The 55,925-nt window shown below is 63.4% G+C and carries 57 protein-coding genes, 1 tRNA gene and 2 pseudogenes (1 of these 60 running past the window's edge); 29 read left to right on the top strand and 31 right to left on the bottom strand.

The genetic code is table 11. The features are described 5' to 3' along the window. Window positions 1–76: 76 nt before the first annotated feature. The 15 genes from A8G00_RS05985 to A8G00_RS06050 form a co-directional block, all read right to left on the bottom strand. Window positions 77–343 carry a hypothetical protein gene (locus tag A8G00_RS05985; RefSeq protein ID WP_103000270.1) on the bottom strand — a complete coding sequence of 89 codons (267 nt, stop codon included), beginning with the start codon at window positions 341–343 and terminating at the stop codon, window positions 77–79. A 23-nt stretch (window positions 344–366) separates the two neighbouring features. Then, entirely contained in the window at window positions 367–1,101 is a 735-nt protein-coding gene (locus tag A8G00_RS05990; RefSeq protein ID WP_130030048.1) for a hypothetical protein, read from the bottom strand. An 802-nt stretch (window positions 1,102–1,903) separates the two neighbouring features. Then, window positions 1,904–2,200: a hypothetical protein gene (locus A8G00_RS05995; RefSeq protein WP_103000271.1), complete on the bottom strand. Its 297-nt coding sequence runs from the start codon at window positions 2,198–2,200 to the stop codon at window positions 1,904–1,906. A 161-nt stretch (window positions 2,201–2,361) separates the two neighbouring features. Continuing rightward, window positions 2,362–2,820 (bottom strand): aspartyl protease family protein, encoded by a 459-nt coding sequence (locus tag A8G00_RS06000; RefSeq protein WP_146032570.1) that lies wholly within the window; start codon window positions 2,818–2,820, stop codon window positions 2,362–2,364. A gap of 173 nt (window positions 2,821–2,993) precedes the next feature. Beyond that, window positions 2,994–3,545, bottom strand: coding sequence for a hypothetical protein (locus A8G00_RS24725; RefSeq protein WP_146032571.1), 552 nt, complete (start codon window positions 3,543–3,545; stop codon window positions 2,994–2,996). Between the two features lie 15 nt (window positions 3,546–3,560). Then, window positions 3,561–4,046 carry a hypothetical protein gene (locus tag A8G00_RS06005; protein WP_103000273.1) on the bottom strand — a complete coding sequence of 162 codons (486 nt, stop codon included), beginning with the start codon at window positions 4,044–4,046 and terminating at the stop codon, window positions 3,561–3,563. After that, on the bottom strand, window positions 4,043–5,260 hold the full coding sequence (locus A8G00_RS06010) for a phospholipase A (protein ID WP_253257924.1): 1,218 nt from the start codon (window positions 5,258–5,260) through the stop codon (window positions 4,043–4,045). The genes A8G00_RS06005 and A8G00_RS06010 overlap by 4 nt, the downstream gene beginning before the upstream one ends. Beyond that, on the bottom strand, window positions 5,257–6,030 hold the full coding sequence (gene fabI / locus A8G00_RS06015) for an enoyl-ACP reductase FabI (protein ID WP_103000274.1): 774 nt from the start codon (window positions 6,028–6,030) through the stop codon (window positions 5,257–5,259). The genes A8G00_RS06010 and fabI overlap by 4 nt, the downstream gene beginning before the upstream one ends. Then, window positions 6,027–7,229 (bottom strand): acetate/propionate family kinase, encoded by a 1,203-nt coding sequence (locus A8G00_RS06020; protein WP_103000275.1) that lies wholly within the window; start codon window positions 7,227–7,229, stop codon window positions 6,027–6,029. Before A8G00_RS06020 ends, fabI begins: the two co-directional genes overlap by 4 nt. Then, the gene (locus tag A8G00_RS06025) at window positions 7,226–8,650 is read right to left on the bottom strand and encodes a bifunctional enoyl-CoA hydratase/phosphate acetyltransferase (RefSeq protein WP_103000276.1); all 1,425 of its coding nucleotides are present in this window, start codon (window positions 8,648–8,650) and stop codon (window positions 7,226–7,228) included. The genes A8G00_RS06020 and A8G00_RS06025 overlap by 4 nt, the downstream gene beginning before the upstream one ends. A gap of 3 nt (window positions 8,651–8,653) precedes the next feature. Continuing rightward, a complete protein-coding gene (locus tag A8G00_RS06030; protein WP_172451798.1) occupies window positions 8,654–10,411 on the bottom strand; it encodes an alpha/beta hydrolase in 1,758 nt (585 codons plus the stop codon). Window positions 10,412–10,495: 84 nt separating this feature from the next. Next, window positions 10,496–11,320: an LPS export ABC transporter ATP-binding protein gene (gene lptB, locus A8G00_RS06035; protein ID WP_103000277.1), complete on the bottom strand. Its 825-nt coding sequence runs from the start codon at window positions 11,318–11,320 to the stop codon at window positions 10,496–10,498. 70 nt (window positions 11,321–11,390) lie between these two features. Further along, the gene (locus tag A8G00_RS06040; protein WP_103000278.1) at window positions 11,391–12,575 is read right to left on the bottom strand and encodes an acetyl-CoA C-acyltransferase; all 1,185 of its coding nucleotides are present in this window, start codon (window positions 12,573–12,575) and stop codon (window positions 11,391–11,393) included. A 32-nt stretch (window positions 12,576–12,607) separates the two neighbouring features. Next, complete coding sequence (gene phbB / locus A8G00_RS06045; RefSeq protein WP_103000279.1) at window positions 12,608–13,330, bottom strand: acetoacetyl-CoA reductase; 723 nt, start codon at window positions 13,328–13,330, stop codon at window positions 12,608–12,610. A 34-nt stretch (window positions 13,331–13,364) separates the two neighbouring features. Further along, the gene (locus A8G00_RS06050; protein ID WP_103000321.1) at window positions 13,365–14,111 is read right to left on the bottom strand and encodes an SDR family NAD(P)-dependent oxidoreductase; all 747 of its coding nucleotides are present in this window, start codon (window positions 14,109–14,111) and stop codon (window positions 13,365–13,367) included. Between the two features lie 362 nt (window positions 14,112–14,473). Between A8G00_RS06050 and A8G00_RS06055 the strand changes: the two genes are divergently transcribed. The 3 genes from A8G00_RS06055 to A8G00_RS25775 are packed head-to-tail and all read left to right on the top strand — an operon-like array spanning window position 14,474 to window position 15,519. Further along, on the top strand, window positions 14,474–14,899 hold the full coding sequence (locus tag A8G00_RS06055; protein ID WP_103000280.1) for an organic hydroperoxide resistance protein: 426 nt from the start codon (window positions 14,474–14,476) through the stop codon (window positions 14,897–14,899). 22 nt (window positions 14,900–14,921) lie between these two features. Further along, a complete protein-coding gene (locus tag A8G00_RS06060; RefSeq protein ID WP_367379437.1) occupies window positions 14,922–15,371 on the top strand; it encodes a MarR family winged helix-turn-helix transcriptional regulator in 450 nt (149 codons plus the stop codon). A 25-nt stretch (window positions 15,372–15,396) separates the two neighbouring features. After that, entirely contained in the window at window positions 15,397–15,519 is a 123-nt protein-coding gene (locus tag A8G00_RS25775) for a hypothetical protein (protein ID WP_274049459.1), read from the top strand. Between the two features lie 176 nt (window positions 15,520–15,695). Here the strand turns inward: A8G00_RS25775 and A8G00_RS06065 are convergent, their stop codons facing one another. Beyond that, the gene (locus A8G00_RS06065; RefSeq protein WP_301182305.1) at window positions 15,696–16,289 is read right to left on the bottom strand and encodes a TetR/AcrR family transcriptional regulator; all 594 of its coding nucleotides are present in this window, start codon (window positions 16,287–16,289) and stop codon (window positions 15,696–15,698) included. A 272-nt stretch (window positions 16,290–16,561) separates the two neighbouring features. On the opposite strand from A8G00_RS06065, the gene phbB (A8G00_RS06070) reads away from it, so the two are divergent. The 6 genes from phbB (A8G00_RS06070) (at window position 16,562) to A8G00_RS06095 (ending at window position 24,368) form a co-directional block, all read left to right on the top strand. Continuing rightward, the gene (gene phbB, locus A8G00_RS06070) at window positions 16,562–17,290 is read left to right on the top strand and encodes an acetoacetyl-CoA reductase (protein WP_103000323.1); all 729 of its coding nucleotides are present in this window, start codon (window positions 16,562–16,564) and stop codon (window positions 17,288–17,290) included. A gap of 102 nt (window positions 17,291–17,392) precedes the next feature. Continuing rightward, complete coding sequence (locus A8G00_RS06075) at window positions 17,393–17,833, top strand: hypothetical protein (RefSeq protein ID WP_103000282.1); 441 nt, start codon at window positions 17,393–17,395, stop codon at window positions 17,831–17,833. Window positions 17,834–17,886: 53 nt separating this feature from the next. After that, window positions 17,887–19,404: an efflux transporter outer membrane subunit gene (locus A8G00_RS06080; protein WP_253257927.1), complete on the top strand. Its 1,518-nt coding sequence runs from the start codon at window positions 17,887–17,889 to the stop codon at window positions 19,402–19,404. Beyond that, window positions 19,401–20,474: an HlyD family secretion protein gene (locus tag A8G00_RS06085; RefSeq protein ID WP_103000284.1), complete on the top strand. Its 1,074-nt coding sequence runs from the start codon at window positions 19,401–19,403 to the stop codon at window positions 20,472–20,474. Before A8G00_RS06080 ends, A8G00_RS06085 begins: the two co-directional genes overlap by 4 nt. Further along, window positions 20,471–23,242, top strand: a complete 2,772-nt coding sequence (gene rbbA, locus A8G00_RS06090; RefSeq protein WP_103000285.1) for a ribosome-associated ATPase/putative transporter RbbA — start codon at window positions 20,471–20,473, stop codon at window positions 23,240–23,242. Before A8G00_RS06085 ends, rbbA begins: the two co-directional genes overlap by 4 nt. Before the next feature lies 1 nt (window position 23,243). Beyond that, the gene (locus A8G00_RS06095; protein WP_103000286.1) at window positions 23,244–24,368 is read left to right on the top strand and encodes an ABC transporter permease; all 1,125 of its coding nucleotides are present in this window, start codon (window positions 23,244–23,246) and stop codon (window positions 24,366–24,368) included. Between the two features lie 192 nt (window positions 24,369–24,560). On the opposite strand, the gene A8G00_RS25550 is transcribed toward A8G00_RS06095, so the two are convergent. From A8G00_RS25550 to traA, 4 genes and pseudogenes are all read right to left on the bottom strand, one after another. Further along, complete coding sequence (locus tag A8G00_RS25550) at window positions 24,561–24,929, bottom strand: phosphoribosyltransferase family protein (RefSeq protein WP_253257928.1); 369 nt, start codon at window positions 24,927–24,929, stop codon at window positions 24,561–24,563. Between the two features lie 94 nt (window positions 24,930–25,023). Next, window positions 25,024–25,170: pseudogene (locus A8G00_RS25840) on the bottom strand (ribose-phosphate diphosphokinase); the annotation flags it as partial. A 67-nt stretch (window positions 25,171–25,237) separates the two neighbouring features. Next, a complete protein-coding gene (locus tag A8G00_RS06105; RefSeq protein ID WP_103000287.1) occupies window positions 25,238–25,939 on the bottom strand; it encodes a DUF6118 family protein in 702 nt (233 codons plus the stop codon). An 11-nt stretch (window positions 25,940–25,950) separates the two neighbouring features. Next, window positions 25,951–28,941, bottom strand: coding sequence for a Ti-type conjugative transfer relaxase TraA (gene traA / locus A8G00_RS06110; RefSeq protein ID WP_103000288.1), 2,991 nt, complete (start codon window positions 28,939–28,941; stop codon window positions 25,951–25,953). 173 nt (window positions 28,942–29,114) lie between these two features. Here traA and A8G00_RS06115 point away from each other — a divergent pair, with 173 nt between their 5' ends. Then, a complete protein-coding gene (locus A8G00_RS06115; RefSeq protein WP_103000289.1) occupies window positions 29,115–29,420 on the top strand; it encodes a conjugal transfer protein TraD in 306 nt (101 codons plus the stop codon). 22 nt (window positions 29,421–29,442) lie between these two features. After that, a complete protein-coding gene (locus A8G00_RS06120) occupies window positions 29,443–29,673 on the top strand; it encodes a conjugal transfer protein TraD (protein WP_103000290.1) in 231 nt (76 codons plus the stop codon). Here the strand turns inward: A8G00_RS06120 and A8G00_RS06125 are convergent. Together A8G00_RS06125 and A8G00_RS06130 are read right to left on the bottom strand one after the other, a co-directional pair. Then, a complete protein-coding gene (locus A8G00_RS06125) occupies window positions 29,670–31,193 on the bottom strand; it encodes a HEPN domain-containing protein (RefSeq protein WP_103000291.1) in 1,524 nt (507 codons plus the stop codon). The genes A8G00_RS06120 and A8G00_RS06125 overlap by 4 nt on opposite strands. Further along, entirely contained in the window at window positions 31,190–31,831 is a 642-nt protein-coding gene (locus tag A8G00_RS06130; RefSeq protein WP_103000292.1) for a hypothetical protein, read from the bottom strand. The genes A8G00_RS06125 and A8G00_RS06130 overlap by 4 nt, the downstream gene beginning before the upstream one ends. A gap of 133 nt (window positions 31,832–31,964) precedes the next feature. Between A8G00_RS06130 and A8G00_RS06135 the strand changes: the two genes are divergently transcribed. Then, window positions 31,965–32,156 (top strand): hypothetical protein, encoded by a 192-nt coding sequence (locus A8G00_RS06135; protein ID WP_103000293.1) that lies wholly within the window; start codon window positions 31,965–31,967, stop codon window positions 32,154–32,156. Window positions 32,157–32,270: 114 nt separating this feature from the next. Here A8G00_RS06135 and A8G00_RS06140 read toward each other — a convergent pair whose 3' ends face one another. The 3 genes from A8G00_RS06140 to A8G00_RS06150 all read right to left on the bottom strand — a co-directional run bounded on the left by A8G00_RS06140 (window position 32,271) and on the right by A8G00_RS06150 (window position 33,660). Next, window positions 32,271–32,795 carry a GNAT family N-acetyltransferase gene (locus tag A8G00_RS06140; protein ID WP_103000294.1) on the bottom strand — a complete coding sequence of 175 codons (525 nt, stop codon included), beginning with the start codon at window positions 32,793–32,795 and terminating at the stop codon, window positions 32,271–32,273. A gap of 120 nt (window positions 32,796–32,915) precedes the next feature. Beyond that, window positions 32,916–33,248, bottom strand: a complete 333-nt coding sequence (locus A8G00_RS06145; RefSeq protein WP_172451799.1) for a DNA-binding transcriptional regulator — start codon at window positions 33,246–33,248, stop codon at window positions 32,916–32,918. A gap of 55 nt (window positions 33,249–33,303) precedes the next feature. After that, window positions 33,304–33,660 (bottom strand): type II toxin-antitoxin system RelE/ParE family toxin, encoded by a 357-nt coding sequence (locus A8G00_RS06150; RefSeq protein WP_367379438.1) that lies wholly within the window; start codon window positions 33,658–33,660, stop codon window positions 33,304–33,306. A gap of 437 nt (window positions 33,661–34,097) precedes the next feature. Between A8G00_RS06150 and A8G00_RS06155 the strand changes: the two genes are divergently transcribed. Beyond that, complete coding sequence (locus A8G00_RS06155; RefSeq protein ID WP_103000295.1) at window positions 34,098–34,301, top strand: AlpA family transcriptional regulator; 204 nt, start codon at window positions 34,098–34,100, stop codon at window positions 34,299–34,301. 52 nt (window positions 34,302–34,353) lie between these two features. Here the strand turns inward: A8G00_RS06155 and A8G00_RS06160 are convergent, their stop codons facing one another. The 4 genes from A8G00_RS06160 to A8G00_RS06175 all read right to left on the bottom strand — a co-directional run bounded on the left by A8G00_RS06160 (window position 34,354) and on the right by A8G00_RS06175 (window position 38,488). Further along, complete coding sequence (locus tag A8G00_RS06160) at window positions 34,354–35,589, bottom strand: integrase arm-type DNA-binding domain-containing protein (protein WP_103000296.1); 1,236 nt, start codon at window positions 35,587–35,589, stop codon at window positions 34,354–34,356. Between the two features lie 164 nt (window positions 35,590–35,753). Further along, window positions 35,754–35,828 (bottom strand) — tRNA-Glu (locus A8G00_RS06165). Window positions 35,829–36,110: 282 nt separating this feature from the next. Beyond that, the gene (locus A8G00_RS06170) at window positions 36,111–36,908 is read right to left on the bottom strand and encodes a SapC family protein (protein WP_025546494.1); all 798 of its coding nucleotides are present in this window, start codon (window positions 36,906–36,908) and stop codon (window positions 36,111–36,113) included. A 140-nt stretch (window positions 36,909–37,048) separates the two neighbouring features. Further along, window positions 37,049–38,488, bottom strand: a complete 1,440-nt coding sequence (locus A8G00_RS06175; RefSeq protein ID WP_103000297.1) for an FAD-binding oxidoreductase — start codon at window positions 38,486–38,488, stop codon at window positions 37,049–37,051. A 78-nt stretch (window positions 38,489–38,566) separates the two neighbouring features. Here A8G00_RS06175 and A8G00_RS06180 point away from each other — a divergent pair, with 78 nt between their 5' ends. Both A8G00_RS06180 and A8G00_RS06185 read left to right on the top strand, forming a co-directional pair. Further along, window positions 38,567–39,001 (top strand): hypothetical protein, encoded by a 435-nt coding sequence (locus A8G00_RS06180; RefSeq protein WP_103000298.1) that lies wholly within the window; start codon window positions 38,567–38,569, stop codon window positions 38,999–39,001. A 110-nt stretch (window positions 39,002–39,111) separates the two neighbouring features. After that, entirely contained in the window at window positions 39,112–40,461 is a 1,350-nt protein-coding gene (locus tag A8G00_RS06185; protein ID WP_044661939.1) for a DEAD/DEAH box helicase, read from the top strand. A gap of 76 nt (window positions 40,462–40,537) precedes the next feature. Here A8G00_RS06185 and radC read toward each other — a convergent pair. Next, window positions 40,538–41,233: pseudogene (gene radC / locus A8G00_RS06190) on the bottom strand (DNA repair protein RadC). Between the two features lie 128 nt (window positions 41,234–41,361). Between radC and A8G00_RS06195 the strand changes: the two are divergent. From A8G00_RS06195 to A8G00_RS06230, 8 genes are all read left to right on the top strand, one after another. Continuing rightward, the gene (locus A8G00_RS06195; RefSeq protein ID WP_103000299.1) at window positions 41,362–44,595 is read left to right on the top strand and encodes a YdbH domain-containing protein; all 3,234 of its coding nucleotides are present in this window, start codon (window positions 41,362–41,364) and stop codon (window positions 44,593–44,595) included. Then, entirely contained in the window at window positions 44,592–44,780 is a 189-nt protein-coding gene (locus A8G00_RS06200; protein ID WP_007685342.1) for a YnbE family lipoprotein, read from the top strand. The genes A8G00_RS06195 and A8G00_RS06200 overlap by 4 nt, the downstream gene beginning before the upstream one ends. Further along, window positions 44,777–45,178 (top strand): YdbL family protein, encoded by a 402-nt coding sequence (locus tag A8G00_RS06205; RefSeq protein ID WP_103000300.1) that lies wholly within the window; start codon window positions 44,777–44,779, stop codon window positions 45,176–45,178. Before A8G00_RS06200 ends, A8G00_RS06205 begins: the two co-directional genes overlap by 4 nt. Window positions 45,179–45,370: 192 nt before the next feature. Further along, window positions 45,371–45,694: an AtpZ/AtpI family protein gene (locus A8G00_RS06210; RefSeq protein ID WP_025546506.1), complete on the top strand. Its 324-nt coding sequence runs from the start codon at window positions 45,371–45,373 to the stop codon at window positions 45,692–45,694. 48 nt (window positions 45,695–45,742) lie between these two features. After that, window positions 45,743–46,528, top strand: coding sequence for a F0F1 ATP synthase subunit A (locus tag A8G00_RS06215; protein WP_025546508.1), 786 nt, complete (start codon window positions 45,743–45,745; stop codon window positions 46,526–46,528). A gap of 53 nt (window positions 46,529–46,581) precedes the next feature. Continuing rightward, a complete protein-coding gene (locus A8G00_RS06220) occupies window positions 46,582–46,809 on the top strand; it encodes a F0F1 ATP synthase subunit C (protein WP_004207392.1) in 228 nt (75 codons plus the stop codon). Window positions 46,810–46,898: 89 nt separating this feature from the next. Continuing rightward, complete coding sequence (locus tag A8G00_RS06225; RefSeq protein WP_061938759.1) at window positions 46,899–47,393, top strand: ATPase; 495 nt, start codon at window positions 46,899–46,901, stop codon at window positions 47,391–47,393. Continuing rightward, the gene (locus tag A8G00_RS06230; RefSeq protein WP_099185837.1) at window positions 47,386–48,000 is read left to right on the top strand and encodes a F0F1 ATP synthase subunit B; all 615 of its coding nucleotides are present in this window, start codon (window positions 47,386–47,388) and stop codon (window positions 47,998–48,000) included. The genes A8G00_RS06225 and A8G00_RS06230 overlap by 8 nt, the downstream gene beginning before the upstream one ends. Window positions 48,001–48,446: 446 nt before the next feature. Here A8G00_RS06230 and A8G00_RS06235 read toward each other — a convergent pair whose 3' ends face one another. Beyond that, entirely contained in the window at window positions 48,447–49,502 is a 1,056-nt protein-coding gene (locus tag A8G00_RS06235) for an NAD(P)-dependent alcohol dehydrogenase (RefSeq protein ID WP_099185993.1), read from the bottom strand. 178 nt (window positions 49,503–49,680) lie between these two features. Here A8G00_RS06235 and uvrC point away from each other — a divergent pair, with 178 nt between their 5' ends. From uvrC to cpaB, 6 genes are all read left to right on the top strand, one after another. Beyond that, window positions 49,681–51,594, top strand: a complete 1,914-nt coding sequence (gene uvrC, locus A8G00_RS06240; protein ID WP_103000301.1) for an excinuclease ABC subunit UvrC — start codon at window positions 49,681–49,683, stop codon at window positions 51,592–51,594. A gap of 166 nt (window positions 51,595–51,760) precedes the next feature. Then, window positions 51,761–53,428 (top strand): histidine kinase, encoded by a 1,668-nt coding sequence (locus A8G00_RS06245; RefSeq protein WP_253257929.1) that lies wholly within the window; start codon window positions 51,761–51,763, stop codon window positions 53,426–53,428. Window positions 53,429–53,573: 145 nt separating this feature from the next. Continuing rightward, window positions 53,574–54,359: a DUF2569 domain-containing protein gene (locus tag A8G00_RS06250; protein WP_103000303.1), complete on the top strand. Its 786-nt coding sequence runs from the start codon at window positions 53,574–53,576 to the stop codon at window positions 54,357–54,359. A gap of 655 nt (window positions 54,360–55,014) precedes the next feature. After that, the gene (locus A8G00_RS06255; RefSeq protein WP_103000304.1) at window positions 55,015–55,206 is read left to right on the top strand and encodes a Flp family type IVb pilin; all 192 of its coding nucleotides are present in this window, start codon (window positions 55,015–55,017) and stop codon (window positions 55,204–55,206) included. Window positions 55,207–55,228: 22 nt separating this feature from the next. Then, entirely contained in the window at window positions 55,229–55,426 is a 198-nt protein-coding gene (locus tag A8G00_RS06260) for a Flp family type IVb pilin (RefSeq protein WP_025546518.1), read from the top strand. A gap of 66 nt (window positions 55,427–55,492) precedes the next feature. Continuing rightward, a protein-coding gene (cpaB, locus tag A8G00_RS06265) for a Flp pilus assembly protein CpaB (protein WP_172451800.1) crosses the window boundary here: on the top strand, window positions 55,493–55,925 show its 5' end (the start). Its footprint extends 497 nt past the window's final position; 433 of the gene's 930 nt are visible here — the first part of the coding sequence; its start codon is at window positions 55,493–55,495; the stop codon falls past the right edge of the window.

Genomic DNA, 55,925 nt, shown 5'->3' on the forward strand with positions numbered 1-55,925 from the left:
TCGGCGCCGATTTTTTCAAGGAGGATTTGGGCTTCATCTTCGTTCCTTCGTCACTACGACGAAGCCCAAATCCTCCTTAAATCACAACCTCAATCTGTGCCATTGGCGCTGACGGCGGACAGGCGGGATCCAGACCGGCTTCCAGTCCGTCCTTGCCGGCAGACTGCAAGCCCGAACGCGTGGCGCTCAACGCATCCACAAGAGCCTGCGAATGGGTTGCGACCGCATTGATCTCGTCGGTGGTCAGGTCAGTGGCCGCCACCTGGTCGATCAGGGTGTCGAGCTGCTGCGTAGCCTGTAGAAGCTGCCTTGAATACATCCTCAGGTCGATTGTCGTTGACATTGGGTACTCCGTAAATGCGGGGATCAGCGGGACGTGGCGTTCTCGAAGAAGGTCAGATATCTGATCATCTCCGGATCGTCATAGGTGAGGCTGGAAGTGTTCTCGCAGAAGAGAGTGGCGGCCGCGTCCATCGCCCATGCCGCAGACAGGAGCAGCTTTCCTGAAGCCGCGCGATTCTTGCGGAGCGCAGCCGGCGCGAAGTCGACCTTCTCCAGATAGTCGCGTGCCGTCAGGAGCAGCTTGCCTGCCGTCAATCTCTGCTTCGCGCCGCGCCAGGTGTTGGAGATCACGGAGATCCAGGGCCATGCAGCGACGGTGGCGGGATCCAGCAGTTCCAGATCCTGCTTCCAGATCACTGCCATGATGTCGACGAGCCACTGCCCCTTATCGACGAATTGCTCGCCCCGGTACCTCAGTTTTTCCTTCAGCACCCGGATCTCTTCCGGCTCGCCCAGCCCTTCCATGAAGAGGATGCCCGCGCCGGCGACGGCGCTCAGGGGGCTCAGATCGCCGCAACCGCATGCGGTGCTGCGCGGGTGGGAGGTGTCGAAGGGAGCAGTTGCGAGCGGCTCCGGCTCCCGCTGCCAATAGTCCCCGAAGACCTTCAGCCTGTTCGCCTCACGGCTGATGTCGGCCGCGATCTCGAGCAGCAGCGTCGCGTTGAACCGCATATGGTCGCGGTGATACAAGGCGATGTTGTGCCGAGTGTGCAGCGCTGAGTCCTCTCCTACGGCGTGATTCTCATTGTTCGGTTGCATTACAACTCCTTAGGGGGTGAAAGGATGGGAGGTGAAAGCTCGGAAGCTATTGGATTGCAGTATGAGCGATCGGTGTCCTGACGGGTTGGAATATGTTCACTACAAACGATTGCATATCGCCATTGCGTTGTCAACGAAAGCCGATTTTTGATCCGGTGCAGGCGCCTTCAATGAGGTTTCCGGCGAGCAAGAAGGGATTTCCGCTTTGTATCCCATTCATTGCCGGACTGATTGGCCCTCGCCTGCCTCAGGCATCATTCGCATTCTTACTATAACAAACGATTGCAAAATTTTGATGGCAATCGATAAAAGCTGGATCGCTGGTCCCATATTACAGCGTGCGCGTAGGTCTTATCTGCTGACTTCCGCCAAATGCACGCCAAATTGCCGTTGGGACCGTCTGCTGTTGTCCAACATCGAAAAGCCGCAAACTTCGAAGGATCTTTGATCTGAGAGTTTGCTGGATGAGAGCTCCCTCCTCAAAGGCTCAGCGGAGCTTTGGAAGCTATCGATGCCAATGGTAAGTGCCGGCTTCTGGTGCTTCCACGGCAGGACATGACAGCGCTTCTTCGCTTCGCTGTATTAGCGGGAGTAAAGCAGCCAGCACGGGCTTTGTGCTTTTTAGGATATTGGTGACCCCTACGGTCACTCAATAATCGCGGCAAGGTATTGATTTAACATCGAAACTTGCTTTCGACGCAGCGTTTATACCATCACATGTGCCAACTGTCCATCGGGATCGTGTGAAACTGAATGGTGTTTCGCGGGCTAATGAAGCGGTTCGATCATCCGCAAAACACTACTACTGTTCCGCGCCATTGTTGGCGCCGGACAAATCGCAGTTGCCGTAGAAACCCATCTTCCTGTGTCGATAATCGAGCAACAGTTTCAACTTCATCGCGGCAAGCAGCTTGTTGCCAACATTGGCGACGCGCGTATCTGTCGCGCCGCGATCGGCATAGGTACTCATCGGGGTGCCCGCCGGAAGCGTGAATGGACCAAAACCGACAGGCGCGTCGAACCGGTATGATGCGGACCTCGCTTCGCCGCGTGCGCCGGTCCGCGTGATGGTGCCCGTCTCACGCAGCGCTTCCCGCATGCCAGTGAGGTCCAGCGCGCTCTGGAACAGGCCGATACTTCCGGTCGAGCCGGTGTCGAGGCTGACCGGCGCGTGCGCCGGACCAAAGCGGAAATCCGGAATGACCGGGAAGCTGTCGACCGTCCTGAGCGGGATCGTCCAGCGCGTCCGACACGAGCGTGTCAGGAAACAGCATCCCCAGCGCGCTCCAGAATCGCGGCCTTCTGCGCCGGATAGTCGATCAGCACCATCTTGTCGGCGAGGAAACTGTAACCGAGCACACCGTCGAGCTTACGGCCCAGATCGGCCGATATCTCGCGCATGTCCGTTGCCAATGCCTCGAAGCGGCCAAAGCCGTGCCCGGCAATCGCGAGGCCGTCGATTTTGGTCGGAAACACGCTCTCGCCCTTGCCGTCACCGAAGCCGCTCGCTTCGCCACCTTCGCCGCGTTGGACTTCAAGACCCAGCCTCTCAGTTTCGGCCAGATCGATCACCGATGGATCGACACCGGTGTCGAGGATCATATGCAGCGGCGTGCTTTTCACGGTCACATCGATCTCTACCGCTGACTTCGAGAAGTCGAAGGGAAGGATGAGAGGCCCAGCACCGTCTCTGGCCATCGCGGCGCTGGCGAGCGACAAGACGAAAATGCCTGGCGCGATCCGCGAAAATTGCCGAGCGCTCACGCATCCCAGTGAAATATCCCCACAACCGCCTACTGCCTTTCGTAAATTGACCTATAATTTCGTTCGTTATGCTGTATCGTTCAAAGATCGGAGCCTCGTCCATTATCGCCGGTGAGACGAACCGGACCTCAGGTAATGCGCGCGACTGCAAGGGATTCTACACAGCAGATAGTGCGCGAAGGGCTTCTCCTGACCGTCTTCCCCAACCGACATGATGGTCCAGTCGAGCCGCACGCCCTCAGTACGCCATCGATTACTGTAGCGGCTGTCAGGGCAACGATAATCGACATCGAACCCGTTGGTGCGTGCCACCCCCTGACCGCTCGCCGTGAAGCTTCCGCCGAAGCTGTCCCTCCAGAAAGCGGAAATCGGCGGGTCGGCAGCACCCAGGCGTGGATCGGCCCCTCCGAACAGGAGATGCGCTGGTAGCGATCGGACACATCGGAGGTCGCGCGGCTGTCCACATCGATCGCGATCATAGCACCGAGAAGGATGGATCGCGCGCCAAGATCGATAGTCACCGGCTTGCGCAGCACGACGCCTTCGCCCGTCCAGCATCCTTCGATCGCCTTGACGGCGGCTGGAACAGGAATCGCGACTGTTGCTCCGGCCTGCACCCGATCTGGTGAAGCAAGCATCAGCGCGGTCACAACACCAAGCGTTCTCAAGGCAAGTCTCATATCAGTGCGCCATTGTCAGAATTCCGTTGGCGAACAGCCAAAATGCTCGCTTCCCACCGACTTGCCTGATCGGTCGAACAGGTCGGCACGGTCGCTCCGTAACAACAAATGATCTCCCCCCACCGCAAAAATGATCGAACGGATCGCAGATTCACCAGTATTGGCACCCCCTGCCAGCAACCTACTCCCGATCAGGAATGCGATACCCGACAAATCCGGGCAATATTCAACGCCATCGCCGACAGGCTCACAGTTAACAACAGGCGACTCAGGACAGCGCCTATTTTCTCTATGGATTTCAACGATGCGCAGCAGGACAAATGTGCCGGCGGTGTCGATCTTTCCAAGCCTGGCCAGATCCAGCGGCGCGATTTTCCTGCCGCGCAGGTCGTGGACGACCCGATCGGCGACGTCACCCATGGCCAGCGCGTTCCAGTCGCCGATCACGTGAAGGGTGGATCCGCCTTCCGTCTGTTCGACCGTGAAATCCGCTGCGTTCATCGCACCAGGGCGACGCCTATCCTGAAGCGGGTCGTGCGGCGGTTATAGTCGAGCAGATTCTCTCCATAGCCAATGAAGCTCTGCCCGAAGAGGTAGAAGTCCGGGCCACCGCCCAGCAGCCGTGGCAACGGATAGGAAAAATCCGCGCTGACCGCGCCCTTGCCGCTTGAGAAGTTGAACCGGGTGGAGGTGGAGAGGCGCAGTCCGTCCTCCTCCCCAACCTCCATAAACAGAGCCGTGTTGCCACGATAGCGGCGGATATCGGGATTGTCCGACTTGTCGCCGACGAAGAACGAAAGACGCGGGGCAATGGACAGGCTGTAGCCGCCGCCCAGGGGAAATGCTGCCATCGGGGCGACATAGATGCTGTTGATGCTGCGCGATGCCGCATCGTCGCGTCCGTTGGATTCGTGGCGGATACCGCCCTGAGCACTCAGCGAGACGCCGCTGGAGAGCGTTGCCGAAGGGCTCAGATAGAAGAGCTCAGGCTGGTAATCGACATTCCGGAAGGGCGAGGAATACGCGCCCAGGTCCCAGAACATCCGCTGCGTGTAGGCAAAATAGAGTCCGTCCCGCCATGACCGCGGCAGCCCCTCGGCGCGCCTGCTTCCGAACAGCTGATATTTGAAGCTGATCTGGATCCGTGCCTCGCTGTTGGTGCCGGGGCCATAGACGGCATAAATGGGTTCATAGGCCGAGAGATTGGCCAGAAAGGCATTGCCGGCCGCGCGGTCCGAGGGCGGTGGTGCCGCTTCGCTCATCCCATCGGCAGGAAGCGGTGATCGGGCGTCGGCAAGCTGCGGTGCCGGGGCTGACGGACGCAATGCGATCGCTATCCTGTGCGCGTTCCAGACGGGGATCGAGATGGTCGCGCCATCGACCTGTTTGTCTTTGGGCGCGCTGAATTGATAGCGCGCTTGCTCGAAGCCACCAGCAGGAATCGTCACGTTGCCCGACATACCGCTTGCGCGTTCGAGCCAGATCGTCCGGCTTTCTCCCGGCAGTTCCAGCTTCGCTTCTACCCGATCGGGAAGGACAACTGTCTGCGGATCGCTTCCGTCATTGAGCAGGCGCAGATCGACGAGGATCGCGCCGCTCCCATCGCGTTCGCCAATGTCGCGGACGAGAATATCCACCGCTGGAGCGGCGTGCGCCGGCGATCCGGCAACGAGCATGGCGTTCGCCACCGTCGCGAGGAAGAACGCCCCCTTCATGCGAGGAGATGCTGGCCGCTGTCGACGGGAATGACGGTCCCGGTGATCCGCTTCGCCGCATCGCTGACCAGGAAGGCGGCAAGAGCGCCGACATCCTCGACGTCGATCAACTGCCGCTGAGGCACGGTTGCCGCCGCGCGTTCGATCAGTTCATCGAAGCGTTCGATGCCGCTCGCTGCACGCGTCGCGATCGGACCAGGCGAGATCGCATGGGCGCGGATTCCCTTGGGGCCAAGTTCGGCAGCGACATAGCGGGTGGCGCTTTCAAGGGCAGCCTTGACCGGCCCCATGAGATTATAGTGCTCGACCACCCGTTCGGACCCGTAGAAGGTCACGCAGAGCAGGCAGCCGCCAGCGCTCATCAACGGCCCGGCCAGCTTCGCCATTCGCAGGAAGCTATGGCACGAGACATCCATCGCGACAGCAAAACCCTCCGCGGAGGAGTCGACGACCCGCCCGTGCAGGTCCTCCTTCGGCGCAAAGGCGATCGAATGGAGCAGGAAGTCGAGACCGCCCCATTTTCGTCTCACCTCATCGAACAGCGCTTCCAGTTGGCCGGGCTCGCGCACGTCGCAGGGCGTGATCCATTCCACGCCAAGGCGGTCGGCTACGGGCTGGACCCAGCCTTTCGCCTTCTCATTGAGATAGGTCGCGGCGAGACGCGCACCGCAGCGGGCAAAGGCTTCGGCGCAACCTGCGGCAATGCTCCTGTCGTTGGCGATGCCGACCACCAGACCACGCTTGCCTTCCAGATCGACGAGCGGCCTCATGCGGATTTCCCTTGAACCACTTTGTATGTGTGCATGGCGATCATGCGTTCCTCATCGGTCGGAATGACATAGGCCTTGACCCGGCTGTCAGGCATGCTGATCAGCGGACCATCGCCCGCATTGGCAAGCTCATCGAGATCGAGACCCAGCCATGCAAGCCTGCGGCAGATGCGGCTGCGCATATCCGCGTCATTCTCGCCGATGCCGGCGGTGAAGACGATGCCGTCAAGGCCACCCAGGGACGAGGCGAGCGCGCCCGCCTCCCGGCCGACCCGCCAGGCGAAGAGGGCCACCGCTTCCTCGGCTGCGGGCACGCCGCTGGCAGCGAGCGTCCGCATGTCGCTGGACACGCCCGAAACGCCGAGCAGACCGGATTTCTTGTAGAGAAGCTCTTCGACCTCGGCGGGACTCATGCCCATCTGGGTTTCAAGGTGCAATACAACGCCCGGATCTAGGCTGCCGCAGCGTGTGCCCATCATGAGGCCGTCGAGTGCCGTGAACCCCATGGTCGTATCGATGCTATGCCCCGCTTCCATCGCGCACAGGCTCGCCCCGTTGCCGAGATGCGCAGCGATGACGCGGCCCGAAGCGAGCACAGGGTCGATTTCGGCAAGGCGCCGGGCGATATATTCGTAGGAAAGGCCGTGGAAGCCATAGCGGCGGATACCCTGGTCGTGCAGGGCGCGGGGCAGTGCGAAGCGCGAGGCAAGCGCCGGCTTGTCGCGATGAAAGGCGGTATCGAAGCAGGCGACCTGCGGCAGGTTCGGCTGAAGCTGTGCAATTGCGCGAATGGCGGCCAGGTTATGGGGCTGGTGCAACGGCGCCAGCGGGCAAAGTGCTTCGAGCTTGTCGGTGAGGGCGGCGTCGACGAGGACCGGCGCGGCGAATTCCGTGCCGCCGTGGACGACCCGATGTCCGATCGCGATGATCTCCCGCCCCGCGAGCGGATGATCGGCTGCCCAGGCGAAGAGATTCTCCAGCAGGTCCGCGTGGGAAAGCGAGGTGCCGTCCGGCCAATCGCGCTCCAGCAAAATCTCCCCGTCGACCGAACTTGCCTTGAGCGCCGGGGCAATACCGATCTTCTCGATCTTGCCGCCGGCCGCAAGCTGAAAGTCGCCATGGTCGCCATGGTCGCCGATCGCGAACAGCGAGAATTTGATGCTCGAGGAGCCCGAATTGATGCTGACGACCGCCTTCACGATTGCGCCGCTTTCGCAACGCCTGGCGCCGCCTTGGTTGCCGCGCGTGCCAGCAGGACGGCGACCGCGCAGGAGGCAAGGCGGGTGCGCAAACTGTCGGCGCGGCTGGTCAGGATGATCGGCACGCGCGCGCCGAGCACGATGCCCGCGGCGTCTGCGTCGCCCAGGAAGGTCAGCTGCTTGGCGAGCATGTTGCCCGCTTCGAGGTTGGGGACGACGAGGATCTCGGCCTTGCCCGCTACCGGCGAGACGATGCCTTTCTCTTTCGCCGCAGCTTCGCTGATCGCATTGTCGAACGCGAGCGGACCGTCCAGAAGCCCCCCGCTGATCTGCCCGCGATCGGCCATCTTGCAAAGGGCGGCCGCATCGAGCGTGGATTGCATGTCGGGGTTCACCGTCTCGACGGCGGCGAGGATCGCGACCTTGGGCTCCTCGATGCCAATCACATGGGCGAGGTCGATGGCGTTGCGGATGATGTCCGCCTTTTCATCGAGCGTGGGTGCGATGTTGATGGCGGCATCGGTGATGATGAGCGGCGTCGGATGATCGGGCACGTCCATCAGATAGGCATGGCTGATCCGGCGCTCGGTCCTGAGGCCCGTCGCGGACGGCACGACCGCGCCCATCAGCTCATCGGTATGGAGCGAGCCTTTCATCAACAGCCGCGCCTCGCCAGAGCGAACCAGCGCGACGGCCTTTGCCGCCGCATCATGGCTGTGGTCGGCAGCGACCAGCCTGAAGCCCGATATGTCCTTGCCAGCCTCTTCGGCTATCGTGCGGATCCTCGCTTCCGGGCCGACGAGAATAGGCTCGATAAGGCCAGCTTCCGCCGCTTCGATCGCCGCCAGAAGCGCGGCCGAGCTGCACGGGTGCGCGACCGCCGTTGGTTCGGCCCCCCCATTCGTGGTGAGCTCCATCAGCCGGCGATAGCCGTCATGATCGCGCAGATGGACCTCGGGAAGAGCCGTGCGCGGCCGGCGCACCTTCTGCGTCGGCGCCTTGACCTCCGCCTGGCCGGTGATGACGTCCTCGCCCGCCTGATTGACGCAGCGGCAGTCGAACAACACAACGCCATGCTCGGGCCGCTTTTCCACAACGGTCACGGAGGCGGTGATCGTGTCGCCGAGCCCCACCGGGCGCGTAAACCGGAGCGACTGGCTGAGATAAATGGCGCCGGGCCCGGGCAGTTCGGTTCCCAGCACGGCGGAGATGAGACCGCCGCCCCACATGCCATGCGCGATCACCCGGCGGAAAAGGTCGGTGGCGGCATAGTCCGCGTCGAGATGGGCTGGATTGACGTCGCCGGACACCAGCGCGAAGAGCTGGATGTCTCGCTCGGTCAGCGTTCGTGTCAGGCTTGCCGTCTCGCCCGGCTCGATCTCGTCGAAGGTGCGGTTCTCGATGATCGTTTCTTCGCTCACGCTTCATTGCTCCAGCACATAGTGACCCGGCGCATCGGCGATCGGTGCATAGCCCTTGTCAGGGGCGCCCATCGGCGGAGGTGCCGCCGGCTCGCCCGAGTGGCGGTCAAGCCACGCGCCCCATTCGATCCACCACGAGCCCTGCTTCTGCTCGGCGTGCATCTGCCATTCGTCGGCGTCATAGGACGGGCCGTCCGCTTCGCGCGTCAGCATCCGATAGTGCCGGCCCTTGTGGCCCGGCTCCGACACGATGCCGGCATTGTGGCCGCCGCTCGTCAGAACGAAGGTGATTTCCGCGTTTGTGAGCATGTGAATCTTGTGGACCGAATGCCAGGGTGCGACATGGTCGCGCTCGGTGCCGACCACGAACAGGGGCTCGTGGAGCGCCGAGAGCGCGATGCTTCTGCCATCGACCTTGTATTTGCCTTCCGCAAGCTCGTCCTCCAGGAACAGGCGGCGCAGATACTGGCTGTGCATGGCATAGGGCATGCGCGTGCCATCGGCGTTCCACGCCATCAGGTCGTTCATGGGTTCGCGCTCGCCCATCAGATATTCGGTCAGGATGCGCGACCAGACCAGATCATTCGATTTGAGAATCTGGAAAGCGCCGCCCATCTGGCTGCTGTCGAGATACCCCCGGCCCCACATCATCTTCTCGAGCAGGTTGAGCTGCCCTTCATCGATGAAGAGGCCGAGCTCGCCCGGTTCGCTGAACTCGGTCTGCGCCGCAAACAGCGTGATGCTGCCGAGGCGATCGTCGCCGTCGCGCGCCATGGCTGCTGCCGCGATCGAGAGCAACGTGCCCCCCAAGCAGTAGCCGACCGCATGAACCTGGGCTGCGCCCGTGATGGCCGACACCGCGTCGAGCGCAGCCATCGGTCCCATCAGGCGATAGGCCTCCATGTCGAGATCGCGATCCTGCGTTCCCGGATTATGCCAGGAGATCATGAAGACTGTGTAGCCCTGTCCGGTCAGCCATTTGACGAGGGAGTTTTCCGGCGACAGGTCGAGGATGTAATATTTCATGATCCAGGCCGGCACGATCAGGATCGGCTCCGGGCGCACCTTGTCCGTCGTCGGCGCATACTGGATCAGTTCGATGAGCCGATTGCGATAGACGACTTTGCCTTCAGCCGTTCCAACCGTCTCCCCCACGCGGAAATTCTCGGTGCCGACGGAAGGCAATCCCCGGGCGAGGTGCTGCATGTCCTCGATCAGATAGCGGAAGCCATCGATCAGGCACTTGCCGCCGGTTTCGCCGATCCTTTGCTGGAGCAGGGGGTTGGTCGCGAGGAAATTGGTGGGGGCGAAGGTGTCGAGCATCTGCCTAGCGGTGAATTCGAGCATGTCCTCGTGATGCTTCGTGACACCGCTTACGCCGGTGGTCGCGGCATGCCACCATTGCTGATTGAGCAGGAATGCCTGCGACAGGATATTGAACGGCGGCTTCTGCCAGGCCGGATCGGAGAAGCGGCGATCCTGTGGCAGCGGTTCGATCGCGGGCGCCGCCTCGCTGTCGGACGCGCTTCGCATCGCATAGTCGAACAGCCGCGCATATTTGCGCACCGCCTTGGCGCCCAGTTGCAACTGCTTGCCCGGCGAGAAGGCGAGATGCAGTCCCCAGTCGGAAAATGCCTGGAGTAAGGTCGCGGGAGACAGGCCGGCCGTCACCTGCGCGATCGCGACGCCGGCCGCATTGTCGAGGGTTTCGGCAATCCCGTCCAGCGGATCGGGCGGCAAGGTCACAGTCTCGGTGCTCATGATAGATCCTCACTGGCGGAAATGTTTTCGAGTGAACGAAGGAGAGACGCGAATCCGGTTGGCGCACAGGATCGATGTTTGACGTCAGCTTTCAAAATTCTCTCCCAGATAAAACTTTCGCACGTCAGGATCGTGCAGCACGGCCTGAGGTTCTCCAGCGAACAACAGCTTGCCGGCATGGATGACATAGGCCCGGTCGACGAGTTCGAGCATTTCGTGGACATTGTGATCGGTGACGAGGACGCCCACCTCGCGGCTCCTGAGTTCACGGACCATCAACTTGATGTCCGCGATCGACATGGGATCTATCCCGGCAAAGGGTTCATCGAGCAGAATGACCTTCGGATTGGCGGCCATGGCCCGCGCGATCTCGCAGCGCCGCCGCTCGCCACCGGAAAGGGCCGTGGCAGGCGTGTTGCGGATATGGGCAATGTTGAACTCGACGAGCAGTGCGTCCACGCGCGTCGCGATCGCGTGGCAATCGTCCAGGCGGAGTTCGAGGACCGAACGGATATTCTCTTCGACGGTCATTCCCCGAAAGATCGAGGCTTCCTGCGGGAGATAGCCAAGGCCTCGCCGGCCGCGCTCGCTCATCGAAAGCGACGTCACATCCTCTCCGCCAAGCAGGATACGGCCACCGTCGAGACGGATCAGCCCCATGATTCCATAGAAGCAGATCGTCTTGCCCGCGCCGTTCGGGCCGAGCAGGCCGACCACCTCGCCGGCGGCGACATCGAGCGAAACGCCGTCCAGTACCTTGCGTTTGCCGAAGGATTTTTCGATGTCGCGCACGCTGAGTGCCGGGGTCGCAGCGACGCTCGCCGCGGCGGCTTCCCCGGCAACGGAGTTGATCCTGTCGCGCCCGCAGTCGATCGGTTCTACGATCGAGGATATTCCTCCGTCAAACATGCTCAGCTCGACGATCTCACGGTCTGCGCTCCGTGGTCGATCGCCGCTGCACGGACTGGTCCGCGCTCCCTCATGCAATCGCTTCCAAAGCGAGGGCGATCCCCTGGCCGCCGCCGATGCACAAAGTGACGAGGCCGCGCTTCAACCCCTCGCGTTTCATCGCATGCAGAAGGCGCGTGGTGAGAACCGCGCCGGTCGCGCCGATGGGATGGCCGTGGGCGATGGCCCCGCCCTCGACATTGACGATGTCTTCGGCAAGGCCAAGCTCGTGCGTGACCGCAATCGCGATGGCGGCGAAAGCCTCGTTGATCTCGACGCGGTCGACAGCGGCGATGGACCAGCCGGCCCGGTCGAGCGCCTGGCGGACGGCGGGCACCGGGCCGAGGCCGAACAGGCCCGGTGCGACGGCGCCGACACCGAAGGCGACCAGGCGGCCGAGCGGCGTCACGCCGTGGCGATCCGCCCAATCCTCGCTGGCGACGATCATCGCCGAAGCGCCGCTGTTGAGGCCCGGAGCGTTGCCGGCGGTGATCGTGCCGTCCGGTCGGAAGGCGGACTTCAGGTGCGCGAGGCTCTCGACCGTCGTGTCGGGACGATTCTGCTCATCCTTGGCGAATATCGTCGGCCCCTTGCGGCCCGCTATCTCCACCGGCGCGATCTCCGCGTCGAACAGGCCGGCGGCCTGGGCTGCGCTGAAATTCTGCTGCGACCGCGCCGCCCAGGCGTCCTGCGCTTCGCGCGAGATCTGGAATTTCGAAACCAGATCCTCCGTGACCCAGCCGGAGTGCTGATCGACGAACGCGTCATTGAGCCCGTCATGGAGCATGGCATCGATCAGCTTGCCGTCGCCCATGCGGTAGCCCCACCGTCCTTTCTCGATCAGATAGGGCGCGCGATCCATATTCTCCATGCCGCCCGCGACGACAGCATGGGCGAGCCCCAGCATGATCTCCTGCGCGGCTGATGCGATGGCCTGGGCGCCGGAGCCGCAGACCCGGTTGACGGTCATGGCCGGCACATTATCGGGAATGCCCGCGCCGATCGCCGCCTGCCGCGTGGGGTTCATCTTCGCGCCAGCCTGGACCACCTGGCCCAGCACCACCGCGTCGATCACGTCGCCGCCCACCCCGGCACGGGCCAGCGCGGCTTTGGCGGCGATGACACCGAGCGCAGGTGCCGCCACATCCTTGAGGGTGCCGCCATAGGCCCCGATGGCGGTGCGGACGGGTGCGCAGAGAACGACATTGCTGCTCATGGGAAAATCCTTTCCGTTCGCGACGCTGGCCGTCAGGCCATATATTTACCGCCGTTGATCGAATGAGTGGCGCCGGTGATGAAGCCGGCTTCATCCTCGACGAGATAGAGCACGCCGCGCGCGATCTCCTGCGGCGTGCCGAGCCGACCGACCGGGACGGCGGCGAGAATGCCCTTCATCGCCTCTGGCGGGACCGCCGCGACCATATCGGTATCGGTATAGCCCGGCGCAATCGCATTGACCGTGATGTTGCGCGCCGCGCCTTCAAGCGCCAGCGCCTTGGTGAAGCCGATGACGCCTGCCTTGGCGGCGGCATAGTTGGTCTGGCCGAACTGCCCTGAGAGGCCATTGACCGAACTCACATTGACGATCCGTCCGAACCGGCGCTCGCGCATCCCTTCGATCACCGCCCGGCACATGTTGAAGCAGCCGCCCAGGTCCACGTCGATGACGCTGCGCCACTGCTCTTCGGTCATCTTGTGGAGCGTGCCGTCGCGGGTGATGCCGGCGTTGTTGACGAGGATGTCGATCGGCCCGACCTCGGCGACCACCTTCGCGACGCCTGCCTGGCTGTCAGCGAAATCGGCGACGTTCCAATTGTAGACCGGAATGCCTGTTTCCCGGACGAAGCTCTGCGCCTCTTCGTCATTGCCGAAATAGTTGGCGACGACGATGTAGCCTTTCTCCTTGAGAAGCTTCGCGGTCGCCGCGCCAATTCCACTGACGCCGCCAGTTACAAGTGCGATTCTTGGCATGAGCAATGTCCTTGAATGTTGGGGGAAGGGCGCATCATTGCGCGAGATAGCCGCCATCGACCGGATAATATCCGCCGGTCATGAAGGAGGCGCGATTGGAAAGCAGGAAGGCAACGAGCGCCGCGACTTCCTCCGGGCGCCCGATGCGCCCCATGGGATGGTGGGCGATCATGTCCGGCGGGGGGTGCCCGCCGGTCGATGCGTCCACCATCGGCGTGTGGATGAAGGCGGGACCGACCGCGTTGATGCGGATGCCTTCCTTCGCATATTCGAGCGCCGCCGTCCGGGTCATGCCAACCACTGCATGTTTTGCCGCGGCATAGCTGATCGACTCCGGCGCCCCGACCATCCCGAAGATCGAACTCATATTGACGATGGCGCCTCCGCCCGACGCCTGCATCGCCGGAATCTGGTAGCGCATCCCATAAAAGACGCCGTCGAGATCGATGCTGATGACCCGGCGCCATTCCGCAAGGTCGTAGTCTCCCGTCCGCGTGGTCGCCGATCCCACGCCGGCATTGTTCACCGCCAGGTCAAGCCGGCCGAAGCTGTCGAGAGTGAAGGCGACGAGTGCTTCGACCTCGGCGGGCTCCGCCACATCGAGGCGGAAAGTCCTCGCCTGCTGCTTGCCGATCTCGCTCGCAAGGGCTTGCACCTTTTCCTCATTGCGATCCGCGAGCACGAGTCGCGCACCCGACGACGCCAGCTCGCGGGCGATCGCTTCGCCCAGTCCCATGGCCGCGCCTGTCACGATGGCGACCTTGCCTTGAAAATCGGGCATGTTCGTCTCCGCAGTCCCAAGTCGCCGCCGGTTCGAAAAAGGGAGAACCGGAAGGCAGTCACGGGCGCCCCGGACCGTGGACCGCGCCGTGCGCCTTTCGCGCAACCTCTCCTGGTCCTGCCGGTCCTTGGCGGCCGAATTTGGACTGCGCATCTCTCGTCTCGACAATGTGCGCGCGCCATCAGGAACTATACTTATAAGTTTCGTATTTCGGCGGTCAAACCGCTTTTTCCGAGGTCGGATTCCCCTCCGTCTTTGCGTGCCACCGAACCACGACGCTGGGGATGGTTCGAGCGAATCATTTGACACAATAGAATTGTGAACTATCGATTTTATCGCAATTGATAAATGGAGGTTCGGAGATGAGTGTGCTCTACAGCACCAGGGTGACCGCCGTCGGCGGACGCGCAGGAACGGCAAAGAGCGATGACGGCCTGCTTGACCTGGCTTTGGCGTTACCGAAGCCGATGGGCGGCAAGGGGGACGCGACCAATCCCGAGCAGCTTTTCGCAGCCGGTTATGCGGCGTGCTTTGAGAATGCGGTCATCCATGTGACCCGCTCGGCCTCTGACAAGGTGAGGGATGGCGACATCGTCGTCGTGGCGGAGGTCGGCATGCAGCCGAACGGGGAAGGCGGGTTCGCGCTCACCGTCGCGCTCGACGTGACGATCACCGGGCTCGATCAGGCGACGGCGGAAGACGTGGTTGCCAAGGCGCATGCCGTCTGCCCCTATTCCAATGCGGTCAAGGGCAATATCGATGTCGGCATCACCGTGTCGGTCGCCTGAGGAGCAGAATATGGATTTGCCGATCACTGACGATCCGCTCGATCTCGACCGGCAGGTCTGTTTTCCGCTCTATGCAGCCTCGAATTTGCTCAATCGGATCTATCGGCCCATGCTTTCCAAGCTGGGTCTGACCTATCCGCAATATCTCGTCATGCTGGTGCTCTGGAAGGAGACGTCGCAGACGGTCGGCTCGCTGGGCGAGAAGCTGCACCTCGACAGCGGCACCCTGACGCCGATGCTCAAGCGCATGGAACAGGCGGGCCTGGTCAGCCGCATTCGCGATGCCGGCGATGAAAGGCGTGTGCGGATCGAACTGACCGCGGCAGGACTGGAATTGCGAACGGAGGCCGAAAGGATACCCGCGACTTTGGCGGCGGGTCTCGCGATCCGCGAGGAAGATGTTGTTGAACTCCGGGATCGGGTCCGGGCGTTGGTCGCCACGTTGCAGGGGGCCATCGCCGAAGCAAACTGATCGAGAAACATGTCGGGAGACAAGGATGCCGACCGTTCATCATCTTGGGATGTCGCAGTCCGATCGGATCGTCTGGCTCTGCAAGGAACCGGATATTCCTAATAAGAAGGTGCGGCACGATCCCGATCAGCGACGCAAGCTCGATTGATGTCTTATGGTCTTCTGCCTAGCAGTTTCGACGGGATCGCAAGCGAGACTCTGGGCCGCAATGCCCGAGCGGTTGCCTTCCGATTTCATATTGCTGCTGCCGGTCGAGAAACGCGGCGTTCTATGCCGTCCGTCAGGTGTGCGGCATGGGGCGGTTTACCTGCTATGGCCGCTCGATCACCGGTCATCCCCGAGCGGCATATCCTGCCTGTTGAGGACCGGAAGTATCCTAGCGAACATGTCGATCGCTTGCTCCAGATATTCGGATTTCGCCTGGGGGGTGTCCGGCATATCCTCTCGAACGAGTATCCGCTGCCGCGGCGTTGTGACGAGGGCATCGAAAATAAAGGCGGCGAGAAAGGGCAGATCGAGCAGATCGGCCTCGCCCGGCTCCGCCGCTTCCTGCAGCAACGTCTGGATCAACGTGATCCCGGGGTTGATGCCAAGCACTTTCATAAGATCGACATCGTTGATCTTCTGGTCCCGCACCCAGTAGGCCAGCCTCTCCAGGCCGATAATCTCGGGCTTGAGCGACAGGTCAAGCATCTTTCGGACGGTCCGCAACAGGCGCTCGCGTGGACATCCCGAGCGCATCGTGGCGACGATGGGCTTCAAATGATGGTCGATCCCGTGCTTCATCGCCGCAATCAGGAGGTCCATCTTCGAGCCGTAGCGCGCATAGAGTGTGCGTTTGGACACATTCGCGGCGGCTGCGATGTCGTCCATGCCGGTCTCTTCGACGCCGGAGACGACGAACTGCGCAAGGGCCACCTCGAGAATGTGTTCGCCCAGACGCGCGGCAATGTCATGCGTTGGCCGCCCACCCCGGGGATCGCGCGGCGGAAGAGGGGTCTTACGCCCGGTTGATCTCGATACAGTCACAATATCATCATTAGTCGCATTCGGTGCGGCATGGAAAGATCGCCCTTGAATATGGGACGCCTGAGCGCAATAACAAAACCTATAAGTATACATACGCATTGTCCGGAGAGGCGCCCTGTCGGAGTGGTGGCGACATGGCCTTGGATGAGGAACCGGATAATATGGCTGAGATCGCACTTGTAACCGGCGGCACGCGTGGAATCGGCGCGGCTATCGCCCGCGCGCTGAAGGCAGGAGGCTGGGAAGTCGCCAGCATCTACCATGGCAATGATCAGGCAGCCGAGCGGTTCAAGCAGGAGACGGGCATATCCGTATTTCGATGGGATGTCGCGGACGAGGCGGCCTGTCGCACGGGCGTGGCGGCGGTTGAGGCGGAGATGGGGCCTGTGTCCGCGCTCATCAACAATGCGGGCATCACCCGGGACGGAATGTTCCACCGGATGAGCTGGACGCAATGGCGCGAAGTGCTGTCGACCAATCTCGACTCGATGTTCACCATGACCCGCGCGGTGATCGAAGGGATGCGCGAACGCGGGTTCGGGCGCATCGTCAACATCTCCTCGATCAATGGCCAGAAGGGCCAGGCCGGACAGGTCAACTATTCCGCGGCCAAGGCGGGCGTCATCGGCTTTACCAAGGCGCTCGCCTTGGAAAATGCCTCGCGCGGCATCACGGTCAATGCCGTCTGCCCCGGTTATGTCGACACGGACATGGTTGCCGCCGTCAAAGATGAGGTTCGCGCCGCCATCATCGCCGGCATTCCCGTGGGCCGGCTTGGGCAGCCCGAGGAGATCGCCGAAGCCGTCTCCTTTCTGGCCTCGCTCAGGGCGGCATTCTGCACCGGCTCCGTGCTCACCCTCAACGGAGCGCAATATATCGCCAATGGATAGGCGAAGCTGCCGCCGCAGCGGTTGGGGGAACTACGTATACCGCGGCGCAACACAGGCGGGAAAAACTGCTCTCCCAGGTTCCGTTATGAAAGGACTTGATCCATGACATATCCGTTCGATCAGATCAGCGCGCTCGGCAAGACCAATGGACAATTCGCCACCTCGCTTGCCCAGATCGCCCGCGAAAGCGGCGAGGCCTATGCGCAGATCGGCAGCAAGGCTGCAACTGCGATGTTCGACCAGTTCAAGGAGCTGAAACCGGGAAAGGCCCCGGTCTTCAGGAGCGAGCCCGTCACCGGCTTTTTCGACGCGATTGAGAAATCCCGGGAGGAGTCGGTCGCAAAGATCAAGGCCGCGTTCGATGCGTGGCAGGCCGGGTGCCAGGAGGTATTCGCCCAGGCGGGCACCGGCCAGCAGGCTTTTGCTGAGACCGTCACGGCATGGTTTCAACCCCAGGCCAAGGCCCCTGCCGCATCGGCCAAGGCCAGCGGGGATGCGGCACCGGCTCCCCGCGCGTCGGTAAAATCGGGTGACGCAGGCTGACGCGTGCCGTTCAACTCGCATCGGCGCCTGCCCCGGCGGGGCGGGAGCCGTTGATGCGTCATATCGACTTGGGGGCTGCGCGCGAAAATATGATCACAACAGGAATGACGGGCGCCACACGACGCGGACGCGCGGGGCTCACGGCCTGCCTGGCCGGTTCGATTCTCCTCGCCGGCTGTTCGTTCGCGCCCCCTCATGTCCGTCCCGCGCAGCCGGTTCCGTCTTCCTATTCCGGCGAGACTGCCGCCGGGCCATCGGTCGCCCGCATCGGCTGGCACGACTTCTTCCGCGAGGATCACCTGCGCGCGCTGATTATGGCGGCACTCGAGAATAATCGCGACGTCCGGATCGCGACGGCGCGCGTCGCCGAGGCGCGGGCCGCGTGGCGGATCGAAGGGGCGGCGCTCTACCCTGAGTTGAATGGAGTGGGCACGGGCACGCGCGGGCGATCGATCATCAACCTGCCCGGGCTCGGCACGCAAAGCTACGATATCAAGCAGATCACCGCACAATTGAGCGCAAGCTGGGAACTCGATTTCTGGGGCCGGCTGCGCAATCTGCGCGACGCGGCACGAAACCAGTATCTCGCGACCGAGGAAGCGCGGCGCGCCGTCGCCACGGATCTCATCGCCCAGGTGGCCAACGGCTATCTGCTCGAACGCGACTATGAAGAGCGCGTGGCGATCGCCAGGCGGACGATCGCGACCCGCGAGGAATCCCTTCGGATCATGCGCCGCCGCTATGAGGTGGGCTCGGGATCGAAGCTGGAAATGACGCAGGCGCAAATGCTGCTCGCGCAGGCGCAGTCAACACTCCAGGGGCTAGATCAGGATCGCGAGATCAACCGCAATGCACTTGCCCTGCTGGTCGGCGGCCCGGTGGAAATCCCGCCTGGCCCACTCGGGCTCGCCGAGGCCGCGCCGCAGGTCGACCTGCCTCCGGGCCTGCCTTCAGAGTTGCTGTCCTATCGTCCCGATGTCGTCGCCGCCGAATACCGCCTGCGCGCTGCCGACGCGAATATCGGCGCGGCGCGGGCGGCCTTCTTTCCCAACATCACGCTAACGGGCGCTTTCGGCACGGCAAGCGCCGATCTCGACGGATTGTTCGGCGACGGCAGCCGTTCGTGGAGCTTCACACCGACGATCACGCAGCCGCTGTTCAATGCCGGCCGGCTCGCCGCCAATCTGGATGTCGCCAAGGCCCGTCAGGTCGAAGCCGTGGCGGACTATGAGAAGACCATCCAGAGCGCCTTTCGCGACGTTTCTGACGCGCTGGTCCGCCGCCGCCAGCTGGCGCTCCAGATCGAGACCACACGCACGGTGCTTGAGGCGCTGCGCGAGCGCGCGCGACTGGCCCAGCTTCGCTTCGACAATGGCCGCTCGGCCTATCTCGAGGTGCTCGACGCGCAGCGGGATCTGTTCGACACCGAGCAGGCGCTGGTGCAGCTGCGCCGCGCCCATCTCGCCGCCGCCATCGCCCTTTACGCCGCTCTGGGCGGCGGCTTCGTCGGCCAGCCTGCCTTCGACACCGGCGCATCGGCCATTCCAGCATCAGGAGAACAGCAACGATGACGGCGCCGCAGAAGATATGGCTCATCCGGGGCGGCATCGCCGTAGCGGTCATCGCGGTCGCATTCCTGGCATGGCGGCTGCTGGGAACCGGCGGCCTTCCGGACGGGATCGCCAGCGGCAATGGCCGGATCGAGGCTGTGGAAATGGATGTCTCGGCCAAGTCGCCGGGACGCATACGTGACATCCTCGTCGACGAGGGCGCGTTCGTGAAGGCGGGGCAGGTGGTCGCCCACATGGACACCGACGTTCTCAATGCCCAGAAGGCCGAAGCGCAGGCGCAACTTGCCCAGGCGCAGAACGCCATCCAGATCGCCGAAAGCCAGGTCATGCAGCGGCAAAGCGAGCGTGCAGCTGCATTTGCCGCCGTTCGCCAACGCGAGGCGGAACTGAACGCGGCGCGCAAGCGGCTTGCGCGTTCCGAAACGCTGGCCCGCGAAGGCGCCACCGCCGTTCAGGAGCGCGACGACGACCAGGCGCAGGTCGAAGGCGCGACGGCCGCTGTCGAAGCGGCAAAGGCGCAGTTCGCCGCCGTCAACGCGGCGATCGGCACGGCGCGCAGCCAGGTGATCGGCGCGCGCTCCAATGTCGATGCGGCGCGCGCGACCATCCAGCGCATCGAGGCCGACATCCGCGACAGCGACCTGCGTGCTCCGACCGACGGCCGCATCCAGTATCGCGTGGCCCAGCCCGGCGAGGTGGTCGCGGGCGGCGGGCGTGTCCTCAACTTCGTCAATCTGGGTGACGTCTATATGACTTTCTTCCTGCCCGAGACGGTCGCGGGCAGGGTGGCGCTGGGAACCGAGGTGCGGCTCGTGCTCGATGCCGCGCCCGACTATGTGATCCCCGCCAGCGTCAGTTTCGTCGCCGATGTCGCCCAGTTCACGCCGAAGACGGTCGAGACGCAGAGCGAGCGCCAGAAGCTCATGTTCCGGGTCAAGGCGCGCATCGACCGCCGGTTGCTCGAACGCCACATTACGCAGGTCAAGACGGGCCTGCCCGGCATGGCCTATGTGCGCATCGATCCGCAAACGGAATGGCCGGCAAAGCTTGCGGTGAACGTGAAGCCATGAGCGAGGCCCCGCCGCCGCCCGCGGCGCGTTTGTCGGGCGTCAGCCTCCATTATGGCAGGACGCTGGCGCTCGACGGGATCGACCTTGACATTCCGGCGGGCAAGATGGTCGCGCTGATCGGACCCGACGGCGTCGGCAAGTCGAGCCTGTTCTCGCTGATCGCGGGCGCTCGCGCAATCCAGCAGGGCAAGGTCGAGGTTCTGGGCGGCGACATGGCGGATCGCGATCATCGCGAGGCCGTCTGTCCCCGGATCGCCTATATGCCGCAGGGCCTGGGCAAGAATCTCTACCCGACCCTCTCGATTGACGAGAATCTGGAGTTCTTCGGAAGGCTCTTCGGACAGGATGCGGCCGAGCGCGAGCGGCGGATATCCGAACTGACCGAAAGCACCGGCCTCGCGCCCTTCCGCAAGCGACCGGCGGGCAAGCTGTCGGGCGGCATGAAGCAGAAGCTCGGTCTGTGCTGCGCACTCATCCACGATCCCGACTTCCTGCTGCTGGACGAACCGACCACCGGCGTCGACCCCCTCTCCCGGGCGCAATTCTGGGATCTGATCGACCGCATCCGCGCGGATCGGCCGCATATGAACGTGCTGGTCGCGACGGCCTATATGGAGGAGGCCGAGCGCTTCGACTGGCTGGTCGCGATGGATGAAGGCAGGATACTCGCGACCGGGACGGTGGCCGATTTCCATGGGCGCACCGGCACGAGGAACCTTGAGGAGGCGTTCATCGCCCTTCTCCCGGAAGAACGCCGGCGTGGCCACAAGCCCGTAACCGTTCCACCTCGCGACGATGGCGATACCGACATCGCGATCGAAGCCAGCGGCCTCACGATGCGCTTCGGCGACTTCACCGCCGTCGACCATGTCGATTTCCGTATCGAACGCGGAGAGATATTCGGGTTCCTCGGCTCCAACGGCTGCGGCAAGTCCACCACCATGAAGATGCTGACCGGCCTGCTCGCCGCCAGCGAGGGCCAGGCCTGGCTGTTCGGGCAGGAAGTCGACAGCCGCGACATCGCCACGCGCAGCCGTGTCGGCTACATGTCCCAGGCCTTTTCGCTTTATTCCGAACTGACCGTCCGCCAGAATCTCGAGCTTCACGCCAAGCTGTTCCATGTGCCCCCCGAAGAGGCGCCGGCGCGGATCGACGAGATGGCGGCGCGGTTCGGCCTGACCGGCATCATGGACGCATTGCCCGACGCGCTGCCGCTCGGCCAGCGTCAGCGTCTCAGTCTGGCGGTCGCGATGATCCACAAGCCAGAGATGCTGATCCTCGACGAGCCGACGTCAGGCGTCGACCCGATCGCGCGCGACCAGTTCTGGCAGATGATGATCGACCTCTCGCGCAACGACAAGGTCACGATCTTCATCTCCACCCATTTCATGAACGAGGCCGCGCGGTGCGACCGGATCTCGCTGATGCACGCCGGCAAGGTCCTGGTCAGCGACACGCCGGCGCATATCGTCGAGACGCGAAAGGCCCAGAATCTGGAACAGGCCTTCATCGCCTATCTCGATGACGCGTCTGGAGACAGCCCGGGCGAGGGCGCCGCCCTCGCCGGGGTCCGGGCAGATCCTGCGACCGCGCCGACGCCGGACGAAACCTCGGCATCGCACAGAGCCGGCTTCTCGCGCTTCTTCTCGATCCGGCGCATGCTCGCCTATACGCGGCGCGAGCAGCTTGAGCTGCAGCGCGATCCGATCCGCGGCCTTCTGGCGCTGCTCGGCAGCGTCATCCTGATGTTCATCACCGGCTACGGCATCAGCATGGACGTCCAGAACCTGCCTTTCGCCGTACTCGACCGGGACGGGACGACGACCAGCCAGAACTACACGCTCAACCTGGCCGGCTCGCGCTATTTCATCGAGCGACCGCCCATCACCGATTATGCGCAGCTCGACCGGCGGATGCGTTCCGGCGAGCTCAGCGTGGCTCTCGAGCTGCCGCCGAACTTCGCCCGTGATCTTCGCCGCGGCGTTCCGGTGCAGGTCGGCGTGTGGATCGACGGCGCCATGCCGTCGCGCGCCGAAACCGTCCAGGGCTATGTCCAGGCGCTTCACGCCCAATGGCTGAGCGAGATGAGCGTGCAGGAACTGGGCGTGCGGCCCGCAGTCGGACTGGTCAATATCGAGATCCGCTATCGCTACAACCCTGACGTCAAAAGCCTGGTCGCCATTGTGCCGGCCATGATCCCCGTCTTGCTGCTCCTGCTGCCCGCCATGCTGACCGCCTTGAGCGTGGTGCGCGAGAAGGAGCTGGGCTCGATCATCAACTTCTATGTGACCCCGATCGGACGCGCCGAATTTCTTCTCGGCAAGCAGCTACCCTATGTCGCGCTCGCCATGCTGAATTATGTACTCCTAGTGCTGCTGTCGCTCTTCGTCTTCCGGGTGGCGATCACCGGAAGCGTGCTGACCATGACGCTGGGGGCGTTTCTGTTCACGCTTTCGTCCACGGCGCTGGGACTCCTCTTTTCGGTGTTCATGCGCAGCCAGATCGCGGCGATGTTCGCCACAGCCGTCGGCACGATCCTGCCCGCTGTCCAGTTCTCCGGCCTCATCAATCCGGTCTCGTCGCTGGAAGGGGCGGGCGCGGTGGTCGGCCGGGTATTTCCCGCGACCCATTTCATCACCATCTGCCGGGGCGTTTTCTCAAAGGGGCTCGGCCTTACCGATCTGCTTTCGCCGCTCGTCGCGCTGGCAATCGCTTTCCCCGTCATTCTGGGCGCCTGCGTCGTGCTGCTCAGAAAGCAGGAGCGCTGAAATGCGGCAGCTGTCCAACATCCTCAATCTCGGCGTCAAGGAACTGCGCAGCCTCTGGCGCGATCCGATGATGCTGTTCCTGATCCTCTACGCCTTCTCGTTCAGCATCTACATCGCTGCCTCCGGCATACCCGAGACGCTGCACAAGGCCGCCATCGCGATCGTCGACGAAGACCAGTCGCCACTCTCGACCCGCATCTCCAGCGCCTTCTATCCTCCTTATTTTTCGCGCCCGGCGATGGTCGGACTGGATCAGATAGACTCCGGCCTCGATGCGGGCTCCTATACCTTTTCTCTCGATCTGCCTCCCAATTTTCAACGGGACATCCTTGCCCATCGTCAGCCCACGATCCAGCTCAACGTCGATGCGACCCGCATGAGCCAGGCGTTCACCGGCGGCGGCTATATCCAGCAGATCGTCCAGACCGAGACCGCCGAGTTCATGGCCGGCACGCGCGCGAGCGCCGCGCCGCCCGTGGATCTGGCCCTGCGCGCCCGGTTCAATCCGACCCTTGCGCAAAGCTGGTTCGGCGCGGTGATGGAGATCATCAACAATGTCACCATGCTGTCGATCGTGCTGACCGGCGCCGCGCTGATCCGCGAACGGGAGCATGGCACGATCGAACATCTGCTGGTCATGCCGGTGACGCCCTTCGAGATCATGGCGAGCAAGGTCTGGGCGATGGGACTCGTCGTTCTCATCGCTTGCGCCTTCTCCCTCTACACCGTCGTCCAGGGGGCTTTGGGCGTGCCGATCGAAGGCTCGATTCCCCTGTTTCTCGTCGGCGCCGGCCTGCATCTTTTCGCAACGACATCCATGGGTATCTTCATGGGCACGCTCGCCCGTTCCATGCCGCAATTCGGGCTCCTGCTGATGCTCATCCTGCTGCCGCTCATGCTGCTTTCCGGCGGCATGACACCGCGTGAAAGCATGCCGGAAATCGTCCAGATCCTGATGCTCGCGGCGCCGACGACGCATTTCGTGAAGATGGCGCAGGCGATCCTCTATCGCGGTGCCGGCCTCGACGTCGTCTGGCCGCAATTCCTCGCCATCATCGTCATCGGCGCGGTTTTCTTCGGCATCGCCCTCAGCCGCTTCCGAAAGACGATCGGGACAATGGCATGACAACGGAAGATCGCATCCCGAGATCGGCGCGCCCGTGTCACGTCAGCCGGGTCAGTTGCCGCTGAATGCTTGGCGTCATTGGAGACGAGCTTCATCGGTCCCGGACAGGCCCGATAGACTTGTGCCGGTCGCGCAGCGCGGCGAACGAACAGGTTGAGCCGTTGCCGATCGGGCAGCTCCACCAGTCCGCGCTTATTGCCTAGGCGTCGTCATCGACGGAGTTCGGGAGATGAAGGTTTTGGGGCCGATCCCCGACGCCTGATATGCGGTGGCTGCGAAAAGCGAATGGACGACAACACAGTCCGGCGCTGCGAAGCCGAGGTCGACGAGTTGCTTCGCGGCAACCGCCAGTGTGCGGCCCGACGAGGCGATGTCATCGACAAGCACGGGCTGACGATCCCGAAACGCCTCCATCCTCGGATTCGCGATCCGCACCTCACAGTCGCCTGAGCGCTCCTTCTCGCACACGACGAAAGGGGCATCGGCGCCGGCCGCGACCTGCGCCACCCATTGCTCGCTCTCCCTGTCGGGACCGATGATGAGCGGTCGCGCGACATTCATGCGTATCCATCCCGCCATCAGCGACATTGAGCGCGACAAGGCCTACCCTGAGCGCGTCAAGTTCGCGCAGGGTATCGGCGGCGAACAGAAGCCGCAGCAATTTGTCATCGGGCCGGTCAACGCAGGAGAACAACACGACATTCCTGCCGGCGACCTCGCTCATGATGCGCAGATCGGTCTCTCCGTCAGGAAACCGGCGATGCTCGATCGCTCCTGGCTCACACGCGCTGCTCGACGGCATGCGGCTGCGCTTGTCGCCGCGTATCCTCTATGGGACGAAGCGGCGCGCCTCCGGAAGGCTCGCGGGACTATGACGCGGGCCTGATCTCGACGGTGCAGTGCACGGGCTTCTTTGCCTTCCCGGCGGGCGCCTGGCATTTCTCGATCGCCTCCCGATTGTCGCGCAGTATCGTGGCGGCTTCTGTGAGCGTGTTCCAATCCTGCTGGCTATCGGCTCGCAGCAGCCGCGTTCCCGCGTCCCACAATGTCGGCTCGCCGATGATATGGGCGGCCATGCTTTCGGGCATGTGCCAGCTCTGTGGCATGGCGCGCAAGGTCACGCCGGGAAGGATTGACCAGGCCAGCATCCCCGCGAGCACGCCGATACCCGCCGCCCATAGGCGGTGGCGACGCTGCTCGCGGGCGGTGGCGATGGTGCCCGCAAGATATTCCAGCCGGGCGGCCGCCTTGTTGATCCGGTCGCGTGCCTGTCCGATGGCCGCGCTATCCTCCGCGCGCGCCGTCTTGCCGGCCGCCGCGATCTGCTCGGCCATCGCATCGGGAGTGAGCGTCATCGCGGGACGGCGCGCGAGCGTGTTGATCGCCTCGCGCACCTTCTGGAGAAGGACGGCGATCTCGCCAAGCGTCTCGCTATAGTCGGGCGCGGCTTCCCGCTTGGCGGCAAGCCCGGCGATGGCCGCCTCCAGCAAGTCCACCTTCTCGGCGAGCCGTGCGAAGGCGTGTGCGGCCGGGTCAGCTTCGGGCGCAAGGGACGGCAAGTTGGTGTCCATGTTTCTGTCTCCTATCTGCTAAGGCCGTGATCATGGCTGCGGCCCATTTCGATGCCGACGCTGCTGGAAAGATCGTGGGAAAGCTGCCGGCCCGTCTCGAAGGAAATGCCAAGCTCCTGCTTGCGCCCGCGCAGCAAGGATTCCACCTGGGCGTCGCGCTCAAGGCTTTTCACCATGCCCGCCATGTGCTCGGATACTTTGCGCGCGCCCCGGAAATCGCCGTCGCGCTGGAGTTCCTCGCGGCGCTGGCCGAACTGCTGCCAGCCCTCAACGAACCTGTCAGCGCGCTTGCCGGGATCGGTACGGATTTCCGCCTCAAGCTGCATGGCGCGCATGGCTTGCCGGACACGGCCGCCCGCCGCATCGGATGCCAAGGCCGGATTGCGGCTATAAGCCTGCTCCATGTCCTGTGCGGCGTGCTTGCCGGTCTGGTTCATTGCCTCGCGGGCCTTGTCGAGTTCGGCGCGCTGGTGGGGCAGGACGGGCAATCCCTTGTCCTGCATCTTCCAAATGTCCGCGACAGCGCGGGCGTGGCGCTGGACGGCAAGCTGCCGCATATGCTCCCGCTCGGCCTGGGCCGCCTTGGCCGGATCGGCAACAGACGCGGGTGGCTGGAAGTCGGCGAAGATGCCGCGCGATCGCTCTGGCGCGGCCGATGCGCCCCGCTCCTGCCCGCCGATGGCAAGGCGCAATCCATCGAACATGCCGCGCGCCTTCTCGGGCACAGCCTTCACGATCTCGGCGATTCGATCGCCGAACGTGATGTCGCGCCGTTCGGCAAATTGCTGCGTGGGATCGCGGCGCTCATAGTCGCTCGCCATATCCTTGGCGCGCTCGCGGGACAGGGTGCGGACAAGAGGGGACTCGTCCTTGAAGTCGTCGCGGCCGTAATGAAGGGCCAAGCCGTCGCGGTGGCGCGTCATGCCGACATAGGAGCCGTGGCGATCCATGCCCGGCGTGGCAAGGACATGGGCACGGTCCACCGTCATGCCCTGCGCCTTGTGGATCGTGGCGGCATAGCCATGATCCACATGGGTATAGTCCCTGGTGTCGAACGCGACGCTGCGACCGTCATCGGTGCGGACGGCGATATCCTGCGTATTGATCCGCTCGATGGTGCCCAAGGTGCCGTTCTTCACCCCAAGCCCGCGCTCGTTCTTCAGGAACATGATGCGGTCGCCGCTTGCAAACGTGCGGTCGCCACGTTCGGTTTTCATCCGCACATCGTCGCCTAGCTCGTTGCTCGCGTGCATCCGGTCGCGCGCCGCCTCGTTGAGTTCGCGCACCTCGTCATTTGTGTGGGTGAGAATGATGCGGGTCTGATCGGGCGCGGCGATGCGTTCGCGATCCCAGCGCTCGACAAGCTCGCTCCGTGCTTGCTCGCGCGTCTCGGCGGCGTGGACCATGCCATGATCGGCATAGGCCCGGATCGCCTCGCCGGTGCGGCCGGTGGCGAGCTGCCGGGTGGCGTCGCGCTGCCAGTCGTGAACCTGCCGGCGAACCTCGGTGATCTCGACGCCGCCATGCCGTTCGTGGATCGCGCGGAACGCCGCGCCTGCCTCGATCGATTGTAATTGCTGCGGGTCGCCGACCAAGACGATCTTGGCCCCGGCCTCGGCGGCATGGGACAGCACGCGCTCCATCTGGCGCGTGCCGACCATGCCGGCCTCGTCGATCACCAGCACGTCGCGGGCGGTAAGCATATCGCGCCCCTGCGCCCAACCATGCTCCATGCTGGCGATGGTGCGCGACGCGATGCCCGAGCCGTTCTCAAGTCCTTCGGCGGCGATGCCCGACAACGCCGCGCCCCGCACCTCGAACCCAGCGCGCTCCCATGCTTCCCGCGCAACGCCAAGCATCGCGCTCTTGCCGGTGCCCGCGTAGCCGACGACGACGCTCAAGCCCCGCTCGCCGGTCACATGGTCGAACGCCGCGCGCTGCTCGCCGGTCAACTCCAACCCGCGCCCCTCCGCGATTGCCAGTGCGGCGGCGCGGTCCTTCTCGTCCACGCGATGCCGTTCCTGCTCGGCCATCAACTCGCTGGCGCGCTGCAACCGTTGCTCGGTTTCGATCATGTCGCGGCTGGTGAACCTGTCATCGCCGCGCCCGTCCTTGCCCAAGGCGACAAGTTCGGGCGAAGCGCGAACGGCGCTCATCGCCCGGTCATATTGGTCCTTTCCGTCCGTGTGCCGATGAATGAACATCGCCACGTCGCGCTTGGTGAATGTCGCCTGCTGGTGGGTGATGGCATCAAGCGCCAAGGATGGATTGGCAATGATGCGTTCGCCGTTCCGCTGCGCGATCTCGCGGTGATCCTCGATCCGCTCGGACTCAAGCCCGCGCTCGCCCATGCGCGAAGCTGCGGGGCCGATCTTGTCTTGCGATTCAAGGTCGATGCCCTGCGCCTCCAAGGATCGGTGATCTATGCGGGCATCAATATCCAGTTCGGCAAGGCGGGCGTTGACATGATCGGCCCAGCGTTCGCGCCATTGCTCGACAAGCTCGGTCCTGTTCCAGTCGCGGACTTTCTGCCCGAAACCTTCCTCGCTCCCTTCGCGCCCAATCTCCCTCATCGTGAGCATGACATGGGCGTGCGGCTTCCCCAGCCCGTCCGCGCCAACATCCCAATGCACATTGAGGTCCGCGATCATGCCGCGATCGACAAACTCGGCGCGCACGAAATCCTGTGCCAGCGCGACGCCCTGCTGCTGGTTTATCTCGCGCGGAATGGCGAACTCGACCTCGCGGGATAGCTGCGCGTCCTTGCGCTTCTCGGTTGCCTCGACCTCGTTCCAAAGTTTCTCCCGATCGGCGAAGCGTTCGGGCGCACCTTCGGGCAGGAGGATTTCGGAATGGACGACGCCTGCCTTGTGGGTGAAGTCATGGTCGCGATCCAGCCGCTCGTCGTGCAGGCGTTCGGCCGCGCGATAGGCCGCTGCCGCGACGGCGCTGCGCCCTTGCGCGCGGCCAATGACCTGAACGGAGAAATGGTAGATCGCCATAGCGATCGTCCATCTACGCCACTAAGCGCACGTCGGCACGACGTATAAGCGCGCCCTTCTCGAAAATTTCTCGGACGGGACTAGGCGGTGTCAGACTGTCCCGGCGACTCTACTGCACTACGGGCGGGTTCATCTTATCATCGCCGCATCACCACTCAATGAAAGACTTTGCGATGCGTAAACCACGGGATTTCGATTCGGAACTCAAGGCGCTGGCCGACAAGGCGAAGGCGCTCAAGGAACGGCGCGTGCATCAGCTTGGCGAACTGGTGGCCGCGACGGGTGCCGATACGCTCGACGCTGACATACTCGCTGGGGCGCTGCTCCACGCCGCCACGGTGAAGGACGCCGCGACACAGGAGGGCTGGCGCAAGGCGGGCGCGGCCTTCTTTCTCGGCAAAGGCGGCAAGCCTGCGGGCGGACCTGAACGGGATTCGAGCGGCACTCTCCCGCTCGACGGCGGCGCGGCATCGGCTTGAAGCGCGAAAGGCGCGAACCGACATGCGGGATTGGGCCGTTGCACGCCGCGAACGCACGCGGCATCTGATCGAACTGGGTGGCCTCGTCATCAAGGCGGGGCTGGTCAATCTCACTGACGACGATCGCGCCACGCTCTACGGCGCGTTCCTCACCGTGGCCGATCGGCTGCGTGGCGACGAACGGGCCAACGCGCTTGCCGTCTGGAAGCGCAAGGGCAAGCGCGCGTTCGAGGCGGAGCAGGGGAGCGGTTAGCGCGGCACTTCCATGCGCACGGTGCCGTCCGGCATGGTCTGATATCCGATCGAGACGACCCTTGGTGGACGGCTCTTGTCGCAATAGCGCACGGTGATGGTGTCGCCCCGGATCGCGGGGCAAAGACCGGAGCCGTACAGGACGTCCGCCAAAGCGTCGAAGGTCGTCGCCTTGGCGCGATAGGCCCCGGTCCAGCGCACGGCCCAAATGTCCTCGTTGGCCTTGATCCGGTAGCCCGCGCGGTTCGCAATATCTCCTACCGCTCCCAATACCGTGTCCGCGCGCACATCGAAGTCCAGCACGGCGGAAGGGTCTGCGGGTTCCGAGCGAACGGTCTGCGCGGAATAGATCGTGCCCGCCCTCCATAGCGCCGCCTCCGCACCGGCCAGAAGTAGGCACAGGCCGATCATCGCGAGGGACAGACGCTCGGCCCACTGCGCGAACCTCTGCGAACGCCAGAACCGGCGAACGCGAATGAGCCGGTTCCAGCGAACCCGCGACGGCGCGGTACGGCGGGCGATCCACCACGTCCGTTGGAGCATGGTGGCGCGTTGGAGGGGCTGTGGAAGCGTAACCGTTGTAGCCGCGTCTGTGGGTGCCGCAAGCATGGGGGCTGACGTGACCGCGATCAGCGCCGCTTGGTAATCGGCGCACGCCCGGACCGTCGATTCCTGCAATATCTCGACGCGCCCGAACGCCCACGTCAATTCCTGTGGCGAAATCCTGTAGGAGCGTCCGTAACGGGCCTCGATATAGGCACGACGGATACAACCGAAGGCGCGACGCTCGAACCGGGTTGCCCTTGGCCACGTCGCGATCAGGTTGCTATCCAGCGCCTCGGCGGCTTCGCGCAGTTCGTCCAGTGCGTGGGTGCGCGGGCCGTGAAGGGTGAGCGACCACAGCACGCACAGATAGAAATGCTCGCACGCCTGATGCAGCAACAGCGCCGCCATCGGCCAGTTACCCTGATCCCGATAGAAGGCCGCGCCAGCGAGAAAATCGCTGCCGCTCTTATGCCAGCGCAGATACCCCGCGCTGCCACGAACGGCCCGTTCCCACGCGGGCAGGTGACGCGGCGTTTTGAGGCGCAACCCCTCCATCTGGTAGAGCGCGATTCCTCGTTCAGCGACGGTGACGAAATGGGGAACGCCCTCGACAAGCGCATGGTTGACTCGTTCGAGGCATTCGACGGAAAGGCGCACAGGTCGTGCGATCTCGCCGAACTCCCATGCGCGGCGCAGACGGTCACGCACCAGCCGCCAGTCGCGTTCGCTGCGCGCGAGCCGGGGATAGTTGACGATCGCCAGCAACCGGAACGCTTCTCCCGGCACGACATGCTCCCAATCCTGCTCGGCATGAGGACCGTGCAGGATCAGCGCAAGAATACGGCCCGCCCGATAATGTTCGGAGCATCTGCCCTTTGTCGTCTCGGCAAACGCCTCGAATAATATCGTCGTGACGTGCAGCAGTTCCTCCCGGATCGGGGCGGGCAAGTGATCGGCGTCGGTGCGCAGCATCATGACCGCGCCTCCCGACCGAAGCCTTCGCATCCCTTCGGACGCGGATGGCCGGTCACGTCCGCCACGCGAGCCAACAAGGCGCGGATGAGAGCGCGGACCCGATCATGTGTGAACCCGCCGTCATCCATCGGTGGATCGCCGATCAAATGGGGATAGCCCCATTTCCAGTAAGGCGAGAGGATGACCGCCAGCCGCGCCGTCTCCGGGCAATCATGCCCGAACCCCGTCGCATTGGCATAGGCGAGCGCCTTGGTGATGTCCTGCCGGATATGTTCGGCGTTCCACTCGTCGGCAAAGCCCACGTCCAGCAGATGCGCGCACAAGGCCAGCTTGGCGACGGCTCCCGCCTGATGCAGCGTCGTGCGGATATGACGGGGATCGGCGAAGAACCCCGCCTCGATGCCCATGAAGGCGATTTCCGCGCTGTGGAAGCGGTCGCGGCTTATCCGGCGTCCCTCCCGGCTGCGGCGCAGCAGGGCGGGCGCGTCCTCGTAGCGGTCGTGCAATGTCGCCAGCGCCTTCGCCCAGGGCGAGGCGATCACCGGCACCGCGACCGGAGCAGCCGCCATGCAGCGCAGCACGTCGCGGCGCGACGTACCGCCTATCGAATCACCCGGAGCACTTTTCCGTGAAGCCATTGACCTGCCTTCATTCCGGCCGTCCCGAAGCGATCACTCTGCCCCGGAAAGACTAAACGGCACCGCTTATAGCATCAACGGCAGGAAATATTCAATAACCGGCACCGCTTAATCGGCTTCCGATTGAAAGGGCATGATGCGTGGTTACGACGACAGGATGGGAAGGCCGCCGCTCAATGTGAAATCAACCAATGTCCGCTTGCCCGAAGGTCTTGGCGAACGGATCGACAAGCTGGTGGGACGGCAGCGTCGCGCCGCCTTCATCCGCGAGGTGCTGGAACGCGAGGTCGAGCGCCGCGAGAACGAGCAAGGCAAGACTGTATAAAAGGGGACTACCGCTATTACCCGTCGGAAGCGCTGGCGTCCGCCGGAACTGCTCGTCAGCAGTCGACCACTGTCAGACGTACTGGCCTTGGCAACCGATTTCCGGAGCGGGCCACTAACGGGTCTTTGAGAAGATAACGCAGTCCCGAGGGGCATCGCCGGTGTTCGGGTGGACGAGCCATCTTCGGAGAATGCCCTCGCGTTGAAGGCCCGCCTTCTCCATGACCCGGATCGAACCTACGTTATCAACGTCCACGGCAGCACCGATTCGCCATATGTCGGACTGCCGGAGAGCCCAGTTTACCACCTCGACAAGCGCTTCAGTCATCAAGCCCTGTCCCCAGTGTTCCCGCGCAAGCGCATAGCCAAACTCCAGCTTGAATTGACCGGTTTTGCGGAGATCGAAGACGCCGATGACGTTTCCGGTTGCTTCGAGAACGATCATATAAGTGCGAGAGGTTTCCGCTCGTAGACACATCTGCACAAAGCTATGAGTATCGGCGATCGACTGATGGGGCCGCCATGTGAGATATTGAGTGACCTCCCGATCTTGGCCGTAGCCGTCGAAAATTGCTTGAACGTCTTCCGCACTAATCGGACGCAGAGCAAGGCGGGTGGTCTTGAAATCTTCCGGGAACATCGCATCATCTCAACTGGGCGGCGAAAGCCTGTATCTCTAAGCAGGCGCGTCGGCAAAGGCTCGGATCAGGCCAAAACCAGACTATCTCTTTTGAACCAAGGACCGATAATCAAGTGCTTCCTACGCGACCGCCCGCAACCCCTTGCGTTGGATAATCGACAGCAGCCGGAGGGCAGGCCCACCGGGGCGCTTCACGCCCCGTTCCCAATCCGACACCAGATTGCGCGAGACGTTGAGATAGGCGGCAAACACCGGCTGCGAGACATGCTCGCGCTCGCGAATAGCGCGGATTTCGTCGCCTGCCAGCGCCGGGGCGGGGGCAAGACACGCCTCGTCAAAGGTGCGCAGCGTCGCGCGCGACACCACGCCCGCGTCGTGCGCGTCGCTCATCATCTCGTGGATCGCGCCCGCAATCTCGCTGCGATAGCCCTTATCCTTCACCGTCGTTCCCATCGTCGATCTCCACCAGCGTTTCCGACGCCACCAGCCGGTCCAGTTCCTCGTCGCTTCATTCCAGCGCCTCGGCGGCCGCATTGCGCAACAAGGCGAGGTCGGCCTTCGATATGTTTGCCTGCGCGCTCTTGGCGAAACCGAACGCGAATATCGCCCGGTCGCCCTGCCGGAACAGGATCAGCGTGCGATAGCCGCCCGACTTGCCCTTTCCCGGCCGCGCCACGCGCTGCTTGATGACGCCGCCGCCAAGGTCGGCGTCCACCAGCCCGCTTTCCGCGCGCTCTACGGCATCGCGCAGCGCCGAATCGGCAATCCGCTCCTTCCGCGCGAAACGCTCGAACCAGCCATTCTTGAAGATACGTGGGATGGCGGCTCTCCTGTTCTTGGCGTCATATATAACACATAGCGTTATGGTTCAACGCGCCTGTAGCGCCGATATCGACGCAACCGGCACTGAAATGCCCCCGATCGGCACTACAGTGCCCCACCCCTTGCGACGCGGCATCGTCTGGCGCAGCGTGGGCCTCTGGCGGGCAGGTCCAAGATTTGGAGCGAAGCCATGAACGATTCGACCTGACCGATGCAATGCCGCGCAAAGCGGCATTAGGCGCTGAGCGGCGCGTTATTCGGGACGCAATGGGAAAAATTCTACGGCGGGCATGCTTTGCGACAGCGCTACGCCGTGAAACGCCCTTGGACGCCGCTGGCCGTCGTTCACCGCCAATGCCCACCCGCGCCAAACCCGACTGGTCCCCACTGGCCCCGTAACGCCTCTTGTCCGGGACAGCGAGGCATCCAATGCTCTTGGGCGGGGGCGCGTGCAACATCCTGACGTGAAGAGACTGCCCCATGAACAACAGTGATCGTATTATCAGAATGAAAACCGTTCTGGCCCGCACCGGGCTTTCCCGTTCCACCCTCTATCGCAAGATCGCGGATGGGACGTTCCCGCGCCAGCTTCCTATCAGCGTTCACGGCGCCGGATGGCGGGAGTCCGCCGTCAATCGCTGGATCGCTGATCCGGCGACTTACCGGGAGGACGGGACCGTCTGATGCGCGCTATCGCCGTGCCCTCGTTGTCAGTGTCGAGGGCACGGCGAAGCTATCAGGCGGCTTGCTTCTTCGTCTTCCCGAACTTGCCGGTGACGACCTTCTGCCCGTCGCGCAGGAAATCGAGATGGTCGGACCAGTGCTGCATCATGCGCACACGCTCATCCCAATATTCGCCGCGCGTGTAAGCGCGACGCACCGCATTATTGTCGCAATGGGCAAGCTGGCGCTCGATCGCGTCGGGATGCCATAGTCCCATTTCGTTGAGCAACGTCGCCGCCATCGCCCGAAACCCATGGCCGGTCATTTCATCCTGCGCGAAGCCCATGCGCCGCAAGGCCGCGTTGATGGTGTTCTCCGACATGGGCCGATCCGTCGAACGCAGCGACGGGAACAGGTAGGAGCTATAGTCTGCGTCATGCTCGATCGTGGCGAGGATCGCCAATGCCTGCCGGGAGAGGGGAATGGTATGTGCCCGCCGCATCTTGGTCTTGCGCGGCGGGATCGTCCAAAGCGCCTTGTCGAAATCGAAGTCGGACCATTCGGCATGGCGTAGCTCGCCGGGGCGAACGAACACATGGGGCAGCAATTGCAGCGCCGCCTTGGTATTGGCGAAGCCCTCGAACGCCTCGATTGCCCGCAGCAGCCCACCCGCATTGTCCGCGTTGGTGATCGCGGCGCGGTGGACAGGCTGAGGAGCGATCAATGCGCCCCGCAGGTCCGCCGCAACGTCGCGCTCTGCGCGGGCCGTGGCGATGGCGTAGCGGAATATCTGGCTGCATGTGCTGCGCAGCCGCTTGGCCGTCTCATACTTGCCTTTGCCCTCCATCTTCCGGAGCATCGTCAACACCTCCTGCGCGGTGATGGAGGTGATCGGACGCTTGCCGAGCGACGTATTGATGAAGTCCAGCAGCCAGCGCAGTTTCGTCATCGTGACGGCGGAGCGGCCTTCGCGCTCCACCTTCACCAGCCACTCATCGGCGACCGCCTTGAAGCTATTGGCGGCGGCGATGGTGGCGGCGAGCCGATCCAGCTTGGCCCTCTCGGCGGGGTCGTCGCCCTTCGCCAACACCCTGCGGGCAGCGTCGCGCTGCTCGCGGGCGTCGGCAAGGCCGGTGTCGGGATAAACACCGAACGCCAGCGTCTTTTGCTTGCCGAGATAGCGGTAGTTCATCCGCCAGTAGCGCCCACCGTTGGGCGTCACGTAGAGGAACAGGCCATCGCTATCGGTGAGTTTATAGGGCCTTTCCCGACCCTTGGCGTTTTTGATCGAAACAGCGGTGAGCGCCATGATGGTATCTCCTGTGAGGGGAGGACCGCGCTACCATCAGATATACCATCAGGACGGTGGTATCCGGTGGCACGAAGCCGCTCCGTATGGGATACCTATACCACGAAAAACCCGCAGAAATCAGCCACTTGTGGCATCTTCTGAAACCCTCTGGGAGAGGATTTTGGTGACCCCTACGGGAATCGAACCCGTGTTTCAGCCGTGAGAGGGCCGCGTCCTGACCGCTAGACGAAGGGGCCACAGGCCGCGCTGGGCGGCGAGTAGGGAGCCGCCTTTAGGAGGGCGCGTCGGCGTCGTCAAGGGAAACCCGCGCCATTTCCTTCAGCCAATAAAAAACCACCCCATGCGATTCGCATGGGGTGGCCAAGGTTCAGGGAGGAGACGCCTCCAAAGGGGGAGGCGCCCATACGACACACCCGAAAGGGGGGCAGGTGCGCCGTATGTTCAGTAAATAGAGAAAGCCGCGCGGAGTTTCAAGTGGCACCGCGCAACCTTTTTCCTTAGATATCTGTCATGAATGCTTAATTCGGTTGGGCATCCGCTGTCTGGGGCGCCGCCGGGACGGCGATTGGGCCCTTGCCCTGCGAAACCTGCGCCTCGAACAGTTCCCGCATGAGCTGCAGCGAGAAGAGATGCGCGTAAATGAGCGGCAGCATGCCGTTCTGGCTGATCTTGCGAAGCTGGTCGCCGCGCATGTCGCGCAGCTTTTCCTCGTTCACCATGCGGAAGCCGCGATAGACGAAGGGTTGGTCATTGCCGGGCACCTGGATGGCGACTTCGCCGTCCATCAGCAGGTCGAGATCCTTCAGATCCTTCATGAACTGGCCGGTACGCGCCGCTGCCTGTTCGAAATCCTCGCAGAATTTGAGCACGCCCTGCGTCAGTTCGCTGGGCTTGCCGTCTTCGAACAGCGGCTGGCCCTCCTCGAACGTACCGAGCGCGTCGCTGGTCGGATCGAAGCAGAGCGAGAGTTCGTCGCTGTCGGGGCGCAACTTCGCCAGCATCCAGGGATAGCGGCGGACATAGGCGGGGACATAGGCCGGGCCACGCAGCTTGCCATCATCGTCGAGGAAGGTATTGACGCCTTCGTTGAGGCCCATCAGCGCCAGAGGAACGGGCTCGTCCCCGGCGGAGAAGATGATCGGCACGAAGCGCTGGGCGGCGACGAATTCGTCCACGGTCAGCGGAATGGCGTGCTGGGTCGTCAGGAACGGCGCCGAATCGACGGTGCGGCTCCGCCAGGCGGCGTGATCGACGCTGCTCAGCGGAATGAGATCGTTGTAGAAGACGGGAAGGCCGTTCGCGGGCGCGCTTGCCATGATGTGCTAGTCCATTTCCAACAAAAAGCGGCGCATTTTCCCTTGCGCCGCTAGCCTGATACTGGGCCGAGGGGGATAAAGCCCTTGGACGCGGGAGGCAATCGCTTTGTCGATGCCCGGTGCTGCGGCCGGGGCTGGCTTCAGCCTTCCTCCGGACGGGGGATCAGCTTGTCCGGATTCATGATGCCCTGCGGATCGAATGCGGCCTTGACCGCGCGCAGGGCGTGGAGGCGCGCGGGGCTGGAGAGGCGGCCGAGTTCGGCGCGCTTCATCTGGCCGATGCCATGTTCGGCGGAGATGGAGCCGCCTGCCGCGACCACCGCATCATGGACGAAGCTGTTGATCGCCTGACCCTCCGCCGCGATCCATGCCGGACCGTCGGTCGTGCCCCTGGGCGCGCGGACATGGAAATGGACGTTGCCGTCCCCCAGATGACCGAAGGAGGAGGCGGTGGTGCCGGGAAAGGCCCTTTCCGCCGCTGCCGCGGCTTCGATCATGAAGGCGGGCATCCGCGCAACCGGCACGCTGATGTCATATTGCAGCGCCGGTCCCTGCGCCCGCTCGGATTCGGAGAGCGATTCGCGGATGCGCCAGAAGGCTTCCGCCTGCGCTTCATTGGCGGCGATGGCGGCGTCGACGGCGAGGCCCTGTTCCAACGCATCGGCCAGCGCGCTCTCCAGCCGGTCGGCGGGCGTCGGATCGCGCGGGTCGCCATGGTCGACCTCCACCAGCACATGCCAGGGCGTGCGCGTTGCAATCGGGCAGCGGGTGCCGGGAACATGCGACAGGACATGGCCCAAGCCGTCGTCCGCGATCACCTCGAACCCTTCGACGCTGTCACCCAGATGGGCTTCGCAAAGCCGGAGCAGGGCAAGCGCATCGGCAGGGGAGGAGACGCCGATCCAGCCGACGGCGCGGGCCGCAATGGCTGGCACCAAGCGCAGCGCGGCGGCGGTGACGATTCCCAAAGTCCCTTCGGCGCCGATCAGCAATTGCTTGATGTCATAGCCGCGATTGTCCTTCTTGAGGGCATCCAGGCCATGGAAGATGCCGCCGTCCGGCAGGACAGCCTCAATCCCCTCGACCAGCGCCCGCATCGTGCCGTGGCGCAGCACCTGGGTTCCGCCGGCATTGGTGGAGATGAGCCCGCCGATGGTGGCCGAACCCTTGGCCCCAAGGCTCAGTGGAAAGCGGCGGCCAACGGCGGCGGCGGCATCGTGGAGGTTGGAGAGGATGACCCCCGCTTCGCAGACGGCAAGATTGTCGTGCGGAGACAGGTTGCGGATATGGTTCATCCGGCGGAGCGACAGGATCAGCGCAGAACCGTCCGCCGGGGGCGTGGCGCCGCCCACCATGGAAGTATTGCCACCCTGCGGCACCAGCGGCACGCCAAGATCGGCGGCAAGGCGGACCGCGGCGGCGACCTGGCCGGTCGATTCCGGCTGAAGAATGGCGGCGGCAGCGCCGTGATAGCGTCCGCGCCAGTCGCTGACCCACGGGGCGATGTCGTCCGCATCGGTCACGACGCGCTTTTCCCCCAGCAGGGCCGTGAATCGGGCGATAACATCTTGTCCTATCATGGGACTGTCCTATGCCTTGGAATTCATCGACGGTTCAACCTTTGGCCCATAGCGTCCGCGTCCCAAAAGGGGTTCGACTTGTTTCATTCCGTCCTGCTGCTGTTGTCCGCGTCAGCCGCCGAGCCCGTGCAATGGGCGCAACTGACGATCGAGCAGCGTGTCATCATCCGCGTGCCGATGGCAAGGAAGGGGCGTGCGCCCACGCGTCCCACGCCGGAGGCGCGGAATGACTGGAAGGAGAAGAAGGGGCCGCGCTGCATCGCGCTGCGATCGATTCGGTCGGCAAGCATAGTGATGGACAATGCCATAGATCTGCTGCTGGCTGATAATCACCGCTATCGCGCAAGGCTGGAGCGCGGGTGCAGCAGCATGGGTTTCTATTCCGGATTCTATGTCGAGCCCGATGAGGACGGCTCGCTCTGTTCCGGGCGCGACGAATTGCAGGCGCGGAGCGGGGCCAGTTGCGCGATCGACGGTTTCCGCCGGCTGGAGCAGGCCGAACCGGACGATTGACCGCATCATCTTCGCGATTTTCTTGACAAGAGGCCGATATTTCCGCAAGGCGCGCCCGATTTCCCCGCGCGTTTTCGTGCGGTGGAGAGCCTCCTGTCCCGGACATCTGAATGACTTTTGCCGATCTCGGCCTTTCCGACGAATTATTGAAGGCCGTTACCGAGGCCGGATATGACACGCCCACGCCGATTCAGGCGCAGGCGATCCCGCCCGTGCTGATGATGAAGGACATCATCGGCATCGCGCAGACGGGAACGGGCAAGACCGCCAGCTTCGTGCTGCCGATGATCGACATCCTCGCCCATGGCCGCGCCCGCGCGCTGATGCCGCGATCGCTGATCCTGGAGCCGACGCGTGAACTCGCTGCCCAAGTGGCCGAGAATTTCGAGAAATACGGGAAGTATCACAAGCTCAACATGGCGCTGCTGATCGGCGGCGTGCAGATGGGCGACCAGCTCAAAGCCCTGGAAAAAGGCGTCGACGTGCTGATCGCGACGCCGGGGCGGCTGATGGACCTGTTCCAGCGGGGCAAGATACTGCTCAACGGCTGCAGCATGCTGGTGATCGACGAAGCCGACCGGATGCTCGACATGGGCTTCATCCCGGACATCGAGGAGATTTGCACCAAGCTGCCCGCCCAGCGGCAGACGCTGCTGTTCTCCGCGACCATGCCCCCGGTGATCAAGAAGCTGGCCGACCGGTTCCTCAGCAATCCCAAGTCGATCGAGGTGGCGCGGCCCGCCACAGCCTCGACCAACATCACCCAGCGTCTTGTGAAGGTCGATTCGCGCAAGAAGCGGGAGGCCCTGCGCGCGATGCTGGATGCCGAGGACGTGCAGAGCGCGGTGATCTTCTGCAACCGCAAGACCACGGTGCGTGAACTCAACAAGAGCCTTCAGCGCCATGGCTTCAAATCGGGCGAGATTCACGGCGACATCGACCAGTCCGCGCGCATCGCGGAACTGGAGCGGTTCCGGGCGGGGACGGTGAACATATTGGTGGCGTCCGACGTTGCGGCGCGCGGACTGGACATCAAGGGCGTGAGCCATGTGTTCAATTTCGACGCGCCCTGGCATCCCGACGATTATGTCCATCGCATCGGCCGCACGGGCCGCGCAGGGGCGAAGGGCGTAGCCTATACCTTCGTGACGTCGGACGATGCCGAGGCGATCGACAATATCCAGAAGCTGATCAAGCAGAAGATCGAGACCATCGACGCGCCGGTCGCTGCTGCTCCCGCCGAAAAGGCGAAGGAGGAACCGCGCCGCTCGGGCAGGGATCGGAAGGACGACCGCAAGTCCGACAAGCGCCGCGACGACCGCCGCCGTGAAGAACCGCGTGCGGCGCGGCCGGAAGGCAATGGCGCCCGGCCGCGGCGGCCGGAACCGGTGGACGATGGTCCGGACGAAGGCTGGAACGGACCGGTTCCGGAGTTTCTTTCGGTGGGGTTTGGCGCTTAGTTGCCGTTGCGGGCCAGGCGTCGCCTGTTTTCGGCCCTCCTGAGACATCCCTCCCGGCCGCTTCGATGCACGGTCCCTAGATCAGCCCTTTCGCACGCAGGCTGCTGTGCCCCTGTGTCCCTATGATGATATGGTCATGCACGGCGATGTTGAGCCGCTTGCCCGCTTCCGCGATCTGCCGGGTGATTTCTATATCCTGACGGCTTGGTTCCGGCGATCCGCTGGGATGATTGTGCACAAGGATCAACGCTGCCGAGCCAAGGTCGATCGCCCGTCGAATAACCTCCCGGGTATAAATCGCCGCCTGGTCGATCGAACCGTCGCCCATATGCTCGTCGCGGATCAGCATGTTCCGGCTGTTGAGGTGCAACACCCGCACCCGCTCCACCGTCAGAAAGGCCATGTCGGCGCGCAGATAGTCGAGCAGCGCCTGCCAGCTGGCCAGCACCGGCTTCTCCGCCACCTCGTTGCGTAGCATCCGCAGCATCGTCGCCTGGACGATCTTGATCGCGGCGATGCTGGTGTCGCCCATGCCGGGAATGCGGGCAATCGCCTACCAGTCAGCCGCCATCAGCCCACCGATGCCATCGAATTCCCGCAGCAGCGCCTTTGCCAGTGGTTTCGTGTCGCGACGGGGTATGGCCAGCGCCAGCAGATATTCGATCAGTTCATGATCATGCAACGCTTCGCCGCCGCTCTCCGCCAGTTTCCGGCGCAGCCGGGCGCGATGCCCGACGCCGTCGTGCGTAGCCTTCAAATCCTGATCCGGCAAAGTCTTACCTGTCCCCCGCATGCGAAGGGGGACGCTATTCATTGCGGATTTATCGGGCAAGGATATTTAGGAGTGATCGGACGTTATGCAGGCGTTACGGACTTGAGCACGCGGGTTTGACCAGAAGCATGGAAGATGAAGACGGCGAAAAGGAGATTCGCCGGGGCTGGCTCCGCTGGCTTGGAGTGGGCACGGGGTCGCTGGCGCTGATCCTTGCCGCGCTGTGGACGCAGCGCGCGCCCATCGCAGAAAATTTCATCAGCCGCGAACTCAACCGGCGTGGCGTGCAGGGCAGCTATGATCTGACGGACATAGGCCTTCGCACCCAGCGGATCGAGAATATCGTGCTGGGCGATCCTGCTCGTCCCGATTTGACGGCGCGCTGGGTGGAGGTCGACATCGCATTCACAGGGCTGACCCCGCAAGTGGCGGCGGTGCGGGCCGGTGGCGTCAGGATGCGGGGATCGTTGCACAATGGCGTGCTGAAGCTGGGAGAGGTCGACAAATTCCGCGACCCGAAATCCACGGCGCCCTTCAGCCTGCCGGACATTCTGCTGGCGCTCAGCGATGCGCGACTGCGGCTGGACACCGATGCCGGTTCGATCGGCATGCAGATAGAGGGGAAGGGGAATCTGCGATCGGGCTTCCGGGGCAGGCTGGCGGCGGCGATGCCGAATGGAGGCGTCGAGGGATGCGGGCTGGCCGACCTGCGGGCGATGCTGGATGTTGCCATGCAGGACGGACGCCCACATCTCTCCGGCCCGTTGCGCGGCGCAGCGCTGGCCTGTCGCGATGCCGGCATCGCCGTGGCGAAACCGGCTGCGGATGTGGATGTCTGGCTCGGCAAGGCGTTGGATCGCTGGACCGGCCGCGTCGACCTGACGGGGGAAGCGGTCAAGTCCGGCGGCATGGTTCTGGCGCGCCCCTCAGGCCGGATCGATTTCGACGGAACGGCTGCCAAGACCGCCGGGCGAGCGCGAATCGGGGCGACGGCTCTGTCGGCCGGCGCCGCATTGGCCGGACCCGCCGACTTTCAGGGCGCCTGGCATGTCGGCAAGGGCGATATGGGTCTTGAGGGGCGGCTGTCCGTTCGGCAGTTGCGGTTCGCCGGCCGCGATCCCCTGGCGGCTGCGCGCGAATCTACGGCCGGGACGCCCGTTGGGCCGCTGGTCGCGCGCCTGGCCGATGCCGCGCGCCGCGCCGGCGCGGACAATGTCCTGCAAACCACCCTGGCCTTCGCTCAGCAAGGGAAGGCGGGCAGCCTGGCCTTGACCGACACCCGCTTTTCGGCGCGCAGCGGTGCGCGGATCGCCATAGCCGGGGAAGGTCGCGTGACCATCGGCTGGCCTGGCAGGGCCGGGCAGGCGATCGACTGGGCGCTCGACGGAGCGATCACGACGGAGGGCGGCGGATTGCCGAGGGCGGCGCTGCGTTTGGGGCGGAGGCCGGGCGGCGGCTTTGGCGGACAATTGTTCCTTGAGCCCTATGCGGCGGGCGATGCCAGGTTGAGCCTGGAGCCGGTGCGGTTCGTTGCGGGGCCGAAGGGCGATACGCGCTTCTCGACGCAGGTGCGGCTCGACGGGCCGCTTCCCGGTGGAAGGCTGCGCGGGCTGGTGGCGCCCGTCGAAGGGCAAATGAACGCCAAGGGTCTATTGGCGATCAACCCGCATTGCGTGCCCATCTCGCTGATCGAGGCGCGCTATGGCAATTTTTCGCTGGGGCGGACCCGGCAGACGCTGTGCCCCGTCGGGCAGGCGCTGTTTGCCGTCGGGCCGGGCGGTGTGAGTGGCGGCGCTGAAATCCGCAAACTTGCATTGGCGGGGAAAAGCGGCGACAGCCCAATGCGCCTTTCCGCCGATAGCGCTCGTTTCGCCCTGGGACAGCAGGGTTTTGCGCTTGCCAATGCCGATCTGGCGATCGGTCCGCAGGATTCGCCTGTTCGGTTGAGCGCGGCGACGCTGACCGGCAACGCCACGGCCCAGGGCTTGGGCGGCAGGTTGACGGGGGCAGGCGGCCGGATCGGGTCCGTGCCGCTGATCGTCGAAAATGGCGCGGGCGACTGGAGCTTCGCCGGGCGTGCGCTGAAGCTGGCGGCCGGGATGACGGTGCGCGATGCGCAGGCGCCGGGCCGGTTCGAACCGTTGAATGTTCCCGACTTCGCGCTGACGTTGAAGGATTCGAAGATCGCAGCGACGGGATCGTTGCGGGCGCCGCGCAATGAGGCGCTGGTCGCCCGGGCAGTCATCGCGCATGACCTGAGCAGTGGGCGAGGCAAGGCGGATCTGGCGGTTCCGGCACTGTCCTTTGGTCCTGGTCTCCAGCCGGAGGATGTGACCCGCCTCGCCCTTGGCGTGGTGGCCAATGTGACGGCGCAGGTCAGCGGGGAAGGGCATATCCGCTGGAACGGGACGCATGTGACCAGCGATGGTCTGTTCCGGACCGACAATGCCAGCCTGGCGGCGGCTTTCGGTCCGGTGGAGGGGTTGTCCGGCGAACTGCGTTTCATCGATCTGCTCGGTCTCGTCAGCGCGCCGGGGCAGGAAGTGCGAATCAGGTCGGTCAATCCGGGTGTAGAGGTTCGCGACGGCCTTGTGCGCTATCGGCTGGAGGCGGGGCAGAAGGTGCGGATCGAAGGGGGCGGCTGGCCCTTTTCCGGCGGGGAGCTGGTCCTGCTGCCGACGACGATGGATTTCAGCGCCGATGTGGACCGTTATCTGACCTTCCGCGTCATCGGTCTGGATGCGGGCGCCTTCATCCAGGCGATGGACCTCAAGAATATTTCCGCCACGGGTACGTTCGACGGCATCATGCCTCTGATCTTCAACGCGCAGGGTGGGCGCGTGGCGGGGGGCGTGCTGACCGCGCGGCAGCAAGGCATGCCGCCGCTGATGATGCCCGAAGGCGTGCTGCCCACCATCCCCTGCGATCCGACGCGCCAGTCGGGGACCCTATCCTATGTGGGGCCGGTGTCGAACGAGCAGTTGGGCGCGATGGGGCGGCTGGCCTTCGATGCGCTCAAGAATCTCCAGTATAAATGCCTCACCATATTGATGGACGGCGCGCTGGATGGAGAGATGGTGACGAACGTCGTCTTCAACGGCGTCAATCGCGGGCAGATCGGTGGGACGCCGGCGGGTCTGGCGCGGAATTTCACGGGCCTGCCCTTCATCTTCAACGTGCGGATCGCCGCTCCCTTCCGGGGCCTTCTGGGAACCGCGCAGTCCTTCATCGATCCGTCAACGCTCATACAAAACAGCATAGGCGACCAGATGCAGGAGAAGATGCGGGCCACGATCGGCCAGGAGGGGGTTGCAGTTCAGCCTGCCGAAAGCGAAACTATGCGAAATGGGGAGCAGAAATGAAGAAGCGAACGATCATCGCGGCGGGCTTCGCCGGTCTGGCCTTGGGAGGCTGCATCCAGGTGAAGGCGCCCGACAAGCCGATAGAGATCAACCTCAACGTGAAGGTGCAGCAGGAGGTCGTTGTTCGCCTGCAGCGCGATGCGCAAGATTTGATCCAGAATAACCCGGAGTTGTTCCCGCAATGACACTCAAATTTTTGATGATTGCCGCCTCTGCCGCGGTCGTGCTGGCGACCGGCCTGGCCATGACTTCTCCGGCGCGGGCGCAGTCGGGCGCGGTCGCCGCCGCCATGAGCGCGGGGGCGGTGGGCGAGCAGGCCGACGGCTATCTCGGCATTGCCGGTTCGGTGAGCGACGCGGTGCGGCAGGAAGTCGAATCGATCAACATCAAGCGCAGGGCCGCCTATACCGACCTTGCCGGCAAGCGCGGCGTGACCGTGCAGGATGTGGCGGCGGCGACGGGATGCCAGACGCTCAGCAGCAGGGTGAAGCCCGGGCAGGTCTATCGGATCGGCGCGGGCGCGTGGCAGACCAAGGGCGCGGGCCCCATCGCGCTGCCGGGCTATTGCGCCACGGCGGGGTGATTTACCTCAGGCCGGACTTGCCGGGCTACTGGACTTTGGACCCAGCTTCGTTCGGACAGGAAATTCTCTGGCCCAACGACGGTTGACACTCCTGAAAGCCCTTTCTAAACGGGCCGCGCCTTGACGGGTGCAGCCGCAAGCGCCATGCCGCCTGACGTTGGCTTTTAAAGCCTTTACGGAAAGGATGGCTGGATGGCGGCGGATGCACCGGGGCAGGACCCGGCGGGGGAAGATGCGCGCATCGCTTCTTTGGAGGAGCGGATCGCGCAGGCCGAACATGCCGAAAAGGTCAGACAGGGGACACAGGTGCAGCAGGCGGACGATGGGTCGCGTCTCGGCAACAGGGTTCTCGCGGAGCTGATCGGCGGTCTTGCTGGCGGTGCCGTGGTTGGTGGGACTCTGGACTACTTTCTGCGGACATCCCCATGGCTCCTGTTGGCATTCCTCGGTCTCGGGATCGTGGCGGCTTTCAGGAACATCATCAGATTGACGACGACGAAGCGTCCCGACCGATAGGGGCGCTTTTATCTTAGTCCGAAGGCAAAGACGTTACAGGGGTCCAGCGTGGCAGAATCCGGCAAAATCGATCCGATGCACCAGTTTGCGATCGAACCGCTGTTCGGTACGGATCATCTGTCGATCGGCGGCTTCAACATCGCTTTCACCAACAGCGCGCTCTATATGGTGGCGGCCGCCGTGGTGCTGTGGATATTCGTCGTCGGCGGCATGAAGCGCGAACTGGTTCCCGGCCGCTGGCAGATGGCGGTCGAATATATGACCGGCTTCATCAAGAGCCTGCTGATCGCCAATGTGGGCGAGGGCGGCAAGAAGTACATTCCTTACGTCTTCTCGCTGTTCATGTTCATCCTGCTGGCGAACCTGCTGGGCCTGCTGCCGCTGGGTCTGGTCGGCCTGCATCCCTTCACCTTCACCAGCCATTTCACCGCGACCGGCGTGCTCGCGATCATGAGCTTCTCGATCGTGCTGGCGGTGGGCTTCTACAAGCATGGCCTGCACTTCTTCTCGCTGTTCGTGCCGCACGGCACCCCGGCGCTGATGGTGGTGCCGCTCTTCTTCATCGAACTCGTTTCCTTCATGGTGCGTCCGTTCAGCCTTGGCCTGCGACTGTTCGTCGCGATGACCGCCGGGCACGTGCTTTTGAAGGTGCTCGCAGGTTTCGTCATCAACAGCGCCAATGCCAGCCCTGCGCTTGGCCTGACCGTCGGCGCCGCCAGCTTCATCCTGATGATCGGCATCAGCGCCCTGGAAGTGCTGGTGGCGGTGATCCAGGCCTATGTGTTCGCGCTGCTGACCTCGGTCTACATCAACGATGCCGAGAACCTGCACTGATTTTCCGCCATTACCTCAACGTTCGAATAGAGTTTAGAAAAGGAGTTTATAACATGGACGCAGAAGCCGCAAAGCTGCTCGGTGCTGGCCTGGCCGCCATCGGTGCGGGCATCGCCGCCCTCGGTGTGGGCAACGTCTTCAGCTCGTTCCTCGAAGGCGCGCTGCGCAACCCCGGCGCTGCCGACGGCCAGCAGGGCCGCCTGTTCATCGGCTTCGCCGCCGCGGAACTTCTGGGTCTGCTGGCGTTCGTTATCGCCATGATCCTGGTGTTCGTGGCCTGAACAGCCGCTTTGGGGCGGGCAGGGATGGCCGGTCGGCCGCCATGCCCGTCCTCTGATTGACCGCGCCCTGATCGGACGGACCCGAAAAAATGCCTCAAATCGCGCAAATTGCCGAAACCTATTCATCGCAGATCTTCTGGCTGCTGCTGACATTCGGTTTCGTTTTCTTCGTCATCGGCCTCGGCATGGTGCCAAAGGTTCAGGCGACGGCCGATGCGCGCGACGCGAAGATCACCGGCGATCTGGATGCCGCCAAGGCGGCTTTCGCCCGCGCGGATGAGGCGGAGGCCGACTATCGCGCCCGCGACGCCGAAAGCCGTGCTGCCGTCCAGGCCAGCCTGGCCAAGGCGAAGGTGGAGGCAGCCAAGGCTTCGGAAGCCAAGCTGGCCGCCGCCGATGCGGACATTGCAGGCCAGATCAATGCGGCCGAAGCCCGTATCAAGGCTGCCACCGACGCAGCCATGGCAGAGATTGAAACCGTTGCCGCTGATGCAGCGCGCGACATGGTGGCTCGCATTTCCGGCGTGAACGCGTCGGAAGATGCAGCCCGCAACGCAGTAAAGGCGGCACTGGCCCATGGCTGAGGCAGCAGCACAGCATAGCGAGACGGAAGCCCCGCACCTGAATGAGGCGATCCATTCGGAGGGGATGGAGCCGGTCGGCACCGTCGCTCACGAAGGCGTGGCCCCGCACACCGACCCGAAGGCCGTCGGCATGGATGCCACGGCCTGGGTCAGTCTGGCGATGGCGGTGTTCATCCTGATCCTGTTGATCAAGAAGGTGCCCGGTCTGATCGGCGGCGCGCTGGATGGCCGGATCGCGCAGATCAAGACGCAGTTGGAGGAAGCCTCCAAGCTTCGCGCCGAAGCCGAAGCGCTCAAGGCCGAATATGAAGCCAGGCTGGCGGCTGCCGCCGCCGAGGCGGAGGCAATGCGCAAGTCCGCCGAGCATGAAGCGGCAACGCTGCTGGAAGACGCCAGGGCCAATGCCGTCGCGCTGGTCGCGCGTCGTCAGAAGATGGCGGAGGACAAGATCGGCGCGGCTGAGCGCGCGGCGGTCGCAGGCATTCGGTCCAAGGCGGTGAACGCCGCGACCGGCGCCGCGGCGGCCCTGATCGTTCAGGGCCATGATGCGCAGGCCGATAAGCTCCTGGTCGATGACGCGATCAGGGGGCTTGGCCCGAACGTCTGACAGACTGCCGAGGATTGAATTGAAAGGCCAGTGCGGTTTCGCGCTGGCCTTTTTCTTTGAGCGGTGAAGCGGTTTTGGATCATCGTGCAGAAAAGCCGGTCCTAGCCTGTCGAAGGATGGGGACCGGTTCCTGCTTAAAAGGATGCGACTAAAGAAACCTGGAGCGCGCGACCCACGCCCGATTTATCGCAGCGCGCTCTGGAGCGCCGTTCAAGCCTGTGGAATCACCTGCTGGCTCGTCAAAGGCGGCGAATAAAGGGTGGGGAAGCCGAGCGGATACGACAGGATCGGAATCCGCTCTGCGTTGGAGTTTTCGGGCAGACCATCCTTAGCAGGCGAGGGCGGAACGGGGTTTCCGCCTTCGCAGGAACGCATATCTGCATTCGGGGAGGGCAGGCGCGCGGTCGATCAATGGCCGGCGACGGGGCCGGCCACCGATCTGTCGATCAGGCTGCCGCCAGCGACGCGCTATCGATGACGAAGCGATATTTGACGTCGCTCTTCTGCATCCGGTCATAGGCGGTTTCGATGTCCTGCATCGCGATCATTTCGATGTCCGCCGTGATGCCCTTTTCCGCGCAGAAATCGAGCATCTCCTGCGTTTCGGCAATGCCGCCGATCAGTGAACCGGCAATCGACTTGCGCCCGAAGATCAGCACGCCGACGCTGGGCGAAGGGTGCGGATGTTCCGGTACGCCCACCAGGCACATCGTGCCGTCGCGCTTCAGCAAGGTGGTGAAGGCGTCGAGATCATGGCTGGCGGCCACCGTGTTCAGGATGAAGTCGAAACTTCCACCATGGGCGGCCATCTGGTCCGGATCGCGCGAGATGATGACTTCATCGGCGCCAAGGTCCAGCGCATCCTGCCGCTTGCTTTCCGAAGTCGTGAAGGCGACGACATGGGCGCCCATGGCATGGGCGAGCTTCACCCCCATATGGCCGAGCCCACCGATCCCGACGATACCGACCTTCTTGCCGGGTCCGGCATTCCAGTGGCGCAGCGGCGAATAGGTGGTGATGCCTGCACAGAGCAGCGGCGCCACAGCCGCCAGTTGATCCGCCGGGTGGTTGATCTTCAGGACGAACTTCTCGCTGACGGTGATGCTTTGCGAATAGCCGCCGAACGTATGACCGGGCGCATCCGGCGTCGGACCGTTATAGGTGCCGACAAAGCCGTTCTCGCAATATTGCTCCAGCCCTTCGTCGCAGGCCGAACAATGTTGGCAGCTATCGACCATGCAGCCGACGCCGACCGTGTCGCCGACCTTGAACCGGGTGACGCCGTTGCCGACGGCGGTGACGTGGCCGACGATCTCATGGCCGGGAACGCAGGGGTAAAGCGTGCCGCTCCATTCGGAGCGGACCTGGTGAAGATCGGAATGGCAGACGCCGCAATAGGCGATGGCGATCTGCACGTCATGTTCGCCGGCCGGGCGGCGTTCGATGTCGATGGGTTCCAAGGGCTTATCGGCGGCATGGGCGCCATAGGCTTTCACGATCATGATCGGCTCTTCCTTCAAGGAGGAGCGGCCTCCCTGAAGGGACCGCATTATGGAGGATAGCGCTACCAGTTCCGGCAGCAGCAGGAAGATAGGAAGGGTCAGCCAAGGATCAACGAGGACGGGCCGAAATTTAGTCCCATGCCATTGCGATCCGGGACCATCCCGCTATTTCTCCCTCATGTCGCGTCCCCAATCCCCCGATCGCTTTCATGAAGACAAGGCCACCTTCACCGTCACCGGCAGCCAGCCCGACATAGAGGCCGGCGTGGAGGCGATCCGCACGACGCTCAAAACCCTGCCGACCCGCCCGGGCGTCTATCGCATGCAGGATGCGCGCGGCGATGTGCTTTATGTCGGCAAGGCGCGCGCGCTGCGCAACCGGGTCACCAACTATACTCAGGTCGACCGCCTGCCCAAGCGGCTCCAGCGCATGGTCGCCCAGACCCGCTCGATGACGATCGTCACCACCAACAGCGAGGCGGAAGCCCTGCTGCTGGAGGCGCAGCTCATCAAGCGTTTCCGGCCACCCTATAATGTCCTGCTGCGGGACGATAAAAGCTTCCCCTTCATCCTGCTGCGCGAGGATCATGACTTTCCCCGTGTCCAGAAGCATCGCGGCGCGCGCAAATATAAGGGGCGCTATTATGGCCCCTTTGCCAGCGCCGGATCGGTGACGCGAACCATCAACGCGCTCCAGAAGCTGTTCCTGCTCAGAAGCTGCACCGACAGCTTCTTTGCCAATCGTTCGCGGCCCTGCCTGCTGTATCAGATCCGCCGCTGTTCCGCCCCTTGCGTGGGCCGGATCGACGATGCCGCCTATGGCGAACTGGTCAAGGACGCGCAGGATTTCCTCGGCGGCAAATCGACCGCCGTGCAGAAGAAGTTGGGCGAGGCGATGCAGGCGGCTTCCGACGCCATGGACTTCGAGCAGGCGGCGGTGCTGCGCGACCGGCTGAAGGCGCTGACCTTCATCCAGGGCAGCCAGGCGATCAACGCCGAGGGGCTGGGCGACGCCGACATCTTCGCCCTGGCGACCAAGGGCGGAGCGATGTGCATCCAGGCCTTCTTCATCCGCGGTGGGCAGAATTGGGGCCATCGCAGCTTCTTCCCCGTCCATACCGCCGAAGTGGCCGAGGACGAGGTGCTGGCCAGCTTCATGGCGCAATTTTACGAGGAAGTGCCGCCGCCCAAGCTGATCCTTGCCGACCGGGTGCCCGCCGAATGCGACCTGATGGCGCAGGCGCTGACCGAGCGCATCGGCTCCAGGGTCCGGATCGAGGTGCCCCAGCGGGGCGACCGCACCCGCCTCATCAAACAGGCGCAGCGCAACGCGGTGGAGGCGCTCGACCGGCGGCTGGCGGAAACCACGACGCAGGCGAAGGTGCTGGAGGAGATGGTCGAGACGTTCGGGCTGGACGGGGTGCCCGACCGCATCGAAATCTACGACAACAGTCACATCCAGGGCGCTCATGCCCTGGGGGCGATGGTCGTCGCGGGTCCGGAGGGCTTCCGCAAGAACGCCTACCGCAAGTTCAACATGAAGAACCCGGAAACCTCGGACGACGATTTCGCGATGATGCGGGAGATGTTCGAGCGGCGCTTCGGCCGCGCGGCGCGCGAGGACCCGGATCGCGACAGCGGCGAATGGCCGGACCTGGTGCTGATCGACGGCGGCAAGGGACAATTGTCCGCCGCCCGGACGATATTGGAGGATATGGGCATAGAGGATGTCTGCATGATCGGCATCGCCAAGGGGCCGCATCATGGCCGCGAGGGGCGGGAAGTATTCCACATGCCGGACGGGCGGGAGATCACTTTCCCGCTCAACCATCCCGTGCTCTTCTACCTTCAGCGGCTGCGGGACGAGGCGCACCGCTTCGCCATCGGCGCGCACCGGCAGAAGCGCAGCAAGGCGATTACCGTCAGTTCGCTCGACGAAGTGCCGGGTATCGGACCTTCGCGCAAGAAGGCGCTGCTGATGCATTTCGGAACCGCCAAGGCCGTGAAGAGCGCGGCGCTGGAGGACCTGCTGAAGGCGCCGGGCGTATCCAAGGCGGTGGCGCAGCAGGTCTATGATTATTTCCACGGCTGAGCGATGGCAGGGGTGGTCCGGATTGCCGCCGCCATATTGCCCGGAACGTCGGATTATCTCTGCGACGAATGGATCGCCATTTGACCATCGCCATTTGACCGGGGCATGATTTCCTTTCCATAAGAAGCGGCTCGATAGATATGATGCATCGGGCCGGATGGGGGATATGCGTCACGCGATGAATGGGCCGGGCGAAATCGCGATGCGCTTGAGCTGGTGGGACATGCGGGCGCTTTCGGCATTGCGTCCGTGGCAGACGCTGGATTTCACCCGACTGTTGCTGGCCGTCATCTATGCCGTCGTCAGCTTCGGCTTCTCCAGCGCGCGCCACTGGGCGGAAAGCGCGGAGCATGTGCTGATCCTGCTCATGCTGCTGCTGGCGTTTTCGGCGGTGTTGCTCTCGTCCCGCTCCTGGGTGACGGACATGCGGATCAGGCGACCGGTCATCTATCTGGACACATTGCTGTTCCTGGCCCTGCTGGTCGTCACCAACCCGTCCAACAGCCCTTATTTTTCCGGCAGCTTCTTCGTGGCGGTGGAAGTGGCGCTGATCGTGCGGCGGCGGTTCCATCTGCTCGTTGCCCTGGCGGCGGGCACGGCTGCGGTCGGCGTCACATGGCTTGACGAGATCGCTTCCCTGCCGTCGGAGCCGGAAGCGGAGCGGGTCGTGCTGCGTGCCTGCTATCTGGCGGTGGCGATACTGGTGACCGGCGTGCTGCTCGGGCCGCGCCGGGAAACGCTGTTGCAATTCGAGCGGGACAGGCGGTTGCGGGAGGGGGAGCTGCCGCCCGCCGGGAGCGATCATGGCCCGTTCCTGCTCCATGCCCTGCGGCTTGCGACCCGCGGACATGGGGTTGCCGTGCTGTTCCGCCTTGCCAGCCATGAGCCCCTGCGCTTCGCCAGCAGCGCGGCGCGGGAAATGCCTGCGGTGGGTTTCGGCAATTTGCTGACGGCCGAGACCGGTTGGCATGACCGGTCGAGACATGCGTCGATCTCGCTGTCGGCGGATGGAATAGCCGTGCTGGGACCGTTGTCGCCGGGCGGTCAGGCATGGACGGCGCTGCTGGACGCAGAAACGCTCCTGACGGTAAGGGTGACCATCGGCACGTTCGAGGCGGTGGGCGCGGCCTGTCTGGACGATCCCTGCCATGAGGATCGGGCCGCCATCGCGCAGCGGGCCTTCGAAAGCGCATGTGAGGAACTGACTGTCCGCAACAGCCTGGACCTCGCGCATGTGATCGCCGGTGCGCGGGAGCGGGAGCGGCTGCAGCGGGAATTGCACGACAGCGTTCTGCAGGCGCTGGCCAGCATCCGTTTCCAGATCGCGCCGCTGCTGGCCGGGCGGCAGGTCGAGCCGCTCGCCGTGATCGAGAATGTCGACCGCATCGCGAAGGACCAGATCGCCACGATCCGCTGGATCATCAATCCGGACGTGGATGAGGAGGATTTCGCCTATCTGCCGGAGACGCTGGCGATGGTGGTGCGCTCCCTGGGCGAGCAATGGGGCATAGACTGCGAGTTGAAGGTGGAGGACGGCAATTGCGCGACCAGCGCGATGATCGGCCGGGAACTGAGCTTCGCCGTGCGGGAGATCGTCGCCAATGCGGTACGCCATGCGCGGGCGACCATGGTGAACTTCGCGCTGGAACCGGACGGCAACCGCATCGCCCTTCAGGTGAGCGACGATGGCGTGCCCAATATGGCGCGGCTGGGATCGAGCGGGGCAGTGCCTTCGCGGTCGCTGATGCGGCGGATACAGATGCTGGGCGGGGAGGTGTTCCTGCAGAATATCGGCGGTCGGACGACGATCCGCATCACCGTTCCGCGCACGTAACGGGCCGCCGGGCTTTATCTTTTCCAATGGCTCACCATATCTGGACGGCCGCGTAGAACCTTTCCCGCGATTGCGCATTTACCGGGCGTTTACCAACATCGCGGATAGTCGCGGCAAGGTTCGGCGTTCGAAGGAGTCCGGTTCCATGGTGCGAATGGTCAGGGGCCGTCTCTACCGCAAGAGCGTGGCCGTCGTGCTGTCGATGCAGGTCAATCTGGAGCGCATCGTCGTCATCTGGATCATGGCTGCCGCCTTCGCCTGCGGCCTGCGGCTGGCCTTTCCGGCGACGCCCTACAGCGGAACGCCCTGGGGAAGCGGGGCGGGCCTGCTGCCCTATATGCTGGTGGTTGGCGCGCCTGTTGGATCGCTGCTGCTGGGATTGAAGCTGTTTCCGGCGGGACGCATCCATGCCCAGCCCGCCTTTCGACTGGCGCAGGTGGGCCGCTGGCGCAAGGTCGACTGCCTGAGAGCGCGGGAGATGTCGCAATTCGGCCTCTATGGCGTGATGGCGTCTCTGCTGGTGGGAATTGCGGTGAACGTGCCGGTGCGCACGCTGGAATTTCTCAGCTCCATTCCCGCGTTGGGCAGCTATTCGCCGCCCTGGTTCGTCGGTCTCTATAGCGTGATGCTGGCGGATGTGGTGATATTGTCCAGCCTTTACATGTTCGCCTTTGCCATGGCCCTGCGCCTCGTGCCGCTTTTCCCTCGCTTTCTGGTAATGGTCTGGGGTGTCGACCTGCTGGCGCAGTTGGGCATCGCCCATCTGGTGGCGGGGATTGACAATGTGCCGCATGGCGTCGACGCCGCTTTGCTGGACATGCTGACAGGCAATGTGAAGAAGGTCCTGATCAGCGCCGCGATCTGGCTGCCCTATCTGTTGTTGTCGGATCGGGTGAACCTCACATTCCGTCATCGGGTAAGTGCGAAGTAAGGAAAGCGGCAACATTTGTTCCTGAATGGGACAGGTGCAAACCGCTTTATTTCCGGGCCTTTGTGCGACGAGTCGCGGCTGATTCGCGATGATCGGTGCGAGTGGCGGCTGCTGCTCTGGTCAAGTTATCGATCCTGTCTGCCCCGAATAGCCTAGAACGAAGGTATTAGTCGCCCGGGTAATTCAGCGGCGGACGGCCAACTATTCCTCTCAAATAAGACAGGCTTGAGTTCCTGATAACTGTTATTTTATTCGAAATGAAATTCGGATAATATTCCTTGAATTTCAGTTTGACTATGATATTTTGAAATAGAGAAAAATAAAAATCCCAACAATATAAAAGTAAATCTCTAATTTTCTAAAAGCATATATCCAAAGATATATTAGAAAAATACCATTGTTTACTTAAAGTAATGAATCTGGTTGACGGAAAAGGTTAACAAAAAATTGCTTTAAGATTTTGAAAAATATACATATTTTTTACCATGTTGACTTGCATCAGCTTTGGTCCAATTTGAAAGCAAGTTCTACGGGAACTGCCAACTACCTGGTGATCGGAGCATACCGGCGCCGGGGTCGCGAGGTGGACAGGCCCCTACCGTGGAGCTGAGCAAGAGCAACTGGGAATTGCTCCCAGCGAGTAGGGGTAAAAGATATGACCTTTTTGAAAAGCCTGGGGGCCGACCAAAGTGGTGCGTCGGCGGCCGAATATGCTTTGATCCTGGCGATCGTGGGGACGGGTATCGCGCTGGCGGCCTGGAATCTTGGTGGCGCGATCAAGAACTCGATGAATGCGGCGACCAACTGCATCAAGACGGTCGGTACGAACACGCAGCCCAGCTGCTAAACTGTAAATAGGGGTGAGGGACATGACTTTTTTCAAAAATCTTTATGCTGATCAAAGCGGCGCATCGGCGGCTGAATATGCTTTGATCCTCGCTATTGTCGGTACCGGCATTGCATTGGCTGCCTGGAACCTTGGTGGCGCGATCAAGAACTCGATGAACTATGCCACCAATTGCATTTCGACTGTCGGCACAGGTAATTCTCCGTCAGCGAACTGCTAATGATGAAATAGGAAGGCCGGTCACATCACTGGCCTTCCTATACCTTCAATTCCGGGGGGAGTTGTCGTGGGGCAGCGCAGATCACTTATAGTCCTAGGCCTCGCAATATTGTTGGGTCTTGCGGCCGTTTTCGTCGCCAACGCCTATCTGAGCCGCGCCGAAAAGGCGCCGCCACCGGAAGGCGGAATGACCAAGGTCGTAGTGGCGACCGTCTCGCTGCCCTTCGGATCGGCGGTCACCGCCGAAAAGATCCGCGTGGTCGACTGGCCAACCAGCTCGGTGCCTCCCGGCGCTTTCCGTGACCCCATCCAATTGACCTCCCTCGGCAAGGGCCGCGTCGTCCTTCGGCAAATCGAGCCCGGCGAACCGATACTGGCCTCCAAGCTCTCCGGGGAAGGCGGGCGGGCCACGATGTCGGCGGTCCTGGCTCCAGAAATGAGGGCCGTCGCCGTACGCGTGAGCGATGTAGCCGCCGCGGGCGGCTTCGTGCTTCCCGGCG

Origin of the sequence: Sphingobium sp. SA916, assembly GCF_002894065.1 — a bacterium.
Classification (GTDB): Bacteria; Pseudomonadota; Alphaproteobacteria; order Sphingomonadales; family Sphingomonadaceae; genus Sphingobium; species Sphingobium fuliginis.

Coding starts and splice junctions, on each gene's coding strand:
- A8G00_RS06220 (WP_004207392.1), top strand. CDS start 46,582: ATGGACGCAGAAGCCGCAAAGCTGCTCGGTGCTGGCCTGGCCGCCATC.
- A8G00_RS06175 (WP_103000297.1), bottom strand. CDS start 38,488: ATGATAGGACAAGATGTTATCGCCCGATTCACGGCCCTGCTGGGGGAA.
- A8G00_RS06115 (WP_103000289.1), top strand. CDS start 29,115: ATGCGTAAACCACGGGATTTCGATTCGGAACTCAAGGCGCTGGCCGAC.
- A8G00_RS06185 (WP_044661939.1), top strand. CDS start 39,112: ATGACTTTTGCCGATCTCGGCCTTTCCGACGAATTATTGAAGGCCGTT.
- A8G00_RS06200 (WP_007685342.1), top strand. CDS start 44,592: ATGAAGAAGCGAACGATCATCGCGGCGGGCTTCGCCGGTCTGGCCTTG.
- A8G00_RS06050 (WP_103000321.1), bottom strand. CDS start 14,111: ATGCCCGATTTTCAAGGCAAGGTCGCCATCGTGACAGGCGCGGCCATG.
- A8G00_RS06205 (WP_103000300.1), top strand. CDS start 44,777: ATGACACTCAAATTTTTGATGATTGCCGCCTCTGCCGCGGTCGTGCTG.
- A8G00_RS06235 (WP_099185993.1), bottom strand. CDS start 49,502: ATGATCGTGAAAGCCTATGGCGCCCATGCCGCCGATAAGCCCTTGGAA.
- A8G00_RS06010 (WP_253257924.1), bottom strand. CDS start 5,260: ATGAAGGGGGCGTTCTTCCTCGCGACGGTGGCGAACGCCATGCTCGTT.
- A8G00_RS06120 (WP_103000290.1), top strand. CDS start 29,443: ATGCGGGATTGGGCCGTTGCACGCCGCGAACGCACGCGGCATCTGATC.
- A8G00_RS06210 (WP_025546506.1), top strand. CDS start 45,371: ATGGCGGCGGATGCACCGGGGCAGGACCCGGCGGGGGAAGATGCGCGC.
- A8G00_RS24725 (WP_146032571.1), bottom strand. CDS start 3,545: ATGAGACTTGCCTTGAGAACGCTTGGTGTTGTGACCGCGCTGATGCTT.
- A8G00_RS06130 (WP_103000292.1), bottom strand. CDS start 31,831: ATGGCTTCACGGAAAAGTGCTCCGGGTGATTCGATAGGCGGTACGTCG.
- A8G00_RS06040 (WP_103000278.1), bottom strand. CDS start 12,575: ATGAGCAGCAATGTCGTTCTCTGCGCACCCGTCCGCACCGCCATCGGG.
- A8G00_RS06095 (WP_103000286.1), top strand. CDS start 23,244: ATGCGGCAGCTGTCCAACATCCTCAATCTCGGCGTCAAGGAACTGCGC.
- rbbA (WP_103000285.1), top strand. CDS start 20,471: ATGAGCGAGGCCCCGCCGCCGCCCGCGGCGCGTTTGTCGGGCGTCAGC.
- A8G00_RS25550 (WP_253257928.1), bottom strand. CDS start 24,929: ATGAATGTCGCGCGACCGCTCATCATCGGTCCCGACAGGGAGAGCGAG.
- A8G00_RS06135 (WP_103000293.1), top strand. CDS start 31,965: ATGATGCGTGGTTACGACGACAGGATGGGAAGGCCGCCGCTCAATGTG.
- A8G00_RS06005 (WP_103000273.1), bottom strand. CDS start 4,046: ATGAACGCAGCGGATTTCACGGTCGAACAGACGGAAGGCGGATCCACC.
- A8G00_RS06255 (WP_103000304.1), top strand. CDS start 55,015: ATGACCTTTTTGAAAAGCCTGGGGGCCGACCAAAGTGGTGCGTCGGCG.
- A8G00_RS06225 (WP_061938759.1), top strand. CDS start 46,899: ATGCCTCAAATCGCGCAAATTGCCGAAACCTATTCATCGCAGATCTTC.
- A8G00_RS06195 (WP_103000299.1), top strand. CDS start 41,362: ATGGAAGATGAAGACGGCGAAAAGGAGATTCGCCGGGGCTGGCTCCGC.
- A8G00_RS06260 (WP_025546518.1), top strand. CDS start 55,229: ATGACTTTTTTCAAAAATCTTTATGCTGATCAAAGCGGCGCATCGGCG.
- A8G00_RS06085 (WP_103000284.1), top strand. CDS start 19,401: ATGACGGCGCCGCAGAAGATATGGCTCATCCGGGGCGGCATCGCCGTA.
- lptB (WP_103000277.1), bottom strand. CDS start 11,320: ATGTTTGACGGAGGAATATCCTCGATCGTAGAACCGATCGACTGCGGG.
- A8G00_RS06245 (WP_253257929.1), top strand. CDS start 51,761: ATGCGTCACGCGATGAATGGGCCGGGCGAAATCGCGATGCGCTTGAGC.
- A8G00_RS05985 (WP_103000270.1), bottom strand. CDS start 343: ATGTCAACGACAATCGACCTGAGGATGTATTCAAGGCAGCTTCTACAG.
- A8G00_RS06075 (WP_103000282.1), top strand. CDS start 17,393: ATGACATATCCGTTCGATCAGATCAGCGCGCTCGGCAAGACCAATGGA.
- A8G00_RS05995 (WP_103000271.1), bottom strand. CDS start 2,200: ATGCGGGAAGCGCTGCGTGAGACGGGCACCATCACGCGGACCGGCGCA.
- A8G00_RS06170 (WP_025546494.1), bottom strand. CDS start 36,908: ATGGCAAGCGCGCCCGCGAACGGCCTTCCCGTCTTCTACAACGATCTC.
- A8G00_RS06140 (WP_103000294.1), bottom strand. CDS start 32,795: ATGTTCCCGGAAGATTTCAAGACCACCCGCCTTGCTCTGCGTCCGATT.
- A8G00_RS06055 (WP_103000280.1), top strand. CDS start 14,474: ATGAGTGTGCTCTACAGCACCAGGGTGACCGCCGTCGGCGGACGCGCA.
- phbB (WP_103000323.1), top strand. CDS start 16,562: ATGGCTGAGATCGCACTTGTAACCGGCGGCACGCGTGGAATCGGCGCG.
- A8G00_RS06160 (WP_103000296.1), bottom strand. CDS start 35,589: ATGGCGCTCACCGCTGTTTCGATCAAAAACGCCAAGGGTCGGGAAAGG.
- uvrC (WP_103000301.1), top strand. CDS start 49,681: ATGTCGCGTCCCCAATCCCCCGATCGCTTTCATGAAGACAAGGCCACC.
- traA (WP_103000288.1), bottom strand. CDS start 28,941: ATGGCGATCTACCATTTCTCCGTTCAGGTCATTGGCCGCGCGCAAGGG.
- A8G00_RS25775 (WP_274049459.1), top strand. CDS start 15,397: ATGCCGACCGTTCATCATCTTGGGATGTCGCAGTCCGATCGGATCGTC.
- A8G00_RS06080 (WP_253257927.1), top strand. CDS start 17,887: ATGCGTCATATCGACTTGGGGGCTGCGCGCGAAAATATGATCACAACA.
- fabI (WP_103000274.1), bottom strand. CDS start 6,030: ATGAGGCCGCTCGTCGATCTGGAAGGCAAGCGTGGTCTGGTGGTCGGC.
- A8G00_RS06030 (WP_172451798.1), bottom strand. CDS start 10,411: ATGAGCACCGAGACTGTGACCTTGCCGCCCGATCCGCTGGACGGGATT.
- A8G00_RS06145 (WP_172451799.1), bottom strand. CDS start 33,248: ATGGGAACGACGGTGAAGGATAAGGGCTATCGCAGCGAGATTGCGGGC.
- A8G00_RS06250 (WP_103000303.1), top strand. CDS start 53,574: ATGGTGCGAATGGTCAGGGGCCGTCTCTACCGCAAGAGCGTGGCCGTC.
- A8G00_RS06125 (WP_103000291.1), bottom strand. CDS start 31,193: ATGATGCTGCGCACCGACGCCGATCACTTGCCCGCCCCGATCCGGGAG.
- phbB (WP_103000279.1), bottom strand. CDS start 13,330: ATGCCAAGAATCGCACTTGTAACTGGCGGCGTCAGTGGAATTGGCGCG.
- A8G00_RS05990 (WP_130030048.1), bottom strand. CDS start 1,101: ATGCAACCGAACAATGAGAATCACGCCGTAGGAGAGGACTCAGCGCTG.
- A8G00_RS06105 (WP_103000287.1), bottom strand. CDS start 25,939: ATGGACACCAACTTGCCGTCCCTTGCGCCCGAAGCTGACCCGGCCGCA.
- A8G00_RS06155 (WP_103000295.1), top strand. CDS start 34,098: ATGAACAACAGTGATCGTATTATCAGAATGAAAACCGTTCTGGCCCGC.
- A8G00_RS06230 (WP_099185837.1), top strand. CDS start 47,386: ATGGCTGAGGCAGCAGCACAGCATAGCGAGACGGAAGCCCCGCACCTG.